We start from the raw sequence: 57671 nt of genomic DNA, 5'->3' as shown, positions 1-57671 counted from the left end.
CGTCTTTCATGCACCTGGCAACATAAAGACGACGATTCCCATTCATTTTTTGTCGTATATTTTATCAATATAACCCGATATGATACTCGAATAATCTCGTTAATCCAAAAATCTTTGCATCTTAAAATAATGATTGAATTTCTCCGACGTATGTGATAATATATTCTTTGCTCGAAAAAATTCTATGTCCCAGTAGCTCAGCTGGATAGAGCAACGGCCTTCTAAGCCGTCGGTCAGGGGTTCGAATCCCTTCTGGGACGTAAAAAACGCACCGCCTCTTAGGGGCGGTGTTTTTGCGTCCACGGGGATGAGAATCCCTGGTAGGGGGGCGTCGGAGCCTACGCTTCGTTAGGACTACTTCGCAGTCGGCCTGGAAGGCCGTAATCCGACTGGGACGTAAAAAAGGCACCGCCTTTTAAGGGCGGTGCCTTTGCGTCCACGGGGATGAGAATCCCTGGTAGGGGTTCGTCGGAGCCTATGCTTCGGTAGCATTACTTCGCAGTCGGCCTGTAAGGCCGTATCCCTTCTGGGGTACAGTCGGGCATATGACTCCATAGCAGTGCCCCAACATCCCACCACAAACTCTACCGGACCATAGGATCGTTATTTCAGAAAAAACGGTCCAATTTAGAATTTAACGGACACCAAAGCCGTTATTTAGCTAATTTACAGGCAAATCACCCTTTTTTTTCGTAAATAACGGCCTTCAGGTCCGCTACCATATCTGTAAGAGCGTTTTTTCCTCAATTAACGGCTCCTGAGTCCGTTAAGGCAACGCAGCCCTCACCACTTGCTCTACATCTTCTGCAAACAGTCGGTGTACTACCGCCAAGCACTAACTCGATCCGATTTCTTCACGAAAATAGAGGACAACGCCTTCGCTCGCGCGGTCAGAAGTATTTTCCTTCCTTCGGGGGTACGGGTGTATACCAGTTCGGCCGGACCGATATGCTTACGCCACAATTGGGCAAACTGCTCGGCATGCTCTTTTCGACGACCGATTTCCTCCGGCACGGTATGGTAATCCCGTTTGATCACAAACCAGCGGCGCGATTCACGGTATAGAAGGTAACGCGGGTTCTCGATCGGGTCCAGCACCTGCTGCAGCGAATTCAGAAAGAGTGTTTTCTCCTGCGTGGTTCCGTCTTTCAGCCAACACACAACGGTTCCCCCCTCTTCCTCCGCTTTCAACCGGTGAATGCTGGGCTCGGATTCGACCAGCTTCATATCGAACAGAGTCGTATAAACGACAAGAGCAACCTCCCGGATACTCCGCTCCAGCGACTGATGCCGTACCAGCATTTTGATGGCTTTATATATCCAAGGGCTTGATACGAGCAAAGCAACGGCAACTGGGATTAGCACGTTGAACCAGACCGGCGCGTCCGATTGAAGCAAACGCGGTGACGTCATAGCCTCGGTGAAGGTACCAAGCCCCAAACCAACGGCAAAAATGAGGACGGCTTTCACCGTATGAGCAAACACTACAGGCCTAGGGATACTCTCTCGATCCGCCGTCAGTTCTTCCGTCATGGAGCTGTGAAGGGCAATCGCCGAATCCCAACGCTTCTTCAGAAGATTCCGCTGCCTCGCTCGCTCCCATGTGTCGCGGTTATAGTCGTTAATGCTTCCTGCGGTTTGCCCTTTCCGAAGGTCAAGCCCCATGCGCTCCATGCCCGACTCTATGGTCTGGTGCGAGATCGATAAACCGACAAGAGAACGAAATCTTCGCCCAAGCGAGCTCAAATCTTCGCCGCCATCGATCTTGGCTGTATCTACGCATGCCAGATGCCAAATCGCTCCGGTCTTATCCGGGTTCCCGCGCTGGGCGCGAATCGCCCGTCCCCTCATCTGATTAGATAGCATGAACGAGCCTACATACGATGCCATGATCAAGGAATTGATTCCGGGAGCATCCCAACCCTCACCCAGAAGAGCCGCTGTACCGATCAGCACTTGGATTTCTCCCTCGGAAAACACTTCCGTTATGATTGCGACAATGGCCGAGCGATTCGTATCACGAACATCAATCGTTACATAGCGGCTGTCGTGTTCAAGGGGTCGCTCCGATAAACGATGCCCTCGCCGTTCGGCGCAAGCCGTGGCCAAAGGCATAGCCGCTACCGGCAGCACAACAAAGGAGCCTGTCAGAATGCCTATGGGCAGCTCGTGCTCGCGCTGTGAACCGCTTTTCTGAGCTAGCTGCCTTCGGATCAACTCAAAAATAGGGACAACGCCGAGCCGATTCAGCGGCTTCTCGTCATCTACATCCTTCGGCAGGTCCTCCTTGCGGATATAATCGGTCAAGATGACCATCCGCAAGCTATCTTCCAGAATGGAACGCTCGAATTCAAGAATACGGCTGATCCCATGCAATTTAGAGACACTTTGGACCAGCATTTTGTCAAAGGCAGGTGTAGAACGCATATATACCCTACGACGTTCAATCATGCCCAACCGACTGAGCCTCTTCTGCAAAGTCTTTAACTCCGGCAGCTCGCCATTTATATGTGTATCTTTATACAGGATGCCGCCAAGGAGCTCCTCCAGCCACTCCTCAGAAAAGTCGGGCGTTTCCTTCTCTTTCATGCCGAGCAGCTTCACTGCGTCCTTCCAGATCGGCTGATTGGCGGCACGCAGATAAAACACCATGCTGGAGTAATATCCCGGCGAGGACAAAATTTCCTCCATGTACGTTTCGGATTGTGCAATCCAGGGATGATTGGCGATTTGGTCTGCCAGAAACTGATCCCGCACCAGCTCGTCTCTGACCTGCGCTGCCTGCAGCCGAAACTCCCTTAGTTTAGCTGCCTCCTCTTGAGTAGGCATCGTCAAGCTTATGTAATCCTGATGCGGGCAAAGCTCCCCATGGCGGACTAGCTCGGGGACGCTGATTTCTTCGTCGATGGGACCGCAAAGGTCGATATATCGCTGCCATTCCTTTGGATTGACGTCGTATGGCGGCGTCGCCGTAAGCGCGATTTTCGTTGGCTGATCCAACATTTCGCATAGCTGCATGGCACTTTGCCACCAAGACATCCGAAGATGATGCGCCTCGTCAAAAATGACGGTATGATATCCCCGTTCCTTCAACAGTTCCAGAGCTGCTTGTGCCTCGGTACCGTCCGTGATATCATCCTCGCGGTCACTGTCACTCCCTACCCGCTCCGCCTCAGAGCCTTCCATGCCCGTATCTGAAAACTCGCGGTTCTCATCTCCGGCTTGAACCACATGCTCCATCTCCGCCGTGTTTTTCTTCCTCGCAGACGTCTGCTGGCCTGCCGCACTTAGCAGACTGTGAAGGGCTTGATAGGTCGTAATCGTTACCAAGGACGGTCGTTTGAGCGAAGTAGAGATCCATTCGGGCTGGTCCTGCTCATCAAGGAACAGTTCCACGAGGCGGCTTGCCCATTGCTGCTTAATGGTGAGCGTGGGAGCTAATATAATGGTGGGCCGATTTATTCGCAGCATGACTTCCAGTCCCAGAACGGTTTTTCCCGAACCCGGGGGCGCCACCAGATGCAAATGGCGATTCTTCAGATGATGCTCAAGCCCGTCCAATATCCTCTTCTGATAGGAGCGCCAAGGATATCGAAACGACAAGTTACTCGGAAAAAACTTTGATTCCTCCAGTTTAGCTGCACCTCCCTTTTTCATCGGATTGGATAAGGCAGCTGCATGTGAATAAGCGGAAACGGCTTCCCGGAGCCGTCCAGCTCGGAGCGGCCGATTTGCACAAATCCGTATTTTTTATAAAAGGCATGGGCCTTGGAGTTCTGTTCATTCACATCGACTTGCAGCCTCCGCCCCTTCAGCTGTTCGGCGTGCCTTATCAGTGTCGTTCCCGTACCTTGACCGTGATGGCGGGGATCCACAAACAGCATTTCAATTTTGGAGCCATCCAGCCCCATAAATCCAATCGGTTCCTGTTCCGTATTCAAGCAGACCCAGATCTCCATGGATCTCAGCGCTCCGTTTTGCATCATATCATAGTAAAACCCGATATCTTCCTCCGTCAGGAAATCGTGCGTTTGGGATACGGCATGAAGCCATAATTCCACCAGCCGATCATGAAACTCTTCTGCGTAAGGCGCTATATAATGCGTCATTTTTCATCCAGTCCCTTCCAAATCGTTTATCCCTTGAGAATTCATGATATCGTAAAAATTGCTCTATACTATTATAAAGGAATCCGGTACATTAATCAGAGACTTTATCTTTGTCAGGAAGGAGAGATCAGCATTGCCATTATGGCTTGTATACGCATTGCTGTCTGCGGTCACGGCGGCACTTGTCGCCATTTTCGGAAAAATCGGCCTGCAAAACATCGATGCCAACTCGCAACGGCCATTCGCTCTGTCATCATGGCACTATTTCTGCTGGGGGTCGTGGGGGTTCAGGGCAAATTCTCGGAACTCGGTGACATTCTGGTTCAGAAGAAAGCATTAAGCTTCATTGTGCTCAGCGGCATCGCGGGGGCATTGTCCTGGCTGTTTTATTTTCTCGCGCTAAAATACGGCAAAGTATCGCAGGTAGGTCCGATCGATAAGTTGAGCGTTGTCATCGCGGTCATTCTTGCCTTTGTGTTTCTTGGAGAAAAGATATCCTGGATTAACGCAGCTGGCGTTGCACTCATTGCCGTTGGCGCTCTTCTGGTTGCCGTCAAATAAGGTTCTACATAAAACCGCTGCTCAGCGGCTTTTTGTCTGTTCGTTTATTGATAAAACCTATCAATATTATCACATCTATATATTTCTAATTATAAGATAAACATGTCACAATGAGGATAATTCATGGGTGAAGGGGTGTTGTTATGTCAGAGCAAGTATGGAAAGCTTACGATTATGATCGGCAGTTATCGTTTGTCTCGGCTTATGGAAAAGGAGTCGTAGAGCTTCTTGCGCCTCAACCCGGAGAACGGATTCTCGACCTGGGCTGCGGGACCGGTGATTTGGCTTATGAAATATCCGTTTCGGGTGCATACGTAACCGGCATGGATTATTCGGCAGAAATGATTGAACGCGCAAAAAGCAAATACCCCGGGCTTTCGTTTCTGACCGGAGACGGAGAGAACTTCGAAACCGAAACGCCGTATGATGCCGTCTTCTCCAATGCTGCCCTGCACTGGATGAAGGATGCTGCAGGCGTGGTACGCTCCGTCCATGGAGCCCTCAAACCCGGCGGCCGATTCGTCGCGGAATTTGGAGGCAAGGGGAATATCGACGGAATCTATCAAGCCTTGAAAACGGTGTTCGCCGATCATTATGGAATCGATGCCGACACCAGGAATCCGTGGTATTTTCCTAGTCTTGGCCAGTATGCCAGCCTGCTTGAATCCCAAGGGTTCCGGGTGCATGTCGCCCATCACTTCGACCGTCCCACAAAGCTGCCTGAGGGCAAGGACGGTATGAAGCATTGGCTGCAACATTTTGGCGATCACTTCTTCGCTGGATTCTCGGCCGGCGAGAAGGACAAAGCAATTGCCCGCATCAGCCAAGCTGCCCAAACGACGCTCTGGCATGAGGATGCATTTTACGCAGATTACAGGCGCCTGCGAATCTTTGCAGAGAAGGTTTAGTCATTTGGGGGTTGCTTTTCTAAATAGAATGGTTATAATATGAAAAAAACTTGAAGATATTATTTTCGTTGATTGGGAGAGTAACTGCACTTGACTTTAGTCCAAGCGAGCCGGGAGGGTGGAAACCGGTACAAAGTCGGCCGTGAAGCGGACCCAGGAGATGGCCTTCCGAAGTGAAATGCTGTAGGGAGCCCCGGCTTACACCGTTATCGTATAAAGGTGGTTAAACCCTATCGGTTTAACAACAAGAGTGGTACCGCGAGCACAAGTCCTCGTCTCTTTAGGAGATGAGGGCTTTTTTTGATTTTTCCGACGTGTTTTTTTATTTTGAAAGGGGGATTTAACGTGTTAAGTCATTTGATTACTTCGAGCCTTCAACAAGCAGTAAACCAGGTGTGTGAAGCTTCGGGCGCCAAACTGCCGGATTCCACTCCAGTCCGGGTTGAGCAGCCTGCCAGCATGGAGCATGGGGATTACGCCACCAACATTGCGATGCAGCTAGCAAAGCTGCTTCGTAAGCCTCCGCTGCACATTGCCGAGCTGATTCAAGCCGAGCTTGAGCAGGATACGTCCTACAATCAGCTTGTCTATGCTACGGAGATTGTTGCCCCAGGTTTTATGAATCTGCGTATCGATTGGGAATATTGGGCTGGGCATCGCTTTGAATTGCCTCCGGCAACAAACGAGAAGATTGTCATTGAGCATACTTCCATCAATCCGAACAAATCCGCCCATATCGGCCATCTAAGAAACTCCTGTATCGGGGATACGTTGGTCAGGCTGATGAGGAAGCTTGGTTACGAGGTGGAGGTTCATAATTATATCGACGACCTTGGCAATCAACTGGCAGATACGGTGGTCGGGATGCTCCACACGCCGCTGTCCAAGGAACATGCCCGGTTCGGCGATTACTGCTGGGACGTCTATTCAAGCACCAATAAGGCCTATGAAAGAGAACCTGGGCTGGTTCAGCATCGGACCGAGGTTCTGCACGCACTGGAAGAGGGCAACCAGAATCTATCCTGGATCGGACTGCTCGTGGCTGAGCGAATCGTTAAAGAGCATCTTGAAGAAATGAAGCAGTTCGGCATTGACTATGATCTGCTTGTGTGGGAGAGCAGCATTGTCAGAGAGGGATTCTGGGCGTCGGCGTTCGAGCTGTTGAAGAACACGCCCCTCTTCCATCAGGAAACCGAGGGTAAACTTGCTGGCTGTTGGGTGCTCAAGCAAACAGGAGCGGAAGCCGGGGACGATCCCGAGTCAGACCACAGCATGGATAAAGTGCTGGTACGCTCGAATGGCATACTGACCTACACTGCCAAAGACATCGCCTATCATTTGTGGAAATACGGTGTGCTCTCCAACGATTTTGTATATAAAAAATTCACAGACGAGGTTTGGACGACGAGCACCCATGGCGAGCAGCTCACTTTTGGCAAAGCAGACATAGTCATCAACGTCATTGACTACAGACAGCAGTACCCGCAGGCAATGGTAAAGCAGGCGCTGGAAAGCCTAGGATTCCAAAAAGAGGCCGACAAGCTCCGTCATGTCAGCTACGGCGTCGTTTCGTTAAGCCCTTCTGCGGCTGCGGATCTCGGAATCGATACTTCCGATGGGAAAGCGTCCTATGCGATGTCCGGGCGTCAGGGAATCGGAATTAAAATCACCGAGCTTATCCACCAAGTAGCCAAGTTCATCGAAGACACCCGTTCCGATAAAAACGGTTTGTCCAGTCATACGATCGCAGCCGCCTCCATCCGTTACTATCTGCTTCGCTTTGCACTGCAAACCGAGGTGGTGTTCGATCTGAAACAGGCGACTGAAATATCAGGAAATACGGGGGTATACCTGCTCTACTCCTATGCGCGTGCACTCAGCGTGCTCAATAAAGCTCAAGAAGCCGGTGTTACGCCGTCGGTGCCTGCCCGGTTCCCTGCGATGGAAAAAGCGGAGCATGCGCTGCTTCGCCATATCAGCACCTGGCATGATACCCTATACGCCGCCGGACGGGAACTATCTCCAAGCGCCATCTGTAACTTTACTTATGAGCTGTGCTCCTTGTTTAACAATTTTTATTCGGCATGCCCGATTCTGAAATCGGCGGATGAAGTGCTCCAGTTCCGTGTATGGCTCACTTCCTTATTCAAGAACACGCTTGGCGAAGCGTTGGAGGTCCTGGGACTGCCTACACCGAGCCGGATGTAAATTCCCTCTGAAGAATTAGCGGATCATATTTTATAAAAAAAGCCACCATACTATTCCTGCGAATACGTACGGTGGCTATCTTATATTATTGCAACCCTCTGACGGCCAGTCTGACCTGGACGCCATCTGCTGCCGGCTCTTCCTGCAGGGTCCAATTGACAGCCAACGCTTCTTTCAAGCGAGCGACCTGCTCCTCTTGGAGCTTCAGCCCCTCAATAATGCCTTCACCTACACTAAAATCGGATTCCGAGCTGATGCGGAAGGCTTCCTCCAGCCAGATCTTCAACCCGTTGCGGGTATTAAACGTAATTTTGTATCCCGCGCTGACGGCCTTCTCCAAATCTTCCCCATGCTCGTTTGCATAAGAAAACAGTTCCTCGTAGTGAAAATGACCATTGTTCGCAACTTGGAATCTGTCTACCTCACCCGAGCGCACAGCCTCCAGCAGTTCGGAGGAAGTCAGCCCCGATTTTCTGGCATGCTCCAATAAAATGGCGGTATTCTGTGATATTTTAGTAAGCTGCAAGCTCGATGCCTCCTCAATATAGTTCGTAAAATACTTTTTCCTTCTATTATAAGACGAAAACGCTAGGATGTCAGAAACTTCTCCAACATAAGCTATATCAGGACGCTCCCGTCCCTGTCGGGGTACGGCCTTTTAGGCCGACTGCGATGTAATCCTTACGAAGTTTAGCGCAGGCGTACCCTAATTGGGATTCTCATCCTCACGGGACGTTTTGTCCCAGTCGGGGGACGGCCTTCCAGGCCGACTGCGAAGTATTCCTCCCGAAGCCTATGCTCCGACGAACCCCAAAGTTGGGGTTCATTACCCTTCTGGAATACGCAAAGAAGCTGCCAGGATTGGCAGCTTCTTTCTTTTACGTCCCAGAAGGGATTCGAACCCCTGACCGACGGCTTAGAAGGCCGTTGCTCTATCCAGCTGAGCTACTGGGACATATATGTATGAAAATCTTTTAAACAGTAACGAAGTATATTATATCGCATCTTTTGTATTTTTCAAAGAACTTTTTTTCGGAATGGTTCAGAACAGAATCAGGAGCGGGCTTACTGGGTAATATGTATATCATGAAAATGACTTCAGGAGCGTGATATCATGAGACAGCTTTTATCCTCATTATCGTATTTCAGCATCTTCTTTGCACCCTTCATCCTTCCTGTCATCGTATGGATTTTTTCCCCGGACGCCTATGTTGCCAAGCACGCCCGTCGCGCCCTGTTCTCCCACATATTCCCCGTCATAGCAGCGATACCTCTGATTTACATGGCCGTAACCTCAGGGTCCTTCGGTTCCGTCATCGGATACCTTATCCTGTTCGGCATTATCTACTTCGGGGCATTTGTTTATAACGTGATCATGGGTATTCAAGTGCTGAGGGAGTATGCTTATTGAGCATTTTTCATTTTAAAAGGACCATGCGCTTAACCGCATGGTCCTTGTTGTGTTATTTCGTTGTAATCAGTACCATTTTTTCATTGCCGTCCCACTTCACTTCACAGCCGAGCGCGGATGCCACAAAACGAAGCGGTACCATCGTGGTGCCTTTCACCATCCGTGGCGCCGAATCCAGTGCGACATTTTTCCCGTTAACAACCGCTTGCTTGGAGCCCATCTTCAGCTTGATCTGGGTAGATCCTTTGCTGGAAGAAACGCTTTGCGTCTTTTGATCCCATTTGACCGAGGCATCGAGGGATTCGAAGATCGGGCGCATAGGGACAAGAACGCTTCCCCCTACCATGACCGGTGACTGTGCATAGGATTGGAGTTGGCCGTTGATTTTGATGCGGATCGGCGCCTCTCCGATTTCTTTGCCGGACTGGTCATAATATTTAAGCTTCACACTTTTGACACGCGTATCATAATCAATGCGCAGAGTCGTCGTTTCATTGGCTGTCATGAACATGGAATCCGTATCCGTCCCCAAGGAGCGCCCCTTCGCATCATACGCCGTTGATTTCACGGTCATTCGTTGGGACACATCCCCGTTCTCCACACCGATCGTAACGACAAGTTTATTGTTGATGGTCGTTCTGCCCTCGGCTATGATTTTCGGAGTCTGGCTGTTTCCTGTCAGGAACACCTTGAGATCGCTGATGGCTTTGCCTACTTCCAGCTCAGCCTGAAAATTCGCGATTTCGTTAGATGAAAGGTATCCCGAGGTCGTATTGACTTCCAAAACCTTGCCGCTGCCGTTGCTGCCGACAACAATCACGCCGGCTTGTCCGCCTTTATTCCGGTTCTGAATCGAGCCGGTAACGACAAGCTTTCCGTTCTCCAGGCGGCTGCCTGTTTGAAGCAGCTTCACGGCATCTTCAACCGGATCGATAACGGATACCTTTACGCTTTTGATCAGTTTCGCTGCTTTCAGCTGTACGACGAAGGTGCCGACATCACTGCCGCCAAAATAGCTGTCCGCTGATGTCACTTCAACCGCCTTACCGGAAGCATCATAACCTATCGCGAGCATGCCTACATTGTGCCCGACCGTTGAATTCTGCACGACGCCCGATACGTTGATCACGTTGGTATTCGTATAGTAACCTGAAGCCAGCAGCTGTGCTTGATCGCCTGCGGGTCCTGCAGGAACGACTTCCACCTGCTTAACACGGCTGCCGCTGTCCAGATCCACTTCATATGTACCGATTTCGTCACTCATCATATATTCGGAATCACCGACAACCTCAAGCGCTTTGCCGCTTTCATCATAACCCACGACATAGAATCCTGCTTCCGCACCGGTTCCTCCGTTGCGAATATCCGCAGTTACGCGCATCTTGCCGTTCACCAGCTCATGCGTGGACTCCAGAACCGTGACGCTCTGTACGGGTTCCGCGCTTACCGGCATTTGGACGGAGCCCAATGTAAGCGACAACGCCAGGACACCCGCTCCCCACAGCTTGACCATATGTTTATTCAATCTACCCAATTTCAATCTCCCCTTGTCTAGTATGTTAGAAGTTGACGCTAATCCAACATTATAGGGATGATTCTCCAGTAATCATATAGAGGGAAAGCCCTATTTGTATCTCTTTCATAATCAAGAGTTCCGGGTGGTCCATACTCCCTACCGAAGCTAAATCGGAATCGACAAGACTCCTATCTTTTTTCGACATATTTTGCAGAACTACGTAAACACACTATTGTTTATATAGGATTATTATCATTTATTAGATCACAATAATAGGTCCGCTGCTGGCAGATTAGCATTTAGATCCAAAAGAAAAAGCTTGGTGAAAACACCAAGCTTTACTTTTTCATACCTTTTTTTATCGGCTGCGGTTCGTCATACACGATCCGAAAATCCACGATATTCCCGTATGCGTCCGATTCAATATGGCAGCAGCCTGTAAGCAGCTCTTTCATCATCTCTCTCCCACGCTGCACTCTTGATTTGGCACCGGAGTAGGATATCCCCAAATGTTCACTCAATTCCTTTTGCGACATGCCTTTATATTCGGTCAATTCAAGAGCTTCTCGATATTTATCCGGCAGGCACGGCAGCACGGACTGAAAGCAGGCAATCACTTCTTGATCATAATCCATCTCTGTATATTCATCGACAACAGATAACTGTTCCGGCAGTTCTTCTCCAGGCCGAATTTTCCTGTAATGATCCACGATGCTGTTGCGGGCAATCTGAAATATCCAGGGACCCCGTTTCTCCTCATCCTTTAAATCAGAGACATGGGTGTGGACCTTCATAAACACATTCTGCACAATATCATCCACATCAGCCCGCTCCCGAATCCTAGTCATGACAAACCGTTTGACAGGCTCATGGTACTCCGTCCAAATGGCTGCTGCATCCATCAGAAAGCTCACCTCCGGCATATTCAAAAAAATAATTCGCGTGATTTTTGCGTCCATTCCAACAGACCGACGTCTCCCTTAGTGTAAAACAACTGATAGGAGGCTGAAAAGAGATGAAATACAATTTACTTGGTAATACAGGTGTGCTGGTATCAGAGATTGGACTCGGCACGATGACGTTTGGCGGAGGGGCCAAGTGGGGAATGTTCGGCACACTGGACGAGAAGGAAGCAGGATATCTCGTAGATCTGGCGCTGGATGCAGGTGTCAATTTTTTTGATACCGCCAATGCTTACGCTGAGGGCCGCGCTGAAGAGATTCTCGGCAAAACACTAAAATCCAAACGGCATCAAGCATTGATTGCAACGAAAGTTCGTGCGCGAACAGGTCCGGGCCCCAATGATATCGGACTTTCACGGCTGCATATCATTCGTCAGGTAGAAGAAAGCCTTAAGCGCCTAAATACCGATTATATTGACTTATATCAAATTCATAATCCGGATCAATTAACCGATTGGGAGGAAACACTCCGTGCGCTGGATGACCTGGTCCGCAGCGGAAAAATCCGGTACATCGGCAATTCCAACATGACCGGTTGGGAAATCATGAAAACCCGCGGCATCTCTAACTTACACGGTTTGCATCATTTCAAAAGCAGCCAATCGTATTATTCACTCGCCGCAAGGGAGATCGAAAGGGAGATTATCCCTGCCTTAAGGGATCAGCAAATGGGGCTAATCGTCTGGAGCCCGTTAGCGGGCGGGTTTTTGACCGGTAAATATACGCGTGAGCATCAAGGAAGCTCCGAGGACCGCCACACTAAATTGGCTTTTCCACCGATTGATACGGAGCAGGTATACCCGATTCTCGATGTGCTTCAAGATATTGCGCGAGCCCATGAGGCCACTGTCGCCCAAATTTCACTTGCGTGGCTCCTTCATCAACAAGCGGTCACCACCGTTATCGTAGGAGCTAAGCGTACAGACCAGCTGCAAGATAGTTTGGGAGCGAGCGGGTTAATGCTGGATGAAGCCGAGCTTTCTCAACTGGATGAAGTAAGCCGTTTGCCGGTGGAATATCCTGCATGGCCTTTTATGGAACTAGACGAGGATATCATTCGAAAGCACAGACATAACTGAAGTTCTTTTATATATGAAAGGATGGTATTGCGGCATTAACCAGAGCATACAAAATAGAGATCTGCCGATGGGAATCGGACAGATCTCTTCGCTCTTTGTATATCTCTAAAAATATTGGGGGCCTTCGCTGAGCCGCTGGTTCAGCTGCTCATATAGCTGGCCTGTAGAAAGCAGCTGCTGCTTGAATGCATCCCGGTCTTCCTCCGCGGTGGATTGAACAGTGTTCTCGAACGCTTCGTCCGTGGCATCAACAAAGGCATCATGCATGCTGTTGTCGAACCAATCCACCTCCATGCTGGCGTTGCTGCGCACGATTTTCACCAGCTCATAGCCTCCCAGCGGGGAAGATGGCGTCAGATAAGCCAGCAATGCACTTTCTCCTTCCGCTGCTGGATAGACCTCAACCTCAGCGCAAGGGGCGCCATTTACTTCCGTAATCCGGCGAATTTTTGCATCTCTGATTGCATACATCATACATTCTCCTTCATCAAGATGTGCAGGGACTGCACGATCCTTATTGTTTTCATGTCAAATCGGAGAGCAATCGGAGCTCTTCCATTTGCTGGCGAGTGGCCGGTGTTCCTAATTCGTAGATGGTCCGGTACACCTTGTCCAGGGAGGATTGAAACAGGGCATTGGAGTTTTGTTGCGGTGTATCCGGCCAAGGAAACAAGTACCCTGTCATTTCTTCGTCCTTCTCCTGCATCATGTCCAGCTCAATCCGAACTTGATCCGCCTCTTCGGGCGTTGCTTCGATCTCCCATTCATATGCGCTCGCTCCCTGTTCGGTCAACACAGAGCGGCTCTGCACGGAAACATAGTAGGTCGACTTATTCATGGACGCATCTCTCCTTCGCTTTGATATTCGTCCTCTTTCTTAGTTTTCGTAAAAGGACAGACATTTTATGCCTTCCTTCGGCATATATCTGTATCACTTTGGCGACGTAGGATTAAAAAGATGGGACAGCGTATGACAAAGACAAAGAGAGGATGAACCGTCATGTGCGGAATAACCGGTTTTATACAATGGAGCGGCGATTTGACGCAGGATTCGCAGCTGCTGGTAAAAATGACAGAAAGTTTGGCTCACCGCGGACCTGACGGATCCGGCACTTGGATTTCCAACCCGTGCGCATTCGGTCACCGAAGACTCAGCGTGATCGACCCCGAAAATGGCGCTCAGCCGATGATCATTCATCAGGAAGAGGAAGTCTATGCCATTGTATATAACGGGGAATTATATAATGCTGCGGAGCTTAAAGACGAATTGGTACGACGCGGTCATCGTTTCAATACCAAATGCGACACGGAAGTTTTGTTAGTCTCCTATATCGAATGGGGCCCCGATTGTCTGGAACGCCTCAATGGAATATTTGCATTCGCGATTTGGGACAGCGTGCGGGAACAGGTATTTTTGGCTCGGGACCGGGTGGGGGTAAAACCCCTGTTCTACAGCTACATTGACGGAACGCTTGTATTCGGATCGGAACCGAAAGCATTGCTTCAGCATCCGAAAGTGGAGCCTGTGGTTGGGGCCGAGGGACTTGCGGAAGTGTTTATTATCGGTCCTGCGCGAACTCCGGGACACGGTGTCTACAAGGATATCGCAGAGCTTCGTCCAGGTATGGCCATGATCTTTAACCGGGAAGGATTGCGCAAGTATACCTACTGGAAGCTGGAAAGCAAGCCCCATGAGGATGATGCGGATCAGACGGCAAGCTTCTTGAGCGATCTTCTGCGCGACACCGTTGAACGTCAGCTGGTATCCGATGTACCGGTCTGCTCCCTGTTATCCGGCGGGCTTGATTCCAGCGCGCTTTCCTCGCTTGCCGTCGATTACTACAAGCGGACGGGCCAAGGACAAGTGCACACCTACTCCGTCGATTATGTGGACAACAACAAACATTTTAAATCCCATTCCTTCCAGCCGGGTGCGGATGCGCCATGGATAAAACGGATGCACGAGGAGCTGGGCACGAACCACCATTGGATCGAATTCGACACGCCCGAACTGGTCGAAGCGCTGGATGTCTCTACGCAGAAGCGGGACCTTCCGGGAATGGCTGACGTTGATGCTTCCTTGCTCCTCTTCTGCCGTGAGATTAAAAAAGGCGCGACCGTCGCCATATCCGGTGAAGCCGCTGATGAAATATTCGGCGGGTACCCTTGGTTCCACCGGGAAGAAATGCTGAATTCCGGTACTTTCCCATGGTCTGTCGCCCCGGATATGAGAGCCGGACTGCTGTCTGCCGAGATTCGGGACTGGATCAAGCCGCTGGAATACCTCGGAGACCGCTATGCCGATGCAGTAGCCGAAGTGCCGAAGCTGGACGGTGAGACCGGGCAGCAGGCCAAAATGCGGGTCATGTCCTATCTCAATATCACCCGCTTCATGCCAACGCTCCTCGACCGCAAGGACCGGATGAGCATGGGCGTTGGACTGGAGGTCCGCGTACCTTATACCGATCATCGCCTGATCGACTATGTGTGGAATATTCCTTGGAGCATCAAAACGACAGGCGACCGTGAAAAAGGCATTCTCCGCAAAGCTCTTGAAGGTGTGCTTCCGGAAGATGTCCTGTACCGCAAAAAAAGCCCGTATCCAAAAACTCACAATCCGAACTATCTGGCAGCCGTCAAAGCGCAGGTGCTGTCCATTCTGGACGATCCTTCTTCGCCGCTGCTTCCGCTCATCGATACGGCACGGATCCGGGAGCTGGCTTCTTCGCCGGATGCTTCCTCCAATCTCCCTTGGTTCGGTCAATTGATGTCCGGTCCGCAGCTGTTTGCCTACCTGGCCCAGGTTCATTTCTGGCTCAAAGAGTATAACGTATCCATACGTTAAGTCCTTATGGTTTACGAAAAATCAAAGAAACCATACCAGCAGTAGGCCGGTATGGTTTCTTTTTATAGCATCCCTATTCGGTTATCGCGCCTGCAAGTCCGCTACAAGCTTGCGCAGGGCATTTCCCCGATGGCTGATCTCCTGCTTCTCCTCCATGGAAAGCTCGGCCATCGTCTTCTCATGGCTTGGCAGGTAGAACAGCGGGTCATAGCCAAAACCGCCCTTTCCGGACGGATCCGACGTAATCCAGCCTTCAACGCTCCCCTCGGCCTCAAGCTTTTCTCCGGAGACCGGATCATACAGCACCAGCACACAGACAAATCGGGCCGGACTTAACAAAGGCTGCTCCGTATCCTCACCGAGCCTTAATTGTTCCAGTTCACCGAGCAGCTTCTCGTTATTGTCCTCGTCCGCTCCGTGCTCGCCGGCATATCGTGCGGAATAAACGCCGGGCGCGCCATTCAGCGCATCCACGCATAATCCGGAATCATCAGCCAGGACAGGCAATCCCAGTGCGTCGCCAACCGCCTTGGCTTTTTTAAATGCATTGGCTGCAAACGTTGCTCCATCCTCAACGACATCCGGCAGATCAGGGTAATCGTACATGCTCTTGACCTCCGTACCGAAAGCAGCAAAGGCATGCGCAAATTCCTTGACTTTCCCTTGATTGCGGGTAGCTACAATTAGCGTGTCTCCAAGTGTCAATGTCATGGGACTATACTCCAGTACCCGCATTCACGGAACCGATTTTAGCTGCGATTGGGCCAAGTGCTTCCTGCTGACGCTCGATGAGCTCGCGGATTCCCTGTTCACCAAGCTCCAGGATCTGATCCAGCTCTTCGCGAGAAAACGGGCTCTCTTCGCCAGTTCCCTGGACCTCAACGAAGTTGCCGCTTCCGGTCATGACCAGATTCATGTCCACCTTCGCTTTGGAATCCTCTTCATAGTTCAGATCCAGCAGCGCCTGTCCGCCTGCAATGCCCACGCTAATGGAGGCCAGGTAGTCCGTAATCGGAAATACCGCCAGTTTATGTTGTTCTGCAATTTTATTTACCGCTATGGCTAAAGCTACAAATGCTCCTGTAATGGAGGTGGTCCGCGTTCCGCCATCCGCCTGGATTACATCGCAGTCCAGCGTAATTGTCCGCTCGCCAAGAGCATGCAGATTCACAACAGACCTAAGCGCTCTGCCGATCAGCCGCTGAATTTCCATCGTCCGGCCACTGAGTTTACCGCGATTGGCTTCCCGTTGGTTGCGGGATTGTGTTGCGCGCGGCAGCATGGAGTACTCAGCCGTCACCCAGCCCTTTCCTTGTCCTTTCAGAAACGGGGGAACCTTCTCATCCACGGTCGCCGTAATCAGCACCTTGGTGTCTCCCATCTCGATGTACACGGAGCCTTCCGCATATTTATTCACATGGGTCGATAAATTCATCGGTCGAAGCTCATCGCTCTTACGTCCGTTAGATCTCATGTTTTCTGCCTCCTACTTCTTATCGCAATCCTGATTAGCATTCCCTATTCTACCAAAGTGCAGGCACAAAAGCACCTTTTCCGGCGCATATTTCAAAGATAGTCGTGAAGCATCAAATCGAAATTTCGTTAATGAACTCCGGACGGCTAACAGCCTCGCTATAATTGCGGCTATCCGTTCCAACCACCTCAGAGAGATCGTTCATCCGAATTTTGACCTTCGCATCGTCCGAATTCTCGGCTACGGTTAACACGACGGCCTGCAGCAGTTCGGTTGGAACCTGCTCTCCCTGCTCAAACATGCTGTCCTGAAGCGATACGGTGACAGCGCCGTCCTCTCCTTTTTCGACCGATGCAACGGTGGTATCATCCGGGATGACCTCGACAAGCCCATCCCCGTACTGCGGTCCCCGGATCAGCTCGTTCAAGGCAGCCTTAACCGCATCCTGTCCGGTTGGAACAAGTCTCGTAACAGGTACATAATACTGAATGCCCTCAGGCGTCACTGCAGAGAAATAGACGGTGACCGGCGAAGAGGAAGTGTACAATGCGTCATCCGCCTTTTGAAGGTTGATCCCCATCGCACGTGAAAGCGGACGGTCCAGCGGCGTGTGATTGACCGGCATTTCGGTCAGTTTGACTCCGTCCACCCATACCTGCATCGACTCAATGCCTTCGTGTCCCGTCAGCGTCCACGTCAACGCCTCCAAGATTCTTCGTTCATCTGCCGCTTGATACTCCGTAAAGGATTTATTGAATTCAACGACGGCCAATTTGCTCTCCGGATCGACCGTCACATTATGGATCTGCGTACCGGCAGGCAATACCGCCTGGAATCCCTGTGGAACATAGCCCGCATAGCGTCCTCCGTTCACCAGCACTTCAAGAGATTCTTTCACGGCGCTTGCGCCTTCTACCTTCGGAATACCTAAGGTTACAGGTGCCAGCATTCCCCGCGCATCCGAAAGATAAACCGTTGTCTGCGTGCCAATGTCTCCTTGTGCCGCTGTGGATCCGGCTGTGTTCAGCATCTGCTTCTCCACTTGCGCAGGCGGCGGGTCAATCGCCTCCGATTGCTTCCCGGAAAACACGCCGCAGCCGGACAACACGATCGGAACAGCAAGCAGCCCGGCGGCGGAAAGCCTGCGAAGATTACGTTTACTACGTTTCATGTATTGTTCCTCCCTAACATTTTTTTGTACAGGTTGTACTCCTATGTATACGAGCCCTTTCCAAAAAAATAACTCTCAGTTTTGCCCTTTCTGGACAAAGGGGGGGTGAAAAAAGTACAATCGTCGTAAGCATCTTCATCAACCACGAAAATGAGGTGAGTTCCATCATGGCAGAAAACGATTTAAACATTCCATACAGTCTGAACAGCAAAAAGGTAGCGGAAGCGACACGGAACCTGCTGCATCAGCGTGGAATCAAGCTGGAGGAAATCGCAGAACTGGTGATGATCCTTCAAAATAAATACTACCCGAACTTGACCATGGAAGAGTGCATGGAGAACGTAGATGCCGTACTCAGCAAACGCGAAGTCCAAAACGCGGTGTTAACCGGAATTCAATTAGATATTTTGGCGGAGGAAGGCAATCTCATATCCCCGCTTCAAGAAATGCTGGCCAATGACGAAGGGTTATACGGCGTGGATGAAGTCCTGGCATTTTCCATCGTTAACGTCTATGGAAGCATCGGCTTCACCAACTACGGGTATATCGATAAGCTCAAGCCCGGCATTCTTGAGCAGTTGAATGATAAATCAAGCGGTCGTGTACATACCTTCCTCGACGATATCGTCGGCGCGGTTGCCGCGGCCGCCAGCAGCCGTATCGCCCATCGCAAGCAAGCGGAGCGGGAGATCGAGCTGTTCGGCACAACCGAAGAGCTTCCAAAAGAATAAACCACTCCAAAAAAGGAGATTCGCGCAGAATGCGAATCTCCTTTTTGCCTGCCTATCAGAAGGAAGGAACTCACCGAAACCTATTCCAAGCCGAACTGGGTGATTTCAAAGAATCATAGACGATTGCAGTTAGAAAGCGTCCATCTTTACGGGCCGGAATGATGAGTTTCTTCTATAAATAAGTAGGCTCCTCTCACCTATGAAAAAACGGGCTGTCCATTCACGTAAATCGGTAAATCTATCTAGTCATTTTTGCAAGCATCCATCATATGCTATGATGAAGAACATTCCAATAGAGCACCTATGGAAACCCCGCCAAACCTATGGCGGGGTTCTTTTTTTAGAGTTTGTAATAGAGATAGATTACCTGTTCACACCAACCTTAACAGGAGTAACATTCCAGATGTCGGATGCATAACGGTGAATCGTGTTATCGCTGGAGAAATGTCCAGCGTGCGCCATATTCATAATCGATTTCTCGGTCCAGGCTCCGGTATTCAAATAAGCACGATCGATCTCCGACTGGGTTGCCACATAACTGGAAAAGTCCGCCAATACAAAAAACTCATCGTTATGATCCAGCAGGGACTGGAGAATTTGGCCAAACTCCAACTCGTGACAGCAGAACGGTCCTGAGGATATTAACTGATTCAGCACGCGGGCGATTCTGGGATCCTGCTCATACCGCTCCCTGGATACATAAGCTCCCGTCCTGTAATACTCGAGCACTTCCTCCAGCTTCAAACCGAACAGGAACATATTCTCATTGCCGAGCAGCTCGAACATCTCCACGTTAGCCCCATCCAGCGTGCCGATGGTCAACGCGCCGTTCATCATGAACTTCATGTTTCCCGTACCGGATGCCTCCTTGCCAGCCGTGGAAATCTGCTCGCTCACATCGGCTGCGGGAATAATCTTCTCCGCCAGAGACACCGAGTAATTTTCCAGGAACAGCACCTGGAGTTTGTCATGGACCTGCGGATCCTTATTTACGACTTCGGCAACGACATTAATGAGTTTGATGATGCTTTTTGCCAGATAGTAACCCGGCGCTGCCTTCGCCCCAAAAATGACGGTACGGGGAACGCGATCCGCGCTTGGCTGATCCTTAATCTCGTTATACACGTGCATCACTCGTAAAATATTCAGCAATTGCCGCTTGTAACCGTGCAGCCGCTTCACGTGGACATCGAATATGGAATCGGGATTGATCACGATCCCTTGCTTATTCGCAATGTATTCGGCAAGCCGTTCTTTATTGTTCCGTTTGATCCGCTGAATCCCCTGCTGAAAGGCGGGGTCGGTCTTGAGTGACTGGAGCTGGATCAATTGATGAGGATCCGTGATCCATGAAGTGCCAATACCATCGCTGATGAATTGACTTAAGCCGGGGTTGCTGTGCATCAACCAGCGCCGGTGGGTAATCCCGTTGGTTTTATTGCTGAATCGCTCAGGATACAGCTCATAATGCAGTTTCATAACCTGGGTCTTTAGCAGCTCCGTATGCAGTGCCGCGACGCCATTCACGTGATAACTTCCCACAATCGCCAGATTGGCCATTCGAATCTGGTCACTCTCAATGATGGCGAGCTGAGATATGCGCTCATGGTCGCCTGGATAACGCTCCAGCAGCATCCCGCAAAATCGTTTATTGATCTCTTCGATCATCATATAGATACGCGGCAGCAGCTCCCTGACCATGCCGGCAGGCCATTTTTCCAGTGCTTCGCTAAGCAGGGTATGGTTCGTGTAGGACACGGTCCGGCTTGTGATGTCCCAAGCCTCATCCCAGCCCAGACCCTTCTCGTCAATCAAAATCCGCATGAGCTCCGGAATCACCAGCGTCGGATGCGTATCATTGATATGGATGGCGACATGCTCGGGAATCTCATGATACGTCCGGTCCTGCTTGTCGAACGTTCTGAGAATGCTCTGAACGCCTGCGGAACAGAGGAAGTACTGCTGCTTCAGTCGAAGGAGCTTGCCTTCGTATGCCGAATCATCCGGGTACAAAAATTCCGATATCGATTCGACCGAACGGTTATATTCCAAAAATTTATAATAACTGTTGTGATGATTGGCCGAACGGATTCTGGATATATCCGAAGCGGACTCGGCGCTCCACAGCCGCAGCGTGTTAACTTGACCCTCACCGTACCCGATCACCGGAACGTCGTAGGGTACGGCCAGAACCCGTTCGTAGTCCATCGTGTGAAACACGGTCCGCCCCTCCTGCACATCCACCTCCACGCGGCCCCAGAAGTGCACTTCCACCGCCTTGTCAGCCCGCCGTTCCTCCCAGACGTTGCCCCGCTGGAGCCAGTTGTCCGGCAGCTCGACTTGATGGCCGTCAATAATCTTCTGTTCAAACAATCCGTACTTATACCGGATGCCGCAGCCATGGCCTGCATAGCTAAGCGATGCCAACGAATCGAGAAAACACGCCGCAAGGCGTCCGAGCCCCCCGTTGCCGAGGCCTGCGTCCGGTTCCTGCTCCTCAATCTCTTCCAAATTCCATCCGAGGTCCAGGAGGCCGCTGCGAACCATATCCAGCACACCCAGGTTCAGCAGATTGTTCCCCATCAGCCGGCCAATCAAAAATTCAAGCGAGAAATAATATACCTGCTTCTGCCCGGTATCCCGGTATATCTGGTTGGCTGCCGCCCATTCCCGCCCGACGTATTCCCGGATCATCCCTCCGAGTGTTTTGTATACATCCTCAGCCGTCGCTTCCTCCAGCCCTTTTCCCAACCGACTCACCAACTGCTCCGTAAAGACCTGCTTGAATGTTTCCTTGTTGTTAAACAAAAGAAAGTTCCTCCTGACGGATTCGTATTATTTTGCGATCAAATCGAGATGTCCTTGGCTATGACAAATGGTTTGCGAAAATCCCCTTGAAGTTTATGATCCCGCGAAATGATCACATCTTTATCGAGTATGACGTTCTCCAGCCTCACGTTCTCGCCAATGACGCATTTTTGCATGATGATGGAGTTATGGATGCTTGCGCCTTGTTTTACCTGTACTCCTCGAAACAGAATACTGTTCTTTACTTCCCCGTCAATCTGGCAGCCGTTGGCTACCAGTGCGTTGCTCACATCGGCCGAATTTAAATATTTGGCAGGAACCTCGTACTTGATCTTGGTGTGAACCGCCTGCTTGCGGAACAGGCTGTCGTAAGTCTTCGGGTTCAGCAGATTCATGCTGGTACGGTAATAGCTTTCAAGCGAGTTGATCACCGCATGATACCCAAGGTATTCATATCCCGCAATGTTCAGCTTGTGCCGATTACGCATGATCGCGTCCCGGAAGAAATGGTTGCCCCCATGGGCGATGCAATGATCGGCCATCTCGAGAAACCGCGCTTTCTCCATCACGAACATTTCCATATATACCGCATCATGCTTGTGTTCATAATGAATATCCGTGACCATACCGTCCTCATCGATATCCAGGCGGGTGCAGGAACGGTGCTCTTCCCGTGGTTCATTCACTCTTGTATAAACAAGCGTCACGTCGGCCCCCTGTTCCAGATGGTACTCGTACACTTCATTCAAATCGACCGTGCTGATATGCTGGCTGCCGGAATGCACGATAAACTTCGCAGCTCCCCGCTCAAAAAAATCGAGATTGTTATAAATATGCCGCAGTTCGCCGGCGGACACATCCGCTTCATCATTCCAATCCGGCGGAAGTATGAACAGGCCGCCCCGCTTGCGGTGCATATCCCATGGCCTGCCTTCGCCCAGATGATCCATCAGGGACCGGTATTTCCTGCGAACGAACAGCGCGATATCCTCAATGCCCGCATGCATCATATTGGACATCACGAAGTCGATCAGGCGGTACCTCCCCGCAAATGGGACAGCGGCCCCGCACCGGTAATACGTCAATTCACTCAGCACATCCCGTTCATGCTCCAAATTAATGATACCCATGAGTTCTCTCATCTGCGAATCCCTTCCTAACCTTGATTATTATGGGACGAAGACGACTGAAGCAGCTTCAGGACGTCTTCATCTTGACCGCTTACCAGCACAATCCGGGATGGATCTTCCTCAGGGGGACCGATGACGGTATGATCTTGAATGACCATGTCCTCAGTGACAATCGCCCGGTGTATACGTACATGGCTGCCGATACGGACCTTGGGCATGATGACAGAATCGGTAATGACACTGCCTTCCCCTACCTCCACGCCATAAAAGAGTACCGAATGCTCTACCTCGCCGCACACGGTGCAGCCCTCGTTAATCATGCTGTTCCGGACGACGCCGGTCGGTGAAATATACTCTGCCGGCTGATTGGGGTTCCGGGTGTAGATGCGCCACAGGGGATCGTTTAAATCCAGCTTGGGCTGCTCGCAGAGCAGATCCATGTTAGCTTCCCATAGGCTCTCGATGGTGCCGACGTCCTTCCAGTACCCATCAAAAGGATAAGCGTACAGCGTTTTGCCGTCCGCCAACATACTTGGCAGTATGTCTTTGCCAAAGTCATGGCTCGTATCCGGAAGCTCCGCATTCCGCAGTAAATAGGATCGCAGCAGCTTCCAGCGAAACAGATAAACGCCCATGGATGCCGTCGTGCTCTTCGGGTGCGCAGGCTTCTCCTCGAACTCGAAAATCCGGTAGTTCTCATCCGTATTCACCATGCCGAACCGCTTCGCTTCATCCAGGCTCACCTCGATGACGGAGATGGTGCAATCGGCATCCTTCTCCTTGTGATAAGTCAGCATGCGGTCGTAATCCATTTTATAAATGTGATCTCCCGACAAAATCAAAACGTGCTCGGGATCGTACTGATCAATAAACTTGAGGTTCCGATAAATCGCATCCGCCGTCCCGCGGTACCAGGTCGTCCCGTCCTCGCGTTCATGGGGCGGGAGCACGAATACGCCCCCATTTAACCGGTCCATATCCCAATCGCTTCCTACGCCAATGTAAGAATGCAGAACCAGAGGTTCATACTGGGTTAGCACCCCGACCGTGTCGATTCCCGAATGGGAGCAGTTGCTCAGCGGAAAATCAATAATCCGGTATGTACCCCCAAAATAAACAGCCGGCTTGGCCAGCGTCTTCGTCAGGCCTTTCAGCCGTTTGCCTTGACCTCCTGCGAGCAGCATGGCGACCACATCTTTTTTCTTCATGACAGATTCTCCTTTAGGGGCTTTATGAGATACGAATCCTATAACATGAAAATTGCGGATTGAACCAAGGGAACGCTTCGATACGAATATGGTGGAGTCGATCATGGTGATGAGTGATTAAGAAAAAAGCACTTGAGGGAATGCCTTACTTAAACAGCAAGGTACATCAACTATATGCGGGGAGAGAGAAACTCTGACTCGAATGAGGGAAACGCACCCGACTCAGGTATGAACGCGCCTTTTCTCTATTGAGAAAGCGTGCCGTGGAACCACTTGCCAAGCATTCTGATTGCGGCGGTTATGGGGATAATGAGCTGGCCGATATCAGACAACGGATGCTCCACAATGTAACCCTCTGAATCTATTAAACAAAAAACCGCCCTTTCTACGCATGATGGAAGTCAACGTACAAGCAGACGGTTTTATTCATGTCTAGATTATATCAGGAATGCGGCTGTTTCCGTACAGAAAAATAACACATGCCGTCCTCGTTTTCGATCATCTCGGCTTCCCCGCGGCGGGTCAGCTCGGCGAGATGGGCCAGCGCTTCGCACATGGCGAAGCGCAGCTGGTGGATGCCGAGCTTCTCGCCGAAGAGGGCGGTGCAGACCTCGAAGGCGGTTAGGCGACCGGCAGCGCTCAGCATGCCGGCGATGGAGGCCAGGCGCTCCTCGTGATGGAGGAGGAGCGCATCGATCCGTTCACGGAAATGCGTGAACGGGTGGCGGTGTCCGGGGTACGCCGTCCGGACATGCAGTTCGCGCAGGCGGCGCAGCCCTGCAAGGAAAAGCGCCAGCGGCTCGGCGTCGCTGCCGGGCAGCAGGCTCACGTTGGGCGAAATTTGCGGCAGCACGGCATCGCCGCATAACAGGATGCCGCTCTCCGCATGGAAGAACGACAGATGTCCCGGAGCATGACCGGCCGTTTGCACCGGCACCCATATCCGGTTGCCCATCCGGAACGGCAGGTCCTCGCCGATAAACGATATGTCCGGCTGCGGCGTGACTTGGGGGAAGAAGCCGTTCAGATGCTCCGGCAGCAGGGCAAGCTTGGCTTCCGGCATGCCATGCTGTCGGAAGAACGCCGGGAGCGCGTGATCCATCGTGGAATCCGTTCCCCACATGAGCATCGCTTCCCGATGCGCCCGCTCTGACATCCACACCTTGGCGCCTGACCGCTCCTGAAACCACCCGGCAAGCCCATAGTGGTCCGGATGATGATGGGTCAGCACGATCGAGGCGATGTCGCTGAACCCGAAGCCGAGCTGCTCCATCCCCGCCAGCCATTCCCGCTCCGAGGCAGCCGTACGCGGCCCCGGATCGATGATAGTAATACCGTCATCTCCGCGCAGCACATAGCTGTTCACCCATCTTAAGGGATTGGACAATGTAATCTTCACCTGACTGAGCTGATGTTCTTCTATATGATGAATGTCCGGGCTTGGTCCCTTCTCTTCCTGATTCATCGTAGATGCAACCTCCATCCGCATTATGACTTCAATTCCGACTTCTTCATCATAAGCCTGTATTCGGGATATGTATACAAGGCTGCGCTGATGTTGGTGAGAGGATTGAAATGAGAGTACTACTATGTTTCATTAGAGGACGCTGCACGTACGTATCGTTCCTCCAATCGCTGTTGCCCTCGGATTTTCCTTACTGTATTTATCCATTGTAAAAATCCGAGGGCAAAGGCGACCGCTGCCGCTTTTCCGGAATCGATTCGTCCGCTCCGCTGCTTCGTGCTCGTTCATCATAAAGCGTAGATCGGCTGCATGAACAGCCGCTCCAAACTGAATGGCTCCATAGCATTCACTCCAGCTGCCGGGCTACCTCCTCGCGTGAGCGCTGGATGGCTTCCTCAGCAGACAGGTTGAACTTGATTCCGTCCTCGCCCATCCATTCGACCTCTCCGTTAGCCGCTCCGCGGCCAACGATCAGACGCAGCGGAGCGCCGGCAAGGTCGGCATCCTTGAACTTGACGCCGGCCCGTTCGTCCCGATCATCCAACAACGGCTCCAGACCAGCCTTGTTCAGTTCGCTGTAGATATGTTCAGCCAATTTCATCTGGGCCTCATCCTTAACCGCAACCGGGATAATGTGCACCTTGAACGGAGCGACGGACATCGGCCAGATCAGGCGTTCATTTGAGATGCGCTGCTCGGCGATGGCGGCCATAACGCGGGAGACGCCAATCCCGTAACAGCCCATAATCAGCGGTTTCTCCCGCCCGTCGGAATCCAGGTACATGCCGTTCATGGCGTCACTGTATTTCGTACCCAGCTTGAACACATGTCCAAGCTCAATTCCGCGATGAAACTGGAGCGGCGCTCCGCAGCGCGGACAAGGCTCTCCTTCGGTTACATTCCGGAAGTCGCCGGTGTGCTCCAGCGAAAAATCATGTCCTGGGCGAACTCCCTTCAGATGGGTATCTCCCTGGTTGGCACCGGTGATCCCCTCTGCCATAGCTGCTACTTCGTAGTCGACCCATATTTTTAGGGTTAGACCTACCGGTCCCGCAAACCCGACTGGGGCGCCCGTCGCCAGCATCACCTCTTCAGCACTCGCCAATTCAACGAGTTCCGCTTCTAGGTAAGACTTCACCTTGGCCTCGTTCGCTTCGCGGTCTCCGCGGACAAGCACCGCAACCCGTTCTCCGTCTACATGGTAAATCAGCGTCTTGATCAATTCTTGCGGATCGACCTGAAGAAAGTCTGTCAGTTCCTGAATGCTCTTCACATTCGGCGTAAATATCTGCTCTATGGCAGAATGACCGTCAGCCGCCACGAACTTCATATCAGCCTGCTCAGCCGGGACCGCAGACTCCGCACGCTCCAGATTTGCCGCATAACTGCAATCGCTGCACGAAACTACGGTATCCTCGCCGATATCCGCCAGTGCCATAAACTCATGGGTTTCCCCTTGCCCGCCAATGGCACCCGCATCCGCTTCCACCGCCCGGAACGTCAGTCCGCAGCGCTTAAAGATTCGTTCATACGTTTCATACATGTTCCGGTAAGACACATCCAGGCCCTCCCAGTCCCGGTCAAAGGAATACGCATCCTTCATCAGGAATTCACGACCCCGCAGCAGACCGAAACGCGGACGCCGCTCATCCCGGTATTTGCTCTGAATTTGGTACAGGTTGACCGGCAGCTTCCGGTACGAAGAAATCTCTTGGCGAACGATGGACGTCATCACTTCTTCATGGGTAGGTCCAAGCACGAACTCCCGGTTATGGCGGTCATGCAGCCTGATGAGTTCCGAACCGTAAACATCGTACCTGCCCGATTCCTTCCACAGCTCGGCGGGCTGGACAGCCGGCATGAGCATCTCCTGCCCGCCTGCGGCATCCATTTCCTGCCGAATAATGGCTTCGATCTTGCGCAGGACCCTCCATCCCAGCGGCAGATACGAATAGATTCCTGCCGCCGTTTGACGGATATAGCCGCCGCGGAGCATCCATTGATGGCTCAGTGCCTCCGCCTCGGAAGGCACATCCCGCATCGTTGTCATCAATAATTGGCTTTGCCGCATCTTCCACATACTCCTTCTCATATCCATGAATGAACCTGCCTGAGCGCAAAAAGAGCACATTCGCTCCTAGGGACGAATGTGCTCGTGGTACCACCCTGATTCCATCCTGCCGGACGCAAAAGATGCTCCTTGCAAGATGCTTCATAAGGCGGTAACGGGCCGAACCGGCGCCGCTTGTTCACAGCGGGCAACTACAAGGTAGGAAGGACGCAGCCTAGCGGGTGGAAGCCTTTCAGCCAGGGGCTTCTTTTCTGTCTCACTGAATCTTGCATCCTCATGTCCTTGATGATCGTTATTCACGGGAATTTCATTTTCCAATACATTACAGCCGGACGATCGGAATGTCAAGCATGAATAGGTCAGGCATTTCTAATGTGCGATATGGTCCAGCACCTGCCGCAAGATCCCGATGACATGCTCATCTTCATACGTGTAAAAATATGTATTTCCGTCCCTGCGGTATTTGACCAGTCTTAAACTGCGCAGATAGCCAAGCTGGTGGGATACCGCCGACTGACTCATGCCAAGCACCTCGGCAATATGGCCGACCGGGCATTCTTCCTGCGAGAGCAAATGAAGAATCCGGATCCGCGTCGGATCTGAAATGGCCTTCAGCAGTCGTGACGCTTCCATGGCCTGGTCTTCGTGCAGCAGCTCATGGTGCTCTTTTTCCATAAACTAATCCCCTCTTCTCCATAATGGCTTGAACGATTTCGCGGGCATCCCGTGAAACTCCTGCCAAGAGTGCGGAGCCCCGATGCGTCTGCCAAGGCAAACCTACATAATAGAGCCCTTTCACCGGACTAATTCCGCGTGTATGAATAACAGCCATCTTATGATCCAGCGCTTGATCCACATGAAGCCAATCATAGCTGGGAACAAAGCCGGTCGCCCAGATTATATTCCGAACCTTAAGCTCCGTTCCATCCTCGAATCCCATGCCGGAAGCGCCGGCATCAACGACTCTCTTTTTCAACACCACTTTACCGCACTTGACCGCTTGTTTCAATTCATATCCAAAAATCGGGTCTCCCCGGCGCTTCAGCTTACGTCCCACCCAGGAGGACCCGCTGGCTGATAAAATGCCGAGTTTGTCCAACCACCAGAACATCCCTTTTCCCCCAACCGTCATGGGTAAATACCGCGGCTGCTGACCAAGAGCCAAATACGTTTCCCGATCACCAGACAGTTCAACCGCAATCTGCGCCCCGCTGTTCCCGCCGCCAACGACTAGAACGCCGCCCTCTTGAAGCTGGGAGGGTCTCCTGTAATCGGATGAGTGCAGCTGGAGAATATCATCTGGAACCGATGCTGCAAACGTCGGAATTCGCGGCTCCAGGAACGGTCCGGTCGCGATAATCAACGCCTTCGCATGAAATTCCCCCTGATGGGTATCGATGTTAAACATGTCTTCTTCCTTGCGAACGCGCTTCACATCCGTCTCAAACTGAATGGGCAGCTCAAACCGTGCTGCGTAGGATTTCAGATAGGAAGCCACCTCATCTTTATCCGGGAACCCGTCCGGATCCCCCTCTATCCTCATTCCATGCAATGCACTATGAGTCCGCGGCGTAAACAACTTCAGGGAATCATATCTCGTCTTCCATGCATCTCCCGCCTCCGTCCCCCGATCCAACAACAGAAACTTCATTCCTGCCTGCTGCAGCCAATAGCCGGCTGCCAGTCCTGCCTGCCCCGCGCCGATAACGATTACGTCCCATATCATATAGGTATCACTCCAATTTATATGAATAATTGTTCATATACAGATATAACATGTATCTTGTTCTCTCTTCAAGCATAAAATGGTGATTGATCGTCAAACGCCCGCATGAAAATGGCATAAATATCTAATGAATCCAGTTGACAATACACGCATTCGGTCATACTATAGGCATAAAGTTGCTTCGAGGAAACAATATATGCTCGGCCCAATTTAGTAGGGAGAGGTTAAACTTTATGGATGAGACAAAATATAGGCAGCATTTGCATCAGGCAGCGCTCGGCGAGCGGTTTCTGATTGAACAGGTGGATATCCGCGGAGAGCATAAACGGCGCCTTCTGGACCTTGGATTCGTTCCGGGCTCCGTTATCGAAGTGCTGAAAGCCAGCCCGCTCGGAGACCCCACCTCTTATAGAGTAGCAGGTACCGTCATTGCGTTAAGGAAAGAAGAAAGTCAGTTAATCTGGGGTAAGGTGATGTCATCATGAGAACTTTTACCGTCGCGCTGGCCGGCAACCCGAACACGGGCAAAAGCACGCTTTTTAATGCCCTCACCGGCCTGAAGCAGCACACCGGCAACTGGTCCGGCAAAACGGTCAGTCTCGCAAGCGGCTTTTACGAATACAAAGACGCCCGCTTCCAATTTATTGATCTGCCCGGGACGTACTCTTTGTTCTCCAATTCGGCCGATGAAGAAGTGGCGCGCGATTATATTATTTTTGAGAAACCGGACGTTACCCTTCTGGTTCTGGATTCTACGGCGCTGGAAAGAAGCCTTAACCTTGCGCTTCAAGTGCTGGAAATGACCGACCAGGTCATCGTCTGCCTGAATCTGATGGACGAAGCGAAGAAAAAAGGAATCAAGATTAACGCACGCAAGCTGGCGGATCAGCTCGGTGTTCCCGTTATTCCGATTTCGGCCAGAAACAACGAAGGCCTGGATACCCTGTCCGAGCAGTTGCTTCTGATGTGCACAGGGAAGACTCCGACTACGCCTTACCGGATGAAATATAACGAACAGCTGGAATCACAAATTTTAAGCCTGGAGTCCGAATTAAGAGACATTTTCGGCGACGAATATCCAGCCAGATGGCTGGCCATCCGCTTTCTCGATGGAGACCAAAAGCTGATCGCGACGCTGAAAGACCGGTTAAAGGCTTCGGATAAAGGGGGGATCTCACTTGGAACAGCTAAAGCGCTTGGAAGCTCTAACAGCCGCCATTCCTGCTGAGCAGGTAGAGGATGTTCGGGAAGATATCGTGGGCGAGTTATTCAAAAAATCCCGCGAGCTGTGCAGTGACGCCGTCACCGTGACCAACCGGGAGCTTCTGTACCGTTCCGAGCGTTTGGACCGCATCTTCACCTCTAAGCTGTGGGGATTTCCGATCATGCTGGCCATGCTCGGCGTTATTTTTTACTTAACGATAGCAGGGGCTAACGTGCCTTCTTCCCTGCTGGCGAGTTTCTTTGGCTGGATCGAAGGCTACCTGACGATGGCCTTTCAGGCCCTCCATGCCCCCGATTGGCTTCATGGCGTGCTGATACTCGGATTGTTCCGGGGTACCGCCTGGGTCGTCAGTGTGATGCTGCCTCCCATGGCCATCTTCTTTCCGGCGTTTGCGCTGCTCGAGAACTATGGCTATTTGCCGCGGGTAGCCTTTAACCTGGATCGCCTGTTCAAAAAAACGGGCGCGCACGGCAAGCAGTCCCTCACCATGGCGATGGGATTCGGCTGCAATGCGGCGGCCATTATGTCGACCCGGATCATCGAGTCGCCGCGGGAGCGGATGCTCGCCATTCTGACCAACAACTTCGTGCCCTGCAACGGTCGCTGGCCGACCCTGATCCTGCTGGCCTCCTTGTTCATGGCTGCAGGTTTTTCGGGAGGAACCCAGACGCTCGTGACGGCTTCCGTGGTTATGGGCATGGTGCTGATCGGTGTCGTTGTAACGCTCACAGTATCATGGGGATTATCCAAAACGGCCTTGAAAGGCGTTCCTTCCCACTACACGCTGGAGCTGCCGCCATACCGTAAACCGAAAATTCTGAATACGATTCTCCGGTCGACCCTGGATAAAACCATCTATGTACTGCGCAGAGCCATTATCGTAGCGGCGCCTGCAGGCGTGCTCACCTGGGTACTTGCCAACATCTATATTGGCGATTCCAGCATTCTGATTCATTTCGTTGAATTCCTTGATCCGTTTGCGCGCGCACTCGGACTCGACGGCTTCATTCTAATGGCCTTTATCATCGGCCTTCCCGCAAATGAAATTGTGCTGCCAATCCTGCTGATGGGATATTTGGCTACAGGCTCCCTGACCGAGGTTACCGATATGTTTGCCCTCAAGCAAATCTTCCTGGACCAAGGCTGGACCTGGCTGACTGCGCTGAACATGATGCTGTTCTCGCTGCTCCACTATCCTTGCGGAACCACGCTCGTCAACATCTGGAAGGAGACTAAAAGCGCGAAGTGGACGTTCCTGTCCTTTGCCATCCCAACGGCAATCGCGATCGGCGTTACCTTCCTGGTCGCTCAGGTGGCCCGGGCATTGGGATGGGTTTAACGACAGGGGCTTGAATCTGTCACATGCAGAGCTAAATCTTACATTCTATGAGGCATCCCAAAAGGTTGGTCCAACCTTGGGATGCTTCTTCTTCTGATAGCCGTGCTGCAGATGGAGATGTATAAAGCAAACGAGCCGCTCCAAGAAGTCTCCTTGAAGCGGCTCGATATTTTTTTATCCGGAAATGGATGAGTTCTATGAAACTTAACCTTTCACCGAACCTGCAGCGATGCCTTCCACGATACGATCACTGAGGAACAGGAACATCAGCAGAATTGGCAAAATACTGATCATCAAGGTTGCGCCGATTGCACCCCAATCGGTTGTATATTGTCCGATAAAGTTTTGCACGCCGACGGTAAGCGTCTTGAACATATCCGAGCTGATGAACGTATTCACGAAAATAAACTCGTTCCAGTTGTAGATCATGTTAATGATCGCTGTCGTCGCCAGGACTGAGCCCGTCATCGGCAGCACGATCCGGAAGAAGACCCGGTGAACCGAGCAGCCGTCCATCACCGCCGCTTCTTCCACTTCCTTCGGCAGCGTGTAATAGAACCCGAGCAGAATCATAATCGTAATCGGCATATTGAATGCCACATACGACAATATCAAAGATATTGGATGATCGGTCAAGCCAACCTTGTTGAACATGCTGAACAGCGGGATCAAGGTGGAATGAACCGGAATCATCATGGCGACCATGAACAAGCCAAGGACAAAGGAACTGCCCTTCCATTTCATTCTCGTAATCGCAAAGGTAACGAGACTTCCCAATATGACCGTTAGCGCTGTTGCTGCTACGGTGATCCAGACGCTATTCAGAAAATAGACGCTGATGTTGCCGGCACTCCAAACCTTCTCGTAATTCTCCCAACGCGGATTCATCGGAAGGGACAGCGGAGGAAGATCGAATACTTCCTGATTGTTTTTTAATGAGAACAGCAGCAGCCATACGAGCGGGAACAGCTGGAATACGGCCACGCCGATCAGCACGACATACAGCAGTGTGTAACCCAGTTTGCCTCCCACTCCGTTGCCGGACCGGGCGCGCCCGTCTTGGAGCTGTCCTGTGGCTCCGGATATCATGAAGCATCCCTCCTTATGAATATTGGATCGTTTCTTTTGATGCCGTTAATTTCCGTATGATCCACGTTACGATCAGACAGATCACCAGCAGGAAGAACCCGATCGCGCTGCCGTAACCGAAATCATAAGCGCGGAAAGCCGTATGATACATATAGGACGCCATTACTTCGCTCGCGCCGTTAGGCCCCCCGTCCGTCATGACAAAGATGAGGTCGAAATATTTCAAGGAACCTACCACCGCCAGCACGATCGTAACCTTAATTACTTCCATGATGAGCGGAAGCTTGATCCGGAACGCAATTTGCAGAGAGGTTGCCCCGTCGATCTTGGCGGCTTCCACCAGCGATGCCGGGATGTTCTTCAGAGCTGCATAATAGATCAAGATATAAAAACCGGCATACTGCCACAGAATCGGAATGAACAATGCGAATAATACAAGCGACGGCTCAGCGAGCCATGCTGGCGGGTTCGTGATCCCGATGGATTCCAGAAAGCTGTTTACAATCCCGTTCGTCGGGTGATAAATGCGGAGCCACAGCTGCGCGATCGCAACGGAGGACAGCAGCATGGGTATGAGATAAATTTTACGGAACAGGTTGGCGCCTTTAATCTTGGAGGCCAGCACCATCGCCACGGCCAAATAGATAATCAGGCTTGCAGCCGAGAATACGGCTAATAGCAGGGAGTGCCATGCACTATCCCAGAACTTTCCGTCCTTAAGCAATGCCTGGTAGTTATCGAGTCCGATAAAGGTCATTGCACCGATACCGTTCCATTCGTTCAGTCCGTAATAGGCCGTCAATAGGATTGGAATATAGACGACGGCCATAATCACAAGCAGTGCAGGCAGTACATACAGCGCGATGATTTTTTTGTTGGACATCACTTTATCCAAAGTGTCCGACTCCTTTCTCCATATGGTCTAGAGGAAAGATTTATCCGGCATCGCTGCCGGATAAACCAGGGTCCCGTTTCTTTGTTGTCCTAAAGAGTCTTAGTTCCCTTTGGAGATCGCTGCATCATGCTCTTCGGAGAATTTGTCCGGGGTCACGGCTTTGCCGAAGAGCGCCTGGATCATGTTCAGATGTGTCTCGGCGGCATTCGCCTCCATCTGTACATCCGCGAACAGGGTGATACTGCTTGCTTGGTTCATTTCATCAAACAGATCGATGTACAGCTGCGGAAGCTCAAGCGTCGAGGTATCCACCTTCGTTGCCGGGATGACGCCGGCGCCTGTCACGGACTGCTCGCCCCACTTGGTTACGAAATACTCAACGAACTTCTTGGATTCTTCTTTCACCTTGGAGTTCTCTCCGATGAACAAGCCGACACCCGGCCCGCCTACCCAGCTGTTTATATCGCCTTTGCCGCCTTCAACCGTCGGGAATTTGAAGAACCCGACGCTGTCGCGGAATTCCTGCGGAATCTCTTCATTGGTCGTAAAGTTCGGCAGTTCCCAGGTACCCATCATGTACATGGCCGCTTTGCCGTTCAGGAATTCGGATTTCGCTTCCTCGTTGGACAAGCCGTTGAACCCTTTGACAAACGCATTGCCATCCACCAGCGATTGAACCTCGGCAGCTGCCTTTACAAGCGATTCATCCTTGAAGGAACTCGAACCGCTGATTGCGCTGGCCAGCGTTTCTTGTCCGCCGATTCGGTCTGCCAGGTACATATACCAGAGTGACCCGGTCCAGCGATCCTTGTTACCCAGTGCGATCGGAGCAATCCCGTTATCGGACAGCGTTTTCACGACATTCTTGAATTCTTCGTAGGTTTGCGGCACCTTCAGGTTATGCTGTTCGAATATCGCTTTGTTATAGTATACCGGCGCGATATTAAATTCGAGTGGAAGCGCATACGTTTTGCCGTCAATCGCATAAGCTTCGGTCGTGCCGGCTACGAACTTGCCATTAAGCTGACCGCCCAGCAAATCATCTACTGGTGCAAACAGGCTGCCTTCCACGTATGGTTTCAGGAATCCGGCTGCCCAGGTCACCCCTACGTCCGGAAGCTCGTTCGAGGCGGAAAGCACTTTCAATTTATTTTTGTATTGCTCATTATCCAGAACTTCCTGTTTGATCGTCACGTTCGGATTCTCTTTTTGATATTCTTCGATGATCTGATTCACGATTTTGTTCTGTCCTGCAGAAACGCCTGCCGGCCATAAGTGCATGAAGTTCACCGTAACTTTATCGCCTTCGCTGCCGCTGTTGCCTGCATCTCCCGTGCTGCTGTTGCTCGATCCACAACCAGCCGCAACCAGAGCGAGACACAATGTTAGAAGCAGAACCGTCCATTTTTTGTTGAACACGTTTACAACCCCTTTTCTAGTATGTTGTTCGCGTATTGAAACCGCTTTAATCAAATTTTATCAGTGAGGGGATGATAGTATAAGGTCATAATGATTGGGACTAATTCCACTTTTATTAGATTTCTTCTCCGCTATCGGATACGCTATGGCGATATTGACTCGGGCTTACTTCCTCAAGGTCACGGAACACTTTCACGAAATATTTCGCCGTTTGGTATCCTACTTTCTCCGCAATATCCGCGACAGGCAGCGATGTGCCCGCCAGCAGCTCCTTGGCCCGCTGCACCCTGCGGCGCGTCAGATATTCGCTGAAGGTGAGCCCGGTCTGCTCTTTGAACAACACGCTGAAATAACTGGAGTTCAAATGAAGCACTTCGGCCACTTCCTTAAGCGATACCGGCTCCTGAAGATGCTGATCCACGTACTTCAGCGCTTCCTGCACCTGGATGCTGTAGCCTTTATCGTGCTGTGCCGCCTCCAGCAGCTTGGGATCCACCAGTTTCTCCATCCGCTCAATCCGATCTATTTTTTCCCGGCGTTCCAGGGCCGATTCGACCGCGGTTACCAGCTTCCGCTTATCCAGCGGCTTCAGAAGGTAATCCACGACGCCGTATTGCAGCGCTTTGCGGGCATAATCGAATTCCGAATAGCCGGATATGACGATAATGACAGGCGGGTGCTCCAGTTCATGCAATCGTTCAATCAGCTCCAGCCCCCCAATTTCCGGCATGCGGATATCTGTCACCACCAGATGCGCCACCTGCTGCCGCAGCCACTCCAGCGCCTCTACGCCGCTTGAAGCCGTCACGATTCTACAGCGACCCGACGACCACGCCTCCAGGGTCTTTCTTACCCCTTCCCTCGTTCTTGGTTCATCGTCCACGATCAGTATCGTTTTCATGTTTTTCTCCCTCCCCATCGTTCGCCGGAAAATCATTCGGAATTTGAAATGAGATCGTCGTTCCCTGACCCACCACGCTGTGAATACGCAGGCCGGCTTGCCCGGAAGCGTAATACAGCCGGATTCTTTGCTCTACATTGGCAATGCCGACACCGCTTTTTTTAGAAGATTCCGCGTATCCTTTTTCCATGGAGGAATATAGGGCGGCCACCGTCTGCTCGTCCATTCCGGGACCGTCGTCTGTAATCGAAATGACCGTATATCCCGGGTGATCGGAGGCGGTTGCCCTTACAATGACGGTGCCTGGCCCCAAACGCTGCTCAACCCCGTGCAGGATCGCATTTTCCACGATCGGCTGTATCAGCAGCTTCGGAATCGGCACGCTTTTGCTGGCTTCATCCGCCTCGATTTTCCAGGATAATCGGTCTAGCATCCGCATTTTCATAATCATCAAATAACGTTCGGCATGATCCAGCTCGTCCCTGACCGATACCCACTCATCCTCGTCTTTGCGGTTAATGACATAACGGAATAAGCCGGACATCGCGACCACGATTTGGGCCAGCTCTTCTTCGCCTTGATCATCCAGCGCCCAGTAAAACGCTTCCAATGTGTTAAAAAGAAAGTGCGGATTGATCTGCGCCTGCAGCGCTTTAAGTTCTGTACGGCTCTGAATGATCTCCTTCTGATACACGACCTCGATTAATTCGTTCAACGAATCCACCATCTGGTTGTACGAATTGTTAAGCTCGTTGATCTCCATCGTCTTCGAGGTGACGGCAATGGGCTTCAGCGTCCCCAGCCTTACGCCGCGCATGGCTTTAATCAGATTCAAAATCGGTCGGATGATCATCGTGGTCAGAATAAAGCTTAAGATCAGAAACAGCAGCGCGCCAACGCCCCCGGATACGATAATCGCGGTTCGCAGCACCGATATTCCCTCAGTCGTATAATCGACAGGCGTCAAGATGACCAAGTTCCAGCCCGTTGCCTCAGACTGTTTCTGTACGGCAATGTAGTCTTCATGGCCGACCGTAACCGTCTCCCCTTCGCGGTGCAAAACCTCTTTCGAATCCACCGGGGTAGCAAAATCCGACGAGATTTCATTCCCCGCCTGATCAAACAGTCCCATCGTTTCACGCGAATCGCTGCCCATGCCGCCAGTTGAATCCGCCAGCGCAAAATAGTCCTTCTCCAGCTTCACAAGCAAGTACCCGCCGTGGGCAAAGGAATGGTCAATCAGCCGGATTCTCCGCACCGCTACCACCACATCCGGATCCCGGGGATCCTGACCGAACCATACCAGCTTCCCCATGCCTTGGTCTGCCGAAGCGATCCAATCGCCCCTAACCCGGCTGGTCAGACTTCCTTCATCCAGCGGAAACAGCCGCCGATAATCCTTCGTATATAACTCCAGCGACCGGATGCCCGTAGCGTAGGCTTCATATTTACGAACCTCCTGCTGCAAGGACTGCCGTTCGCCGAATGTAATCGGCTTACCTGCGGTCTCCTGCGCCAGAAAGCGCTGAACCGTTGCGTTCGTGGAGACTTGGGCCGTCAGTGTATCCACCTGCTTGAGCAGCGCATCCAGCTTACCGGTGGCCTGAACGGCCGTCTGCTGAATATGCTTCTCCGCACTGTTGCGCAGCAAAGCCGACACCTGATCATATACAAAAACCCCGACCAATGCCAATACGATAACCATCACCAGCATAAATCCAAGGAAGATTTGATTCCGCAGTGTATTCAGCCTGCCAAACCTGTTCAAGTTCTGCACTCCCTTTCGATTTGGAACTGTTATTCACTATACACAATCTTGTTGAAGTTAGGGAGTCCTCGCCGTTTTCGGAGAGCATCAAAGCATATGTACTTTATGACTCAAAAAAAGAGGAGATGCGCGGATTAGTTTCCCCTCGCACTTCCTCTTGTATACCGCCGTGCATCTCACTATACGGGATATAATTCCTGGTGCCGTTCAAGCTCTTTTTTACAATCGGTGCACAGCCCTCTTACCGCACCGGAATCATCCGCGTAAAAGATTAATTGGCGCTTGCGGTGGCATTTACTGCACGCTTGTCCATGCTGACCGCTGCGGGTTCGCGTTTTTGTTTTCAGATGGATAACATTACGATCACTTCCGCTTTTCTTGCGCCTGAACCGTACCAATACAAGAAGGACAACAACGGCTCCGGCCACCATCCCGATCATCCACCCCACGTTTATTTCACCTCCGACATGTGCAGGCTATTTGTACAAAATAGCTACAGAACGAACAGCAGATTTGTACTCCATGATCACGGATAAACGACGTCGCTACATTCAATTCCAACTACGAACATTTTAACATATCTCTATTTTTAATGGCGGCGCCTGCCCTTTCCCAATCTCAAATATAACCGGATTCCCGGAAGGAAAACACAAAAAAGCCTTCTCACTCCCGTTGCTACGGGAAGGAAGGCTTTCGCTGTGCTTTCGTTCATGCAACCGGCATGGTGTCAGATCTTCAACTCACCGAGTTTTATCAACTCAACGACAGCTTGCGAACGGCCCTTGACGTTTAATTTTTGCATGACATTGGAGATGTGGTTACGCACCGTCTTTTCGCTAATAAACAACTGCCCGGCGATATCGCGAGTCGTTTTGTCCTGCACTAGCAATTCAAAAACTTCGCGTTCACGGTGGGTTAACAAGAACTTACTGTTGTGGTCGGTCCCCTTCAATGGTGTCACCCCTCCTTGCCCGGGTATGTGTGGTCTAACAAGGGTAAGGGATACAGTCAACTCATCTTATGTAAGATCAAGGGGGAAGGTGCGAAAGAGTCGAACAATTTGGGCGATTGGCCTGTATTGGCGATTTTTGTCCTTGCTTCCGCTCGAAGGTTGGTCTATGATGAGGGTGTAAAAATTATTTTCTTTATTTTTTCATAATTTTAAAAATAATTTTCAAACTTGGAATCCCATTCGTTATGCCCAGGCAATAAGCTCACCGGGAACCTTGAAGGAGGCTTGTGATGACACCAATCTTGCATATTATTTCTGTCGAAAAGGAAAGTCTGCCCCGTCAGGAACGACGGCTCGCAGAGTTTATTTTGACAGCTCCATCCGAGATTGTGCATATGGGCATTAAAGATCTGGCAGAGCAGTGTGAGGTTAGCGCTGCCACCGTAACCCGTTTTTGTAAGAACTTTCAGTGTAAGGGGTATCCTGATTTTAAGCTCAAGCTCGCTGCCGAGATTGCTCATGCCGAAATGGCTTCACGCACGGGAAATACGCGCTATCAGGATATCGTTGCCGGCAACCCGCTTGCCGGCATCGTCGAGGCGATTGAATCCAATCATCTGACCTCGATACGGGATACGACAGAGCTGCTCGATCTGGGTCAGCTGGAGCGTGCCGTAGATGCCCTATGCCGCGCGAAGCGGATTGATCTGTACGGCGTGGCTACCTCTTCTATTGTGGCGCAGGACTTCTACCAGAAGCTGATCCGGATCGGCAAAAACTGCACGGCTTTCGCAGATTCCCATATGCAGATCACATCCGCCTCCACACTGACTTCAAGCGACGTTGCCGTGGCTGTTTCATACTCCGGCGAAACGCCGGAGACCATCGATGCGTTAACTTGTGCCAAAGACACCGGCGCCTTCACGATTAGTATCACATCGTACCGAAGCAGTGCCATCTCTGCGCTGGCAGACATTACACTGTATTCATCCTCGTTAGAGGAAGGAATGCGCCGGGGAGACATGGCTTCGCGTATCGCCCAGCTTCACATTATTGACATCCTGTTCATGGGTATGGCCAGTCGGGACTTCTCTACGTATGTTCCCCGTCTGGAGCAATCATATCTTAATGTTCAAAACTATCGCAAAAGCCGAGGAGGACAATAACCAATGAATATTTACACATTCCGCGATGAAGAACAATTTGTGCAAACAGGCGCTAATCTGATCTCGAGCCTACTTCACACCAATCCGCGCGCCAAGCTGGGACTGGCAACAGGAAGCACGCCGGTCGGGCTCTATGCCAAGCTGATTGAAATGAACCGTCAAGGACTGGTCAGCTTCACCCAGACCACAACGTATAATCTGGATGAATATGTTGGCCTTCCGGAGAACCACCCGGAGAGCTACCGCACCTTCATGAACGAGAAGTTCTTCAATCATGTGGACATCCAGATCGAACGGACCCATGTGCCGAACGGAAATGCTGCCAATCCGGAAGAAGAATGCCTGAACTACGATAAAATGCTGGAAGAATTCGGCCCTGTTGATCTCCAGCTTCTCGGACTTGGACATAACGGACATATCGGTTTCAATGAACCTGGTGAATCCTTAAGCGGCGGTACGCATGTGGTTGAGCTGCAAGAGAAAACACGTAACGCCAATGCAAGATTCTTCCCTACCCTGGATGATGTGCCAACCCATGCGATTACGATGGGCGTTGCCACCATCCTGAAAGCACGTCAAATCCTTCTCCTCGTCCGCGGTGAGGATAAGGCGGAAATTGTTCATCGCGCATTGAAAGGACCTATTACAACAGCGTGTCCGGCATCGCTGCTTCAATGTCATCCGAACGTGGTGGTCCTTCTGGATCAAGGCGCAGGGAGACTGCTGGTATGAGCGGCGAACGAAAAGATTCTGTCCAATTGCTGTATGGTCAAGTCCTGACGCCAAACGGCATCTGCGAAGACGGCGTGCTGGCAATTCAAGGAGAGGGCATTTCATACGCCGGTGATGCATCAGGACTCCCTGCCGATCTGAAGCAGGCGGCAACGGAAGTGATCCATCAACCGGATGGCTACATTATTCCCGGTTTTGTCGATATCCACGTACACGGGGGTAACGGCGAAGATTTCATGGATGCCACCAAGGATGTCCTGGATAAAATCACGTCGTTCCACAGCTCCCAGGGCACCACGGCCATGCTTGCTACCACGATGACGGCCCCTAAGGCAGCCATCGACCATGTGCTGCAAGAGGTTAACGACTACCGCAAACAAGACATGCCTTACACAAGACTGGTAGGCGTACATTTGGAAGGCCCTTTTATCAGTCCAAAATGGCCTGGCGCACAAAATCCGGAGCATATCGTCCACGCTAATATTGATTGGCTGGAAGAGTGGGTATCCACTTACCCTGACCTGGTTCGCCAGGTGACACTTGCACCGGAGCGTGAGGGAGCGCTAGAAGCCATCGCTTGGCTGAACAATCACGGGATCGTGGCTGCTCTGGGGCATACGGATGCCACCTATGAGGAAGTCGAGGCTGCCGTGGAAGCAGGTCTTAGCCATGGCGTGCATACGTTCAATGCGATGACAGGATTGCATCACCGCAAGCCTGGCGTGGTCGGCGCGATGCTGAGTGACGATCGCTTAAGCTGCGAGATAATCGCTGACGGTATTCATGTTCACCCCGCAGCCATTCGGATTCTTGCCCGCATGAAGCAAGACGGAAATCTGATTCTGATTACCGATGCGATGTCCGCTACCGGTATGGCAGACGGCGAATATACGCTGGGTGACCTTCCAGTCGTTGTCGAGAACGGCATCGCCACACTCAAGAGCAATAGAGACAGTCTGGCTGGCAGTACGCTGACGATGATTAAAGGCTTCCAGCTGTTGGTCCGAGAGGTTGGATTAAGCATTGAGCAGGCTTCCCGCGTCGGAAGCATAAATCCCGCTACAAAAATCGGCATCGCTGATCTTACAGGCTCTCTTGAAGCCGGCAAGCTTGCTGACGTTCTGTTGCTTTCAAGTGATCTAGAGCTTCAAGGGGTTTGGATTCAAGGACAACGCAAGCATTAATTTGATTGATTATTGCTTATATGGCAAACAAAGCAAAGGAGCTGCCTTTTTAGGGATAATTTCATTCCTAAAGGGCAGCTCCTTTTGGTGTAGAGGTTTTACCGGCTGTTCCGATTACCGCCAAACCAACCGTCATCCGTATCATTTTTCATCAGGTTGCCGCGGGTATCGTTCATGCCGTCACGACCGCCAAGGTTCAGCGGAAATACACGGTTAATCCATGTACCGAAATCGCGCGAAAGCGTTCCAACCGTGTTCGCTGCATTCCCGTCCGTTCCAAATCGATTAGCATGCTGATAAAAACCCTCATCCGTGGAAACATATACTTGACTGATATGTGGAGCGGTCTTGCGAATTTTGCTCGTAATCTCCTGACGTACATGTTGAGGTACCTCTTCACGATTGTTGCTCATCATGCCCATGTTATTATTGTTGGTTCCATAAGGAACGCCGTTGATGCCTGTTCCCATATAAGTGTTATTTGTCGTACCATTGGTTCCGTTAAGGTTATTGGTACCTGTGCCGTTAGTACCCATGAGTCCATTGGTGCGTGTTCCGTTCAACGTATTATAATTGCTGCCGCCAAATCCGCCATTGGTAGTCGTTCCGTTTACACCGAAGCCGCGGTTATCGGCATTACGGCCCAGGCCTGTTCCAAGACCCGTTGTATTGTCCACTGCACGTCTTGTATCATTTGCCATTCCTCGCAGAAGCCCTACGCTGCCTGTACCTGAAGTGCCAAAGGTACGGTTTCTGACATTCGTTGTGTTCGTGCCCGTCATCGTTCCGTCAGTGGCACGATTTGCTCCAGTGCTCATACCTGTCACATGACCGTTGATGTTGTTGGTGTTCATCCCATCCCTGGACAGCGATACATACGCATTGCGGTTCGTCACGAATACATGGGCTGTGCCTAAACCACTGATATCCGAAACTTTTCTCGACAGCGTTTTGCTGTATTTCAGGTTGGTCAGGTCATGCTGCTGCGTACTGCGGACATTCTGATTGTTACGTACGGAATTCACACCGATACGGCCACTGTCCACATTGTTCGTACGTGTCGTGTTGCCGTCATTGGCGTTACCGCATCCTGCTACTGCAGCCATACTGAGCAGCAATGCCGTGGAGACGGTCAGGTTGAGGGCCTTGGATTTAATCATGATTCATCCTCCATCTCTATAATGAGTGTATTAACATCGTATAGGATGACCTTGTGGCAGAGGTGGTATGCTGAAAGGTTTTAACATGGAAGATTACTGATGATCAAGCCTAATTTTATGGACAAAAAAAACACCGATTGGATCGCATCCATCGGCGTTTAAATTCATTTTCTTATGAAGAGGAGCACTGTACCTGTATTCTGGCATCATCCATAATATCGGCAAGCGATCGCTCCAGAAGGTATTGCGGACGCCATCCCAGCGCTTTGAGAAGCTCGGCGCCTTGCTGCCCTCCTGTTCCCTTATTTAATGAATCCAATGAAAGAGAGGCGGATTCAGGGCCCCAATCCATGGGCACCGCCGTCTGGGTCTCCTTAAGCAAGCGCTCAGCCAGCTCTCCAAGCGTATGCTCTTCCCCTGATCCAATCGGATACGTCATGCCGGAAGAGCCGCTCTTCAGAAGTACGCCGTATGCAGCTACCGCATCCCGAACGTCCAGAAAGTCCCTTGATTCAAAACGGGAGCTGATACGGAACAGCGGTAGGGGCCTGCCCGCTTCACAACCGGCAATATACCGGGCAAGCAGCGTGCAGAACCCTGTCGATTCTCCAGGACCAATCAAATTGGATGGCTCTGCCAGGACGATGTGTTGGTTGAACATGCTATGCCAGGCCGCTGCCGACCAACTGGCAAAGGTTTTGCTAAGGCTGTACGGGTGAGGAACGGAGGCCGCGCCTTTTGCAGGATCCACGCTCAGTCTGGAACCAACCATCACCATCCGGCTGTCCGGACAGTGCTGCCGGACGGCCTCCAGCAGATAGATGGTGCCCATAACGTTACTCTCCATATAAGAGGCAGGATGCTTCCATGACTCCGAAGCTGAATTTTTTCCGGCTAAATGCAAAATATAATCAGGAAGGCTTCTTTTGATCAGGTCATTCACCTGCTCACGATCCTCCAGATGACACTCGGCGGATATGACACCTTGTATCGAATCCAGCGTTTTCTTATTCCTACCGGCAGCAACGACCGTGCAGCCCTGCCGAACGAAATAAGCGCAAGCATGTAAGCCTGTAAAACCTGTGGCTCCTGTGATCAGCAGTTTTTTGTTTTTTAATGTTTCTGCTGCCATTCGTACATCTCCTTTAACATTTGAACATAGCTCGGGAATGGATATGTTGCATCAAGTCGCGTGCTGCGCAGTGTCCGATCCTGAACAAAATCGTCGGTCGGGACCACAACCACATCGTGTTTCCCCCATATGTCCTTGAACAACAACAGCAATTCATATTTGCTTACCGGGTTCGGATGCCCTAGATGGATGAGACCTCCCACGTCCTTGTTCATGAAGAATTCGATCGCTTTGGCAAGCTCCAGCGTCGTAACGCCGTTCCATTGTACGGCCCGGTAGCCGGAAACCTCGCCCCGCTGCTTCATAAACCAGTTAAACAGGCCAATTCCGCTCTGCCGGATTTCAGGTCCGATGATTGAGGTTCGAATGGTCAAGTGATCCGGGTCTTGGACCTCGCCCAGCGCTTTGGTTACCGCATAGGAAGTTGCACCATCGGGAAGATCATCTTCCCGATAGCCTCCCTTGGTACCCAGAAACACGCAATCCGTGCTGATATGAATAAGTCTCGCTGAAATGCTACCCGCTAAATTTCGCAGACGATGAGGCAAAAATCCATTGATATGATATGCGTTTATTTTGTCTTCTTCAGCTCGTTGATTCAAGACGCCTACGGCGTTGATGATGATATCCGGCCAAACCGCCTTAACCATATGCTCCACAGCACTCATATCGGTTACATCCAGCACCAGCCCTTGTGAATCACTTCTGTCCCGGGTCGTATAAAAGACATGATGCTTGCCGGATAACTGAAAGTACTGTACAAGCATATGTCCCGCCATGCCATTTCCCCCGAGAATGAGCATCTTCATGGCAAGAATCCTCCGCGGCGCAGAATATCCCGTATTTCGTCCTTGGTCATCAATTGATGCTCTGAGCTGAAGCTGTTGAAAGACACTTTGGACAGGTGTTGATAACGCTCATTCAGACCAGGAATCTCGAGAGTCGGTAATATGACCAAATATTCATCATCGTAAACAACAGTAGTCAGGCTTTCAAAATCACTCATGAGGATTTCATGGATCTTCTCTCCCGGACGAATTCCGGTTTCAACCACGGAGACGTCGCTGCGACCCGAAGCTTCTATAAGCACTTCCGCCAAATCCACGATGCGGCAGGTCGGCATCGTCATAACAAAGATTTCACCGCCGATGCTTTCAATCGACGCTTTGAACAGCAAGGAGATCGCGTCCTTCAAGGTCAGGAAGAAACGGGTCATGTTGTGATCGGTAATGCTGATCTGTCCCTTTTGCCGAATCTGATTCTTGAATACATGAACGACGCTCCCGTTCGTTCCGAGAACATTGCCGCCCCGCACGCAGACGAATTTAGTGTGCGTACTCAACAGATTAGCATACACGATCAGTTTTTCGCCAATCGCCTTGGTCATGCCGTAAAAGTTGGATGGATTTGCAGCTTTATCCGTTGAAATATATATCACTTTTTTCACTTGATTTTCAATAGCCGCCTCAATGACATGCTGCGTGCCTACCACATTGGTTTTCAAAGCTTCATAGGGATGCTCTTCACATACAGGAACATGTTTTAGCGCCGCAAGATGAAATACGTAATCAACATCCTGGCAGGCTGCCGTAAGAGCTTCCTTGTCGCGGATGTCTCCAATTCGGAAAGTGAGTCGCGGATCTTCAAACTCACGGTCCATAGCCACCTGCGTGGCCTCGCTTCTGGAATAGACGATGACCTGCTTAGGATTTAGCGGCAGAAGCTGGCTGATCAGTTCATGTCCCCAAGAGCCTGTGCCGCCAGTCACCAAAATCCGTTGATTAGTGAACATTCACTTTCCCTCCAAGCACATATTTTACGACGGTACGCGACACATTGTCCGCTAAATAGCCCTCCGGGCACTTCCAGTCGCGACTCAATTGAGTCATCAATTGGACCGCTCCATGGATCCGGTCCGCGCTCAGGCCGGAAACGATGTTGCTTCCGCAATCCACAGTCTCCGGTCGCTCCGTCGTCCGCCGAACCGTCACTGTGGGTACGTGCATGATGCAGCATTCCTCTTGTACCGTGCCGCTGTCGGTGATGGCACAAAGAGCGTCCTTCTCGAGCCTCACAAAATCAAAAAAGCCAAAAGGCTCGTGGAATTCAATAAGCGGATGAAGACTGACCTCCTTCGCCCCTTCAAGGCGCGAAGCCGTCCGGGGATGCAGGCTGCATATGAGCCGGTGTCCGAACGTTTCCGCAACCGCGTTTAACCCATTTAAAATTTCCTTCAAATTCTCAGGTCGGTCCACATTCTCGGAGCGGTGTACCGTAACCAGAAAATATTGCTGAGGCGACAATGACAGCCGCTCCATGATCCGGCTTTGATTGACCTGAGCTTCATAATGCTTCATTACTTCATAGATCGGGTTCCCTGTCAGAACGATGCGTTGACTCGGTACGCCCTCGCGAAGCAGATGATTCTTACTGTAGTTCGTGTAAGGCATATTGATGGAGGATACCGCATCAATGACTTTACGGTTCTTCTCTTCAGGTACATCAAGATCAAAGCAGCGGTTCCCCGCTTCCATATGGACCACGGGGTATCCCAGACGCTCAGCCAGCACGGCGCAAAGCGCGCTGTTTGTATCGCCCAGCAGCAGTACGGTATCGGGCTGCTCCTGCTCCAATATTTCTTCCATGCGGCTGAACATCACGGACAGCTGGCCACCGAGCGTCGCCTGGCGGTCCTGAAGGACGTAATCCGGACTGCGGAGTCCCATTTCCGAGAAGAATACCCCGCTCAAAGTATTCGTAAAATTTTGCCCCGTGTGCACGAGTACATGCCGCGTTGCATACTGGTCTAGAAGAGGAATGATCAAGCTTAATCGGATAATTTCGGGCCTCGTACCCAAGATTGTCATGACTTTCATATCGGATTCTCCCTTGCCAAGTTAATCACAGATCCGAAGGCGATCTTTCCGCAGCACGACCATTCTTCCCTTATTCTTGAGATGGCAGAGCGGAGGCGTGTCTGCTTTCAAATATGTCAAACGCCTGATCCGACTCTACCATTCCCTCGTCTCATGCCTTCCGTCGCCTTGCGGACGTTCTGCGTTGTCTAAGCTTTGATGCCCGTCGCCTGGTCGGTTTTCCTTCCGTTCTTCTGGTTCTCGTGCGAGGTAATTTCCGGCGCAGTCCCGCTCCGCTGCGTTTCTTCCGGGTTCGCCTTCCCTGGTTGTGCCGTCTCGTCGGAGCAGCCTGATGCTTCGCCGTCCTTGCCGTCGCCTGGAACCACCCCGGATGCTCATTCATCCACCGGGAAACCATCTCGTTCACCCGCACCTGATACATCACAGGACCATAAACAGCCTGCGCTTTCATTCGGTTCTGCATCCCCAAGGAAACTCCCTGATCCGGTTGATCCAGTATGAACCTTACTTTCTCCGCCAAAGAGTCCGTGCTTCCTGGGTCAGCTAGCAGATGCGCACAGCCGACAGCTGTCAACACTTCCTGGAGTCCCCCTGATGCATAGGCAACGACCGGCTTCCCGTACATCAGGCCCTCCAGTGCCGTCAATCCGAATCCCTCCGGTACCACGCTCGGAACGACAACAACATCAAGCGCACAGTACACCTGAGAGATGTCATCCTGGGGACCGGCAAATATGAATCGGTGCTGAGCCCCTGACCAAGCAATCCGATCGCGGCACAATCTCTCATAGTCCAGGTCCAACACGCTGCCTACAATGAGAAAGACAGCGTCCGGATAGGCATCCTTAAGCGAAAGCGCCATGTCGATGAAATGATGAACCCCTTTGCTCTCGATCAGAAACGACGAGATCATCCCTATTAAGGGTCTGTTCGATGTGATCCCAAGCTTCTCCCGGTAGGCGGCCCTCCATCCCGGCCATGCTTCCTGCTGAATGTCAGACTCGCTCCAGGATGGAGGAAGAACCGTCATCTTCGACTGCCTCACTTCCGGCGGGAAGCTCTCGGCTACCGACTCGGAAATACTGATGATCCAACTGCTGTACTGATGGATTAACGAAGTGGACAAATGGGCATACCCGTTATTCGTAATTTTCTCTGTCAGCTGCCACATCACGGGAATCCCGAGTCGTTTTCCGGCAGCCGCCGGCATAACATGAACGCAGGTATTGGTAAGGATCACCTGAGGTCCTTCACTTGCTATCCATTTCGTCAAGGACCGGAATACAGGTGTTGTCATTAACTTATCCGCTTCGTTCATAAGATGGGCACCAGGTGTATATACACTGTAGAGCAATGGGATTTTGTAGATTTTCACCAAAATCCCGGATTGTCTGGCCAGCATGGTCAGTCGGCCTTCATTGGGTGCAACCAGAACACATTCGAAGAATGGAGACAACTGCCCGCAGAAGAACAAAAGCAGCTTCTCCGCTCCCGTAATGCTTGACGGATTGGATACGTGTGAAAAAATCAACATTTTCGGTTTAAAGGCCATCGGTATCGCCCGCATCTTCAGTAACCGTGATTCTCGCAGTACCGGATGCGATCCACCTCCTTTTCACCCAGTTGGTACAATATATTAGGGAGACAAAGATACCGCAACGACGCTTGTTCCCCCAACATTCATCTATTTCTGTGTACCGATTAAGGGAAGATGACCGAGAACAACGTATTCAGCCGATGTGCATAGGTATGCTCCTGATAAGTTCTCTCCAGCGCGCGATGGGCGATATCTTTACGAAGCTGATCGTTAGTCAGGTAATACTCGATTTTCTCCAGCAGTTCGCCTTGCGATCGGTACGTATCGATCTCAACCCCCGGTGTGTAAAAACGCGCCAGATCTGCACGCTCATCACAGAGTTGAAGCGTTCCGCAGGCACTGATCTCAAACGTACGGGGGTTTGGGGAAGCCGCTGGAATATGACCGCTATTTTGATTAATATCATCGTCATCTACCGCACGATGCAGATTGATGATGATCTTGGCGCTGTTGTATACGTCTGCCGTTTCCGCAGGCCCCATCCACTTGTTGATCTCGATTCTGTTGTTATATCGCCCATATCCCGGGAATCGTTCCCACCAATTGCCGTTAATAAATGTGCGGCGCGCCATCAGTTGATCCATAATGGGTTCAAAGAACTGAATCCGTTTCGGATAGGCTGTACCGACGAAACCGATATCGCGTGTTGCCGCTCCAGGCTTGGCGATCGGACGGTAATGGCCGGGAAATGCAGCGAACGGCAAATAATGAACCTGAGCACAGCCCAAGTTCTGATAATGGGCTACACAGTTCAACTCCAGCGTAAATACATAATCATAGTGATGAATCCAGCCTAATGTCATATCGGTATAATACGGATCGTCGGTCATCCAGACGGCCGTCCGAATTCCCATGGCCCGGACGGCATCCATCTGCTCCACCGGCAGATACATGCCGTCCAGTACCAGCACTAGATCCGGTCTGGTGCGACTTGCTTCCGCTGCTACATCCTGCTTCGCATCTGTCAGCGTAAGCTGACGTACCATGCCATGCAGCGTGCCAATGATCGCCTCGTCAATCGGCGAATAGGGAAATCCTTTTCCCGAGCTGACAAACAAAACATGGATCTCCCGCACAGGCGGGGTGTATACAATCCGGTTGACAATGCCTTGTGATTTCCCCCGGAAATACCCTTCATCGTATCCCGCTTGAAGACCGGCACTCCTGCCTCGTCCATATGCATCGGATACGGCGGACCGACGTGGTCCTGTAACTAAACTTTTAGGCATCCGCTTTGCTCCTCCCTGTTATTTGCTTGAACGAAAACAAGTTCATCCTATCGATTGGCCTCAATCAATGTCAGAAGTTCAGGCAGTCGGTGAACATACGTATGTCTTGTCATCGTCGTCTGAAGCGCCCGCTGCGCTATACTTCTACGCTGATCCTCTTGAGAAAGATAATAGGAAATCTTATGTTTCAATTCCGGAACGGAGCCAAAGGTCTCGATATCGATTCCTGGCGTATAATACTGGCTCAGATCCTCACGGATATCCGTGATCTGAAGCGTACCGCAAGCATTGATCTCAAAGGTGCGCGGATTGATCGAACGTCCCGGAAAATTCAGGCTGTTGCGGTTGTCGTCACCGCTTTGGGTCGGCCGGTGCAGGTTGATCACAATTTTGGCGCCGTTGTAGAATTTCACGGTTTCTGCAGGCGGAATGAAGCCGCTGTACACAAACGGAGAGAGCTCTTTATAACGGGCAAGTCGCTCCCAGAAGCCTCCGATAATACGAACCTGCTTCCCTTTCAAGAACGGGGCCAATTCATCAAACAGTGCCGCACGGTTGCGAAACGCGTTGCCGATGAAGCAAATGTCAGAACGATAAGCCGGCCCTGCCATCGTAGGGGTAAACAGTTCCGGATGAACGCCAAGCGGAAGATAAAACACTTCTTTCACCCCGACGCTCTGATACAATGGAACACAGCTCAGCTCGTGCGTGAACACAACATCAAAATGCTGTGCCAACCCCGGTGTCTCCTCCGTGAAATAAGGGTCATCCACAAACCAAATGGCCGTCCGGAAGCCGAGGTTCCGAAGCTGATTCATCGAATGGCGAAAATCCTCCGGAAATACGTGCAAGCCGTTCATGACCAGAATGATATCCGGCATTTGCTGCAGGGCCACCTCCACCACTTGTTCCGGCGGCACCACGATACATTCCCGAACGATTCGGCCAAGTCCCTTGACCACCCCTTCATCAATGGACTCAAAGCCTTGGGGGACATACAGAATTTTCAGATCGAAATATGGTGAGGGCTCGACTGGAATACGTTCCATCAGCGCACGGCACCCCCCCAAACGGTACCCTTCACTGTAACCTGCCTGGTAGCCCTCCTTCTGACCTGTACGAAACGATAAGCTCACCATCTTCACCCTGTCTCTTATGGGATTTACAAAGGTTCATATAACTATATGCCGAGAGGACGAATGCATCATGGACGACTGTCCCTTGGACCGGGAATTTGGCGTATGCCCTTACGTATCGCCCCCTTGAAAACGGCAAGGAAAAATAAAAAAGAGCGGTCTTTCACGGATCCGAAGCCTTCCGTGAGAGCCGCCCTGTCCGCCTTCATACGGGTGCAGGAGGGGTTTGCCCGTCTTCATAACCTTTTGCAAATCCCGATTTAAATCCTTCGTCATATGCCTGATTATAACCTTGGTTAAACGCTTGGGATGAGGCGGGATAGAACACGCGCCCTCCTCTTCGTAACCGATAGCGACTTCGAATCCCGCGGCGTTTACGCAAACTCAAGCTGCCGCCACGTCGCCGTCTGGCACCTTTAACAACCTTCAAGCGTCTTACAGCCAAGGATCGTCTCTTGCTGCCGGCAGGACGTGCACGTCCGCTCTTTCGTAAACCCGTTAGTTTTACTTTCATCCTATCATTAACCTCCCGAGTGCGTGGTTTGTTCCTGGTCTGCTATACCGTTGCATGCAATCCTTCCGGCTGCAAGCCATGGGGAAGAAGGAGATCCCCGTTTCGTTCGGTTCAGCGGTATGCCTGTCAGCATCTCCGTCATGACCGACTGGTAACCGGTTAAAAGCCGGATATTCTCAGCAAGCTTTCGCGAAGTCACGTCGGAATGGGCCGAGACCTCGGCGATATTCTCCAATATGCCGGCCAATGCCTCTTGGCTTCTGGCGATGGATGAAATCATGGCTACCCTTGCTTCATGTTCCCGGTGGGTGCGTGTAATCATTAGTCCGAATCTCCAAACTCAAATTCATCAAAACCTCCGCTTGCAGCCTGTTCATCGGTACCTAAAGCCACACGCAGATTCCGGCAGAGCCCTGATCCGATTCGGGTCAGTCCTTCAATCTGCTCCACGATTTGCTCATGCATCACCAGCGAATCCTTCAATCCGCCGGTAGAGGGATCCTGCGACAGTACCCATTCGCGAACCTTTTCAGCTTCGACAGCCTTCCCCTCCAGGATCAGAGAGGTCTCGCGCTGAATGGTAACGGCTGCTTCCAGCATTCGCATCAAAGACTCTTCTTTGCTCACCTGCATTCCCGCCTCTGTCATCCGGTAAGATTACCGGGTTATTCTTCCTCTTGGTCTCTCAGTTCCTTTAACACGATCTCCAGGCTATCCGCTGCGGTTTGCTGCAGATCCGCCATGGCGTTCAAATAAGAAACGATACTGCGATTGATTTGTACCGTCTGTCCTCCTGATGATTTCGGTCCTTCTGCGAGCTGAAATTCATATTCAGGAAGTGAATGTATAATTTGAGCCATGCGAACAGCAGCATGGCGCTGAGCTTCCAAAATCCGGGCCAGCTGCTGTTGAGAATGCGAAAGATGGGCTATCATATCATCGATTTTGCTCTCCACGTCGGTACTCCCCTTCACTCTTCTATCGGTTCAGCATATGCGGAGAACGGATTCTCCGTGCAAAATTCAAATCATAACTTTCCGCTTGCAAATAGGGATGACGCCTCGATCTGTAACCTCTGTTCCGCGGGTATCCGTTCAAGCCATCTGTGCATAAGGTCTTCCGCGGAAAGGATCTCTTCATCCCACATACCGATCTCTGCCGGGAGCGAACGCCTGAAGAGAAGACAGCTTAATGGATTGGACAAGGAACCCGACGGAGCGGACTTCTCCTCATCCGCCCATGCTGCTCCTAACCCCGTTGCGTCCGAACTGGCATAGACCATTTTTAAAGCAGGCTCACGCTCAAGCTCGCTCACCAGAACCCCAAGCCAGTTATCCATGTGTGGTAAAACATTGGCCAATATGGCGATGTACTCGCCAAGTGACGCTGAAATCGCCTTGTTCACTACACAGGCAAGATGATCTCCGCTATTCCCTTTGATGTGACGCACGACTCCTCTACGATCATGAATATACCGCCTCGTATTTGCTGTGGCCCCGGCATCGGCAACAAGCACCTCATAGAGATGGGGAGTCATCGTCTCAATATGCTGTATAACTTGAGCCACTGTATCATGGTGAGAATCCGCAGGGATAATAATGCTTGTTCCTTCGAACACAATGCCCCGGTCCTCCTGCCCAAGCTTTAGCCCGAGAGCATAACCGGCCTGATAACCGGCTCGGTAATGCTCGCCCGAAACTCCCCCCTCTCGCCGCTCTCCAGTATAGACTGTAACCCGTACGGCACGCCGTTTTTTCATGGCAATTCATCCTTCATATGCACAGCCGCCTCCTGCAACGATTCAAAGGTGCCGGCATCGCACCACCACTGCTGCAGGATGTCATAGATTAATGTGCCGTTGGCTGCATAAAGATTGTTGACATCGGTAATCTCCAATTCCCCTCGTTCTGACGGACTGATTCGGCTGATGATATCAAATACGCTATGATCATACATATATATTCCCGTCACCGCATGACGGCTCCGGGGATTTACAGGTTTCTCCTCAATGAAGAGCAATTTCCCGCTTCCATCCTCCGCAAATACGGGTACGCCATACCGATGCGGGCTATCTGTAGGACTGAGCAGTACCATAGCCGTACCGGAAGGCTGCTGTACATAATGCTGAATGAACGGCTTTAAATCGTCCTGAAAGAGGTTATCGCCCAGCAGAACAACGAATTTTTCCCCGTGAGGAATAAACCCTTTCGCAAGCTCCAACGCCTCCGCAATTCCGCCTGCCTGCTCCTGCACCTTATAGGTCAAATTGACACCGAAGCTCCGTCCGTTCTCCAAATATTCGGCGTACAGGCCAACCGATTTGGAGCCGGTAATCAATAAAATGTCATCGATGCCCGCCTGATGCAGCTTGTGTATTCCATATGCAATCATCGGATGCTTTCCTACCGGAAGCAGGTGCTTATTCATATATTTCGTCAGCGGAAGCAGTCGGGTGCCGTTCCCCCCTGCCAGCAATACGCCCTTCATGATGCGTCACCTCTCTCCTCGATGAATTGTAATGGATCAACATTCCACTTCTCTACAAACCGTCTCCGGTTCCGTTCAATCAACTCCTGGAAACCACTCGGGAACCGGGTTCGGAAGCTTGCACTCCCTTCATGATGCACCAGCACATTGCCTGCCACCAACAGCTTGAACCCTGCAAGGCGAGCGCGATAGCAATAATCATCATCCTCATAGTGTCCGGGCGAGAAAATCTCATCCAGGTATCCCACCCGATCCATGACCGCGCGCTTGAACAAATAGCATAATCCCACGATGCGATTCACTTCGTGCCACAGTCCCGGATTCGGTACATTCCAGCGTTCTGCCTCCTGGATGTAGCCTGTTCTGTCCGTATACTCTACCTTCACCTGCTGGATACCGCTTGCGTAATTCGTTACAGGCCCCACGACCCCGATCTCTTCCTTGCTGTATAACGCTTCTTGCAATAACGTCAGCCACCGCGGCGAGACAAATACATCATTGTTCAGCAGCAATAGCTGATCTCCCAAAGCCAACCGGAGACCATGGTTACACGCGATGGGGAAGCCGGTGTTTTCCGGCAGCGAGACAAGCAAAAGCCCTTCCCGTACACAATATTCACCGGTTCCATCCCGCGAGCCGTTGTCCACAACGATAATCTCGTAGGGGACATCGGTGTATGCACGGATATGGTCCACACAGGTGCGGAGCAGATGCAGTCCGTTATACGTGGGAATAATAATACTCGTTAGTCCGCTCATAGGCTGTTCCTCCGTAAGGATAATTCCGCCCGTGACACCTGTCCCCATTGAAGGCGCCCGCCAAGGTCTTTCATCGTTTCTCCTAGGGCTTCGATATGATCGCCAATGATCAGCTTTGCCACTGGATTGTCCTTACCCCGATTCGTCTTTCTTCGCCGGTTTACGCTCAAAACATCCACGGTTTGTACCGCTTCAATCCGAAGTCCATGTCTTATGGCCAACGTCTGGGCTCTGGGTGGGACAGAAAGATTCGCATAACCGATACGCTCCAGCGCCTGCCTTGTCATCGCATGGGGAATAGCTGTTAGCGAATTGGCCTCCAGATCGTCACGTCCCAGCATGCGGTTGAGAAATGTTTTACAGCGGGTAACCTCATCTTGGCGGCTAAATTCCGGCAGCAATGGCATGATATCGTTCAATGCCACATCCACTCCTCGATCTGCCGCAAGCAGATAGGAACTCAGTTTTTCCGCAGGCACCGGCATATCCCCGTCCATGAACAGAACGATGTCCCCGGTGCTCATCTTGGCCCCTAAGGCACGGGCCACATCATGTCCCAGCCGTTCGGGAATGTGGATCACCGTAACTCCTTCAAATGCACGCGCTGCCGAGTACGTATGATCATGGCTCCCATTCTCGACGACGATGATTTCATGAAATGGAAGTCGTTTTAGCTCTCGCAGCACCATCGGAATGGAACCCGCTTCGTTGCAGGCGGATACGATTACGGAAGCTCGCCCTTTCAGAGGCGGCAGCAGCGGTGCCGGGATCGACTGCCTGGAACCTCTGGCGTATCCGCGTCGGAACGATTCCGCCACGCCGGGCAGAACGTGATAGAGTTGACGTTGGGGAATTCCGCTGGAAGCCAGCCATTGACCAAAAGCCATGGATGCTTCCCTTTTGGATGCTCCCCGTCTTCTCCCGGACAGACCTCCCGCACTCAGTGCGAGCCGTTCCCAACGACTGTTCCGTATTAAACGGTACGCTACCACCCGTGAGGAACCTTTTCTTAAACGTCTTCGGCTTTTAGATCCTGATCGACTTATCTTTTTATGAACCCATCTTTGCACGTGCTCACCTCACCACGCTCCGTCTTCGTCCACCATCGTGATATCCGCCTCGGACACCACGCTCTGCCATCACGGCTTCCAGTGCTTCCAAATGATCGCCAAGCACCAGCATTTCCAGCGGATCTCCGCCCGCGATTCGACCGGGATTCAAGCGTCCGACTTCTACGCGATAAACCGCCTCCACACGCAGCCCCCGGTTCACTGCAGCCGCTTGCGCTTTCGGCGGAATGGACAGCTCACTTGCACCGATCGTCTCCAGCGCCCGACGGCTTAAGGCATGCGGTACGGCTGTCATGGACGCACCCCGCAAATCAGACCTTCCAAGCATCGAATTTAATGTATATTTCGCAAGAATAACCCGGTGAACCGGCTGCCGATCGATAGGACCGGTATAATCGTTCAAGGCCACATCAACGCCGGATTGAACCGCCTGGACGAAAGGCCTTAACTCACCGGAGGGAATAACCATATCGCTGTCTGTAAAAAGAAGAATTCGTCCTTTAGCTGCTTGAGCGCCTACACTTCGTCCCACATCGTGTCCAAGCGGCTCCGGAAAAGACAACACCTTGGCTCCCATCCGTTCTGCGACAACAGCGGTCTGATCCTTACACCCGTTCGCAACAACGATAACCTCCGTTTCGGGATGAACCGCCCGTGCTTCTGCTATGACCGCGGAAATCTTACCGGCTTCATTCATAGCTGGAATAATGACAGACACGTAAGGATGGGGATGATTCTCCCGTGGGATCTGTGGTTCCATAGGACGGTAGGTGGTAGGATTAGCGGGTGGCTGCAACGATTCCCTGGAAGGACGCCGAGAAACCGACCTTCTTCGGGGCCTTAACCGCTGCACATTGCGCATACTTGCACTCCTCCTCCCTCGTAACGGTCACTTGCTCCTTGGCAATCTATCCTATTGTATGTTTGCTCTCCTTCACCGTAACGGCATATGTACGGTTATACCCCAACGCTTATCCCCATCCGCTATCTGTACATACAAAAAGGGCGGGGAGTAAGCTCCCTGCCCTTTTTGTACGACCCTATTGCCCGCCTATCGCTATCCATGATAACCATCCGGCTGCAAGCGGATTGCCTGCGGACCTTGTGATGCCGACCATCGCCTGAAGCTCTTTCCGTGACCTGACCCCCGCTTGAAACCCGGGGTCGCTGCATGATACTACCATGACATAATTTTCATCGGCATAAGGGGACGGGAGCGAGACGGCAACATCGATGGTGTCCACGCCTTCAGGAAACATGAAGGGCATATCGCCAAACTGCTGCATTAACGGCCTGTCAGGCATCCCTTGTACCGGATTAAAGCTCAAATGCGCCAAGTCCACCGAATGGCTTGCAATTTTAGAGGAAGTAATCGATTCAGGGGATAGATGAATGCTATATACAGAATAGTCTTCAATCGCCTCGCTTCTTACACTGCGATGTCGAAGATGAGCCGAGTCAATCGTATCATCGGCCAACTCATATTCGGCCGTACCACCACGATCAATACCCGTTCTGTACGCGGATGTCTTGAGACGGCCAGGATATCGCCGGTACGGTCTCTTCCCTCTTCCCCTGGTGATCATCCTTCTGGCTTTGTTCACTGTCGGCTCTCTCCTCTGCTTCTAATCGTTACTTCATCCTATTCGGCAAGGGGGG

54 protein-coding genes, 2 tRNA genes, 1 pseudogene and 1 other annotated feature are annotated in these 57671 nt (G+C 51.5%); of the genes and pseudogenes, 14 read left to right on the top strand and 43 right to left on the bottom strand.

Features of this window, described 5'->3' with window-relative positions:
- Positions 1-186: 186 nt before the first annotated feature.
- A tRNA-Arg gene (locus OHJ21_RS27680) sits at positions 187-260 on the top strand.
- Positions 261-822: 562 nt separating this feature from the next.
- Here OHJ21_RS27680 and OHJ21_RS27675 read toward each other — a convergent pair.
- Together OHJ21_RS27675 and OHJ21_RS27670 are read right to left on the bottom strand one after the other, a co-directional pair.
- Positions 823-3603 carry a DEAD/DEAH box helicase family protein gene (locus OHJ21_RS27675; RefSeq protein WP_486021665.1) on the bottom strand — a complete coding sequence of 927 codons (2781 nt, stop codon included), beginning with the start codon at positions 3601-3603 and terminating at the stop codon, positions 823-825.
- A 50-nt stretch (positions 3604-3653) separates the two neighbouring features.
- A complete protein-coding gene (locus OHJ21_RS27670; protein ID WP_486021663.1) occupies positions 3654-4109 on the bottom strand; it encodes an acetyltransferase in 456 nt (151 codons plus the stop codon).
- Between the two features lie 133 nt (positions 4110-4242).
- Here OHJ21_RS27670 and OHJ21_RS27665 point away from each other — a divergent pair.
- From OHJ21_RS27665 to OHJ21_RS27655, 3 genes and pseudogenes are all read left to right on the top strand, one after another.
- Positions 4243-4670, top strand: a pseudogene (locus tag OHJ21_RS27665) (EamA family transporter).
- Positions 4671-4813: 143 nt separating this feature from the next.
- On the top strand, positions 4814-5578 hold the full coding sequence (locus OHJ21_RS27660) for a class I SAM-dependent methyltransferase (RefSeq protein ID WP_100540790.1): 765 nt from the start codon (positions 4814-4816) through the stop codon (positions 5576-5578).
- A gap of 59 nt (positions 5579-5637) precedes the next feature.
- Positions 5638-5861, top strand: a binding site (T-box leader).
- A 62-nt stretch (positions 5862-5923) separates the two neighbouring features.
- Positions 5924-7786, top strand: coding sequence for an arginine--tRNA ligase (locus tag OHJ21_RS27655; RefSeq protein ID WP_100540864.1), 1863 nt, complete (start codon positions 5924-5926; stop codon positions 7784-7786).
- A gap of 85 nt (positions 7787-7871) precedes the next feature.
- On the opposite strand, the gene OHJ21_RS27650 is transcribed toward OHJ21_RS27655, so the two are convergent.
- Positions 7872-8312, bottom strand: a complete 441-nt coding sequence (locus tag OHJ21_RS27650; RefSeq protein ID WP_100540789.1) for a hypothetical protein — start codon at positions 8310-8312, stop codon at positions 7872-7874.
- Positions 8313-8667: 355 nt separating this feature from the next.
- A tRNA-Arg gene (locus OHJ21_RS27645) sits at positions 8668-8741 on the bottom strand.
- A 159-nt stretch (positions 8742-8900) separates the two neighbouring features.
- Between OHJ21_RS27645 and OHJ21_RS27640 the strand changes: the two genes are divergently transcribed.
- Positions 8901-9197, top strand: coding sequence for a magnetosome magnetite crystal formation protein family (locus OHJ21_RS27640; RefSeq protein WP_100540788.1), 297 nt, complete (start codon positions 8901-8903; stop codon positions 9195-9197).
- 52 nt (positions 9198-9249) lie between these two features.
- On the opposite strand, the gene OHJ21_RS27635 is transcribed toward OHJ21_RS27640, so the two are convergent.
- A complete protein-coding gene (locus OHJ21_RS27635) occupies positions 9250-10710 on the bottom strand; it encodes a copper amine oxidase N-terminal domain-containing protein (RefSeq protein ID WP_486021660.1) in 1461 nt (486 codons plus the stop codon).
- A 341-nt stretch (positions 10711-11051) separates the two neighbouring features.
- Positions 11052-11615 carry an RNA polymerase sigma factor SigZ gene (sigZ, locus tag OHJ21_RS27630; RefSeq protein WP_100540863.1) on the bottom strand — a complete coding sequence of 188 codons (564 nt, stop codon included), beginning with the start codon at positions 11613-11615 and terminating at the stop codon, positions 11052-11054.
- 113 nt (positions 11616-11728) lie between these two features.
- On the opposite strand from sigZ, the gene OHJ21_RS27625 reads away from it, so the two are divergent.
- Positions 11729-12754, top strand: a complete 1026-nt coding sequence (locus OHJ21_RS27625; protein ID WP_486021658.1) for an aldo/keto reductase — start codon at positions 11729-11731, stop codon at positions 12752-12754.
- A 105-nt stretch (positions 12755-12859) separates the two neighbouring features.
- Here OHJ21_RS27625 and OHJ21_RS27620 read toward each other — a convergent pair whose 3' ends face one another.
- Both OHJ21_RS27620 and OHJ21_RS27615 read right to left on the bottom strand, forming a co-directional pair.
- Entirely contained in the window at positions 12860-13225 is a 366-nt protein-coding gene (locus tag OHJ21_RS27620) for a hypothetical protein (RefSeq protein ID WP_326115350.1), read from the bottom strand.
- A 52-nt stretch (positions 13226-13277) separates the two neighbouring features.
- Complete coding sequence (locus tag OHJ21_RS27615) at positions 13278-13592, bottom strand: hypothetical protein (RefSeq protein WP_100540785.1); 315 nt, start codon at positions 13590-13592, stop codon at positions 13278-13280.
- A gap of 162 nt (positions 13593-13754) precedes the next feature.
- Between OHJ21_RS27615 and asnB the strand changes: the two genes are divergently transcribed.
- Positions 13755-15599 (top strand): asparagine synthase (glutamine-hydrolyzing), encoded by a 1845-nt coding sequence (gene asnB, locus OHJ21_RS27610; RefSeq protein ID WP_486021656.1) that lies wholly within the window; start codon positions 13755-13757, stop codon positions 15597-15599.
- A gap of 81 nt (positions 15600-15680) precedes the next feature.
- Here the strand turns inward: asnB and OHJ21_RS27605 are convergent, their stop codons facing one another.
- The 3 genes from OHJ21_RS27605 to OHJ21_RS27595 form a co-directional block, all read right to left on the bottom strand.
- Positions 15681-16310: an XTP/dITP diphosphatase gene (locus tag OHJ21_RS27605; RefSeq protein ID WP_100540783.1), complete on the bottom strand. Its 630-nt coding sequence runs from the start codon at positions 16308-16310 to the stop codon at positions 15681-15683.
- 4 nt (positions 16311-16314) lie between these two features.
- Positions 16315-17073, bottom strand: a complete 759-nt coding sequence (gene rph / locus OHJ21_RS27600; protein ID WP_100540782.1) for a ribonuclease PH — start codon at positions 17071-17073, stop codon at positions 16315-16317.
- Positions 17074-17185: 112 nt separating this feature from the next.
- The gene (locus OHJ21_RS27595; RefSeq protein ID WP_100540781.1) at positions 17186-18244 is read right to left on the bottom strand and encodes a GerMN domain-containing protein; all 1059 of its coding nucleotides are present in this window, start codon (positions 18242-18244) and stop codon (positions 17186-17188) included.
- A gap of 167 nt (positions 18245-18411) precedes the next feature.
- Between OHJ21_RS27595 and OHJ21_RS27590 the strand changes: the two genes are divergently transcribed.
- Positions 18412-18975 (top strand): phosphatidylglycerophosphatase A family protein, encoded by a 564-nt coding sequence (locus tag OHJ21_RS27590; protein WP_100540780.1) that lies wholly within the window; start codon positions 18412-18414, stop codon positions 18973-18975.
- A 363-nt stretch (positions 18976-19338) separates the two neighbouring features.
- On the opposite strand, the gene OHJ21_RS27585 is transcribed toward OHJ21_RS27590, so the two are convergent.
- From OHJ21_RS27585 to OHJ21_RS27555, 7 genes are all read right to left on the bottom strand, one after another.
- Positions 19339-21783, bottom strand: a complete 2445-nt coding sequence (locus OHJ21_RS27585; protein WP_100540779.1) for a glycogen/starch/alpha-glucan phosphorylase — start codon at positions 21781-21783, stop codon at positions 19339-19341.
- A 38-nt stretch (positions 21784-21821) separates the two neighbouring features.
- On the bottom strand, positions 21822-22925 hold the full coding sequence (gene glgD, locus OHJ21_RS27580; protein WP_100540778.1) for a glucose-1-phosphate adenylyltransferase subunit GlgD: 1104 nt from the start codon (positions 22923-22925) through the stop codon (positions 21822-21824).
- A gap of 14 nt (positions 22926-22939) precedes the next feature.
- Positions 22940-24121: a glucose-1-phosphate adenylyltransferase gene (locus OHJ21_RS27575; RefSeq protein ID WP_100540777.1), complete on the bottom strand. Its 1182-nt coding sequence runs from the start codon at positions 24119-24121 to the stop codon at positions 22940-22942.
- Between the two features lie 442 nt (positions 24122-24563).
- Positions 24564-25586 carry an MBL fold metallo-hydrolase gene (locus OHJ21_RS27570; RefSeq protein ID WP_100540776.1) on the bottom strand — a complete coding sequence of 341 codons (1023 nt, stop codon included), beginning with the start codon at positions 25584-25586 and terminating at the stop codon, positions 24564-24566.
- 346 nt (positions 25587-25932) lie between these two features.
- Positions 25933-27657: a proline--tRNA ligase gene (locus tag OHJ21_RS27565; protein WP_326115361.1), complete on the bottom strand. Its 1725-nt coding sequence runs from the start codon at positions 27655-27657 to the stop codon at positions 25933-25935.
- 369 nt (positions 27658-28026) lie between these two features.
- Positions 28027-28332: an ArsR/SmtB family transcription factor gene (locus tag OHJ21_RS27560; RefSeq protein WP_100540774.1), complete on the bottom strand. Its 306-nt coding sequence runs from the start codon at positions 28330-28332 to the stop codon at positions 28027-28029.
- Positions 28313-29383 (bottom strand): flavin-containing monooxygenase, encoded by a 1071-nt coding sequence (locus tag OHJ21_RS27555; protein WP_486021653.1) that lies wholly within the window; start codon positions 29381-29383, stop codon positions 28313-28315. Before OHJ21_RS27555 ends, OHJ21_RS27560 begins: the two co-directional genes overlap by 20 nt.
- 233 nt (positions 29384-29616) lie before the next feature.
- Here OHJ21_RS27555 and OHJ21_RS27550 point away from each other — a divergent pair, with 233 nt between their 5' ends.
- From OHJ21_RS27550 to OHJ21_RS27540, 3 genes are read left to right on the top strand one after another with little or no spacing between them, the layout of a single operon-like run.
- Positions 29617-29868, top strand: coding sequence for a FeoA family protein (locus tag OHJ21_RS27550; protein ID WP_127589552.1), 252 nt, complete (start codon positions 29617-29619; stop codon positions 29866-29868).
- The gene (locus OHJ21_RS27545) at positions 29865-30611 is read left to right on the top strand and encodes a FeoB small GTPase domain-containing protein (RefSeq protein WP_394058430.1); all 747 of its coding nucleotides are present in this window, start codon (positions 29865-29867) and stop codon (positions 30609-30611) included. The genes OHJ21_RS27550 and OHJ21_RS27545 overlap by 4 nt, the downstream gene beginning before the upstream one ends.
- Entirely contained in the window at positions 30562-31947 is a 1386-nt protein-coding gene (locus tag OHJ21_RS27540; protein WP_394058432.1) for a nucleoside recognition domain-containing protein, read from the top strand. The genes OHJ21_RS27545 and OHJ21_RS27540 overlap by 50 nt, the downstream gene beginning before the upstream one ends.
- 204 nt (positions 31948-32151) lie before the next feature.
- Here OHJ21_RS27540 and OHJ21_RS27535 read toward each other — a convergent pair whose 3' ends face one another.
- The 7 genes from OHJ21_RS27535 to OHJ21_RS27505 form a co-directional block, all read right to left on the bottom strand.
- Positions 32152-33036 (bottom strand): carbohydrate ABC transporter permease, encoded by an 885-nt coding sequence (locus tag OHJ21_RS27535; protein ID WP_100540769.1) that lies wholly within the window; start codon positions 33034-33036, stop codon positions 32152-32154.
- A gap of 13 nt (positions 33037-33049) precedes the next feature.
- Positions 33050-33931, bottom strand: coding sequence for a carbohydrate ABC transporter permease (locus tag OHJ21_RS27530; RefSeq protein WP_127589556.1), 882 nt, complete (start codon positions 33929-33931; stop codon positions 33050-33052).
- A 99-nt stretch (positions 33932-34030) separates the two neighbouring features.
- Complete coding sequence (locus OHJ21_RS27525; protein WP_486021650.1) at positions 34031-35350, bottom strand: extracellular solute-binding protein; 1320 nt, start codon at positions 35348-35350, stop codon at positions 34031-34033.
- A 115-nt stretch (positions 35351-35465) separates the two neighbouring features.
- Positions 35466-36251, bottom strand: coding sequence for a response regulator transcription factor (locus OHJ21_RS27520; RefSeq protein WP_100540766.1), 786 nt, complete (start codon positions 36249-36251; stop codon positions 35466-35468).
- Positions 36223-38019, bottom strand: coding sequence for a cache domain-containing sensor histidine kinase (locus tag OHJ21_RS27515; protein WP_326119835.1), 1797 nt, complete (start codon positions 38017-38019; stop codon positions 36223-36225). Before OHJ21_RS27515 ends, OHJ21_RS27520 begins: the two co-directional genes overlap by 29 nt.
- Before the next feature lie 179 nt (positions 38020-38198).
- The gene (locus OHJ21_RS27510; RefSeq protein WP_326115574.1) at positions 38199-38459 is read right to left on the bottom strand and encodes a hypothetical protein; all 261 of its coding nucleotides are present in this window, start codon (positions 38457-38459) and stop codon (positions 38199-38201) included.
- Between the two features lie 287 nt (positions 38460-38746).
- The gene (locus OHJ21_RS27505; protein ID WP_006208732.1) at positions 38747-38971 is read right to left on the bottom strand and encodes a helix-turn-helix domain-containing protein; all 225 of its coding nucleotides are present in this window, start codon (positions 38969-38971) and stop codon (positions 38747-38749) included.
- Between the two features lie 290 nt (positions 38972-39261).
- On the opposite strand from OHJ21_RS27505, the gene OHJ21_RS27500 reads away from it, so the two are divergent.
- Genes OHJ21_RS27500 through nagA form a run of 3 tightly spaced genes read left to right on the top strand, consistent with a single transcriptional unit; the run spans position 39262 to position 42053 of the window.
- On the top strand, positions 39262-40137 hold the full coding sequence (locus tag OHJ21_RS27500; protein ID WP_100540763.1) for a MurR/RpiR family transcriptional regulator: 876 nt from the start codon (positions 39262-39264) through the stop codon (positions 40135-40137).
- A 3-nt stretch (positions 40138-40140) separates the two neighbouring features.
- Positions 40141-40869 carry a glucosamine-6-phosphate deaminase gene (nagB, locus tag OHJ21_RS27495; RefSeq protein WP_326115371.1) on the top strand — a complete coding sequence of 243 codons (729 nt, stop codon included), beginning with the start codon at positions 40141-40143 and terminating at the stop codon, positions 40867-40869.
- Complete coding sequence (gene nagA / locus OHJ21_RS27490; protein ID WP_326115373.1) at positions 40866-42053, top strand: N-acetylglucosamine-6-phosphate deacetylase; 1188 nt, start codon at positions 40866-40868, stop codon at positions 42051-42053. The genes nagB and nagA overlap by 4 nt, the downstream gene beginning before the upstream one ends.
- A gap of 98 nt (positions 42054-42151) precedes the next feature.
- Here the strand turns inward: nagA and OHJ21_RS27485 are convergent, their stop codons facing one another.
- From OHJ21_RS27485 to OHJ21_RS27400, 18 genes are all read right to left on the bottom strand, one after another.
- Complete coding sequence (locus OHJ21_RS27485; protein ID WP_100540760.1) at positions 42152-43213, bottom strand: YhcN/YlaJ family sporulation lipoprotein; 1062 nt, start codon at positions 43211-43213, stop codon at positions 42152-42154.
- Between the two features lie 172 nt (positions 43214-43385).
- A complete protein-coding gene (locus tag OHJ21_RS27480) occupies positions 43386-44345 on the bottom strand; it encodes an NAD-dependent epimerase/dehydratase family protein (RefSeq protein WP_486021647.1) in 960 nt (319 codons plus the stop codon).
- Entirely contained in the window at positions 44327-45154 is an 828-nt protein-coding gene (locus tag OHJ21_RS27475) for a dTDP-4-dehydrorhamnose reductase family protein (protein ID WP_394058445.1), read from the bottom strand. Before OHJ21_RS27475 ends, OHJ21_RS27480 begins: the two co-directional genes overlap by 19 nt.
- On the bottom strand, positions 45151-46137 hold the full coding sequence (locus OHJ21_RS27470; RefSeq protein WP_100540757.1) for a polysaccharide biosynthesis protein: 987 nt from the start codon (positions 46135-46137) through the stop codon (positions 45151-45153). Before OHJ21_RS27470 ends, OHJ21_RS27475 begins: the two co-directional genes overlap by 4 nt.
- A complete protein-coding gene (gene wecB / locus OHJ21_RS27465; RefSeq protein WP_100540756.1) occupies positions 46127-47221 on the bottom strand; it encodes a non-hydrolyzing UDP-N-acetylglucosamine 2-epimerase in 1095 nt (364 codons plus the stop codon). Before wecB ends, OHJ21_RS27470 begins: the two co-directional genes overlap by 11 nt.
- 151 nt (positions 47222-47372) lie before the next feature.
- Positions 47373-48755 carry a glycosyltransferase family 4 protein gene (locus OHJ21_RS27460; RefSeq protein WP_486021646.1) on the bottom strand — a complete coding sequence of 461 codons (1383 nt, stop codon included), beginning with the start codon at positions 48753-48755 and terminating at the stop codon, positions 47373-47375.
- A 167-nt stretch (positions 48756-48922) separates the two neighbouring features.
- The gene (locus tag OHJ21_RS27455; protein ID WP_326115380.1) at positions 48923-50047 is read right to left on the bottom strand and encodes a CgeB family protein; all 1125 of its coding nucleotides are present in this window, start codon (positions 50045-50047) and stop codon (positions 48923-48925) included.
- A gap of 47 nt (positions 50048-50094) precedes the next feature.
- Positions 50095-51186: a CgeB family protein gene (locus OHJ21_RS27450; RefSeq protein WP_326115382.1), complete on the bottom strand. Its 1092-nt coding sequence runs from the start codon at positions 51184-51186 to the stop codon at positions 50095-50097.
- Between the two features lie 202 nt (positions 51187-51388).
- A complete protein-coding gene (locus tag OHJ21_RS27445; RefSeq protein ID WP_326119839.1) occupies positions 51389-51697 on the bottom strand; it encodes a hypothetical protein in 309 nt (102 codons plus the stop codon).
- 7 nt (positions 51698-51704) lie between these two features.
- Positions 51705-52019, bottom strand: a complete 315-nt coding sequence (locus OHJ21_RS27440) for a hypothetical protein (protein WP_486021645.1) — start codon at positions 52017-52019, stop codon at positions 51705-51707.
- Positions 52019-52330, bottom strand: a complete 312-nt coding sequence (locus OHJ21_RS27435) for an alpha-helical endospore appendage domain-containing protein (protein WP_411829540.1) — start codon at positions 52328-52330, stop codon at positions 52019-52021. Before OHJ21_RS27435 ends, OHJ21_RS27440 begins: the two co-directional genes overlap by 1 nt.
- Before the next feature lie 32 nt (positions 52331-52362).
- Entirely contained in the window at positions 52363-52653 is a 291-nt protein-coding gene (locus OHJ21_RS27430) for a nucleoside-diphosphate sugar epimerase (protein WP_100540750.1), read from the bottom strand.
- A 71-nt stretch (positions 52654-52724) separates the two neighbouring features.
- A complete protein-coding gene (locus tag OHJ21_RS27425; protein ID WP_100540749.1) occupies positions 52725-53456 on the bottom strand; it encodes a glycosyltransferase family 2 protein in 732 nt (243 codons plus the stop codon).
- A complete protein-coding gene (locus tag OHJ21_RS27420; RefSeq protein ID WP_326119840.1) occupies positions 53453-54184 on the bottom strand; it encodes a sugar phosphate nucleotidyltransferase in 732 nt (243 codons plus the stop codon). The genes OHJ21_RS27425 and OHJ21_RS27420 overlap by 4 nt, the downstream gene beginning before the upstream one ends.
- Positions 54181-54942, bottom strand: coding sequence for a glycosyltransferase family 2 protein (locus tag OHJ21_RS27415; RefSeq protein ID WP_486021644.1), 762 nt, complete (start codon positions 54940-54942; stop codon positions 54181-54183). The genes OHJ21_RS27420 and OHJ21_RS27415 overlap by 4 nt, the downstream gene beginning before the upstream one ends.
- Complete coding sequence (locus tag OHJ21_RS27410) at positions 54939-55829, bottom strand: glycosyltransferase family 2 protein (protein WP_326115389.1); 891 nt, start codon at positions 55827-55829, stop codon at positions 54939-54941. The genes OHJ21_RS27415 and OHJ21_RS27410 overlap by 4 nt, the downstream gene beginning before the upstream one ends.
- Before the next feature lie 187 nt (positions 55830-56016).
- Positions 56017-56874, bottom strand: a complete 858-nt coding sequence (locus OHJ21_RS27405; RefSeq protein ID WP_100540746.1) for a glycosyltransferase family 2 protein — start codon at positions 56872-56874, stop codon at positions 56017-56019.
- Between the two features lie 178 nt (positions 56875-57052).
- Positions 57053-57616 (bottom strand): WIAG-tail domain, encoded by a 564-nt coding sequence (locus tag OHJ21_RS27400; protein ID WP_100540745.1) that lies wholly within the window; start codon positions 57614-57616, stop codon positions 57053-57055.
- Positions 57617-57671 lie beyond the last annotated feature (55 nt).

This window comes from Virgibacillus sp. LDC1, assembly GCF_025792345.1.
Taxonomy (GTDB): Bacteria; Bacillota; Bacilli; order Paenibacillales; family Paenibacillaceae; genus Paenibacillus_AQ; species Paenibacillus_AQ lautus.
Note: the sequence above shows the minus strand (reverse complement) of the source record. Positions and strands in the feature narration are given on the sequence as shown.

Excerpts from the sequence above, each read along its gene's own strand:
- OHJ21_RS27670 (WP_486021663.1), bottom strand. The coding sequence starts at position 4,109 with ATGACGCATTATATAGCGCCTTACGCAGAAGAGTTTCATGATCGGCTG.
- OHJ21_RS27470 (WP_100540757.1), bottom strand. The coding sequence starts at position 46,137 with ATGTTCACTAATCAACGGATTTTGGTGACTGGCGGCACAGGCTCTTGG.
- OHJ21_RS27625 (WP_486021658.1), top strand. The coding sequence starts at position 11,729 with ATGAAATACAATTTACTTGGTAATACAGGTGTGCTGGTATCAGAGATT.
- OHJ21_RS27410 (WP_326115389.1), bottom strand. The coding sequence starts at position 55,829 with ATGGCTTTTGGTCAATGGCTGGCTTCCAGCGGAATTCCCCAACGTCAA.
- OHJ21_RS27450 (WP_326115382.1), bottom strand. The coding sequence starts at position 51,186 with ATGGTGAGCTTATCGTTTCGTACAGGTCAGAAGGAGGGCTACCAGGCA.
- OHJ21_RS27605 (WP_100540783.1), bottom strand. The coding sequence starts at position 16,310 with ATGACATTGACACTTGGAGACACGCTAATTGTAGCTACCCGCAATCAA.
- OHJ21_RS27405 (WP_100540746.1), bottom strand. The coding sequence starts at position 56,874 with ATGCGCAATGTGCAGCGGTTAAGGCCCCGAAGAAGGTCGGTTTCTCGG.
- OHJ21_RS27510 (WP_326115574.1), bottom strand. The coding sequence starts at position 38,459 with ATGATCGGGATGGTGGCCGGAGCCGTTGTTGTCCTTCTTGTATTGGTA.
- OHJ21_RS27595 (WP_100540781.1), bottom strand. The coding sequence starts at position 18,244 with ATGAAACGTAGTAAACGTAATCTTCGCAGGCTTTCCGCCGCCGGGCTG.
- OHJ21_RS27520 (WP_100540766.1), bottom strand. The coding sequence starts at position 36,251 with ATGAAAACGATACTGATCGTGGACGATGAACCAAGAACGAGGGAAGGG.
- OHJ21_RS27535 (WP_100540769.1), bottom strand. The coding sequence starts at position 33,036 with ATGATATCCGGAGCCACAGGACAGCTCCAAGACGGGCGCGCCCGGTCC.
- OHJ21_RS27570 (WP_100540776.1), bottom strand. The coding sequence starts at position 25,586 with ATGAATCAGGAAGAGAAGGGACCAAGCCCGGACATTCATCATATAGAA.
- OHJ21_RS27575 (WP_100540777.1), bottom strand. The coding sequence starts at position 24,121 with ATGAAGAAAAAAGATGTGGTCGCCATGCTGCTCGCAGGAGGTCAAGGC.
- glgD (WP_100540778.1), bottom strand. The coding sequence starts at position 22,925 with ATGAGAGAACTCATGGGTATCATTAATTTGGAGCATGAACGGGATGTG.
- OHJ21_RS27620 (WP_326115350.1), bottom strand. The coding sequence starts at position 13,225 with ATGTATGCAATCAGAGATGCAAAAATTCGCCGGATTACGGAAGTAAAT.
- OHJ21_RS27615 (WP_100540785.1), bottom strand. The coding sequence starts at position 13,592 with ATGAATAAGTCGACCTACTATGTTTCCGTGCAGAGCCGCTCTGTGTTG.
- asnB (WP_486021656.1), top strand. The coding sequence starts at position 13,755 with ATGTGCGGAATAACCGGTTTTATACAATGGAGCGGCGATTTGACGCAG.
- OHJ21_RS27565 (WP_326115361.1), bottom strand. The coding sequence starts at position 27,657 with ATGCGGCAAAGCCAATTATTGATGACAACGATGCGGGATGTGCCTTCC.
- OHJ21_RS27560 (WP_100540774.1), bottom strand. The coding sequence starts at position 28,332 with ATGGAAAAAGAGCACCATGAGCTGCTGCACGAAGACCAGGCCATGGAA.
- OHJ21_RS27550 (WP_127589552.1), top strand. The coding sequence starts at position 29,617 with ATGGATGAGACAAAATATAGGCAGCATTTGCATCAGGCAGCGCTCGGC.
- OHJ21_RS27460 (WP_486021646.1), bottom strand. The coding sequence starts at position 48,755 with ATGTTGATTTTTTCACACGTATCCAATCCGTCAAGCATTACGGGAGCG.
- OHJ21_RS27500 (WP_100540763.1), top strand. The coding sequence starts at position 39,262 with ATGACACCAATCTTGCATATTATTTCTGTCGAAAAGGAAAGTCTGCCC.
- nagA (WP_326115373.1), top strand. The coding sequence starts at position 40,866 with ATGAGCGGCGAACGAAAAGATTCTGTCCAATTGCTGTATGGTCAAGTC.
- OHJ21_RS27545 (WP_394058430.1), top strand. The coding sequence starts at position 29,865 with ATGAGAACTTTTACCGTCGCGCTGGCCGGCAACCCGAACACGGGCAAA.
- OHJ21_RS27425 (WP_100540749.1), bottom strand. The coding sequence starts at position 53,456 with ATGAAAAAACGGCGTGCCGTACGGGTTACAGTCTATACTGGAGAGCGG.
- OHJ21_RS27440 (WP_486021645.1), bottom strand. The coding sequence starts at position 52,019 with ATGATTACACGCACCCACCGGGAACATGAAGCAAGGGTAGCCATGATT.
- OHJ21_RS27640 (WP_100540788.1), top strand. The coding sequence starts at position 8,901 with ATGAGACAGCTTTTATCCTCATTATCGTATTTCAGCATCTTCTTTGCA.
- OHJ21_RS27485 (WP_100540760.1), bottom strand. The coding sequence starts at position 43,213 with ATGATTAAATCCAAGGCCCTCAACCTGACCGTCTCCACGGCATTGCTG.
- sigZ (WP_100540863.1), bottom strand. The coding sequence starts at position 11,615 with ATGGATGCAGCAGCCATTTGGACGGAGTACCATGAGCCTGTCAAACGG.
- OHJ21_RS27555 (WP_486021653.1), bottom strand. The coding sequence starts at position 29,383 with ATGATATGGGACGTAATCGTTATCGGCGCGGGGCAGGCAGGACTGGCA.
- OHJ21_RS27455 (WP_326115380.1), bottom strand. The coding sequence starts at position 50,047 with ATGCCTAAAAGTTTAGTTACAGGACCACGTCGGTCCGCCGTATCCGAT.
- nagB (WP_326115371.1), top strand. The coding sequence starts at position 40,141 with ATGAATATTTACACATTCCGCGATGAAGAACAATTTGTGCAAACAGGC.
- OHJ21_RS27415 (WP_486021644.1), bottom strand. The coding sequence starts at position 54,942 with ATGAGCGGACTAACGAGTATTATTATTCCCACGTATAACGGACTGCAT.
- OHJ21_RS27635 (WP_486021660.1), bottom strand. The coding sequence starts at position 10,710 with ATGGTCAAGCTGTGGGGAGCGGGTGTCCTGGCGTTGTCGCTTACATTG.
- OHJ21_RS27445 (WP_326119839.1), bottom strand. The coding sequence starts at position 51,697 with ATGAAAGTAAAACTAACGGGTTTACGAAAGAGCGGACGTGCACGTCCT.
- wecB (WP_100540756.1), bottom strand. The coding sequence starts at position 47,221 with ATGAAAGTCATGACAATCTTGGGTACGAGGCCCGAAATTATCCGATTA.
- OHJ21_RS27660 (WP_100540790.1), top strand. The coding sequence starts at position 4,814 with ATGTCAGAGCAAGTATGGAAAGCTTACGATTATGATCGGCAGTTATCG.
- OHJ21_RS27590 (WP_100540780.1), top strand. The coding sequence starts at position 18,412 with ATGGCAGAAAACGATTTAAACATTCCATACAGTCTGAACAGCAAAAAG.
- rph (WP_100540782.1), bottom strand. The coding sequence starts at position 17,073 with ATGAGATCTAACGGACGTAAGAGCGATGAGCTTCGACCGATGAATTTA.
- OHJ21_RS27420 (WP_326119840.1), bottom strand. The coding sequence starts at position 54,184 with ATGAAGGGCGTATTGCTGGCAGGGGGGAACGGCACCCGACTGCTTCCG.
- OHJ21_RS27480 (WP_486021647.1), bottom strand. The coding sequence starts at position 44,345 with ATGGCAGCAGAAACATTAAAAAACAAAAAACTGCTGATCACAGGAGCC.
- OHJ21_RS27435 (WP_411829540.1), bottom strand. The coding sequence starts at position 52,330 with ATGCAGGTGAGCAAAGAAGAGTCTTTGATGCGAATGCTGGAAGCAGCC.
- OHJ21_RS27475 (WP_394058445.1), bottom strand. The coding sequence starts at position 45,154 with ATGAAGATGCTCATTCTCGGGGGAAATGGCATGGCGGGACATATGCTT.